Raw genomic sequence first — 41,701 nt, 5'->3', positions numbered from 1 at the left:
TGACCGACCGGACTGAAGAGGTCCTGCGCAAATATTTCGACGGCAATTATTCCGGCCACATCACGCTGTCCAAGGACGGCTTCGGCTTCCGCACCGACTGCGCGCTGCATCTGGATTCGGGCATCACGCTCGAGGCCGATTCGAACGCGCCGGACGCCTATGCCAGCGCCGACCAGGCGCTGATCATGATCGAGAAGCGGCTGAAACGCTACAAGAGCCGGCTGAAGGACCGCTCGGCCCGCAAGGCCCATGTCGCCTCCGCCGCTCTGGCTGCCCTGGACGCCACCAGTTACGTGCTGGAAGCCCCTGGCGAGGCGGACGACGAGGACGAGGTCACCGGCTACAGCCCCGTGATCATCGCCGAGGCCACCACGTCGCTGAAACAGATGTCGGTCAGCGAGGCCGTCATGGAACTCGACCTCAGCGGGGCACCCTGCCTGGTATTCCAGCATGGCTCCTCGGGCCGGGTGAACATCATCTACCGCCGGGCCGACGGCAATGTCGGCTGGATCGACCCGCCGGGTGCCAAACCGGACGGCAAAGCGGGCGATTAGGATCGAAACCGGCCCCGTAACAACCACAGCCCTTAACAATGACCGGGGCAAAGCCGCACGCGGCAGTTGGCACCGGGATTGCGTTGGAGTAGAAGCGCCCCACATCAGGAACGGGGCTAAGTGCGCCTCCTGCTTCATGTTATTGACGCCGGCCCAGCTTGGTCTATCAAGTTGGCCAATTCGGAACCTGACGGCTTCATTCACCTCGGAAGACTTCCATGCCGATTACCGATCTGGTCGCGCCCGAGGCGATTCTCCCGGCATTGAAGGTCAACAGCAAGAAGCAGGCGCTCCAGGAACTCGCGGCCAAGGCCGCCGAGCTGACCGGCCAGAACGAGCGTTCGGTGTTCGAGGTGCTGCTCCAGCGCGAGAAGCTCGGCACCACCGCCGTCGGCTACGGCGTCGCCATTCCGCACGGCAAGCTGCCCAAGCTCGAAAAGATCTTCGGCCTGTTCGCCCGGCTCGACCGCCCGATCGACTTCGAGGCGATGGACGGCCAGCCGGTCGATCTCGTCTTCCTGCTGCTCGCCCCCGAAGGCGCCGGCGCCGATCATCTCAAGGCGCTCGCCCGCATCGCCCGCCTGCTCCGCGACCAGGACATCGCCAAGAAGCTCCGCGCCTCGCGCGATGCCCAGGCGATCTATTCGGTGCTGGCCCTGCCGCCGGCAACCGCGGCGTAACCTTCCGCCCCGTCGAACCCGCACTACGCCGTCTGCGACTTATTTTGCGGTCGGTGCCCACCTCTCCCGTAGGGAGAGGTCGGAGCGCATCGAAGATGCGATCCGGGTGGGGGGTTATGGTCTCACGAGATAATCCGGCTCTCCGGTCGGGGAGAGGTGGGTATCGAATTCTCGGCCGCTGCGGGGCAGGATCTCGAGACATGATTTGCAGTTCGATCGGTCGGGCTTTCGGTCTGCTTTGCTCAGTCACGATTGCCGCAAGCGTTGTGGCCCACGCTGACGATGCGTCGAACGACCGCGTCATCGCCGAGAAGACCGAGATCATCGCGACCGATCCGACCAACGCGACGGCCTATGAGCTGCGCGGCGAAGCCTACTATCTCAAGCGGGACTGGAATCGTGCATTCGAGGATTGCAACGCCGCGATCCGGATCGATCCGAATTTCGGGCGCGCCTACAATTGCCGCGGACGCGCTTATTCCGCCAAAGGCGATCGCGATCGCGCCATGGCCGACTACAACGACGCCATTCGCCTCGATCCCGCCTACGGACCGTCTTACACATCGCGTGCGCTCGAATATTTCAACAAGGGCGATTTCGATCTCGCGATCGCCGGGTTCACCGAGGCCATCGAGCGCAATCCCAAGCAAGCCTATTTTGCTCTCCTCAGGAGGGGCGAAGCGTACGAAGCGAAGGGCGATGCCGATCGCGCGGTCGCAGATTACACCGCAGCCATGCAGCGCAACCCGGCCGCCGCGGCGCCTTACGAGCTGCGGAGCAACATCCATGCCCGTAAAGGCGAGCTCGACGCAGCTCTCGACGACTGCAACAGTTCGGTGCGTCTGGAGCCCGACAAGGCCGGCGGCCATTACTGCCGGGCCGTCGTCTTCCTGAAAAAGGACGAGGCCGAGGCTGCCATTCGGGAGTTTGACGAGGTCACGAGGATCGCTCCGACCTTCCTCAGTGCCTACCTCGCCCGCGCTCTCGCGTGGCACAAGATGGGTGACGATAAACGCGCCGTTGCCGATTGCGACGAAGCGGTCAGGCTGCAGCCGACGAATGCGACGCCGTACAAACGTCGGGCCGCCGCCTATCGCGAATTGGGAGAGCACGATCGCGCGCTCGCAGACTACAACGAGGCGCTTCGAATCGATCCGAACAACCAGGATACTCTGGCCAATCGCGGCCTGCTCTACATGATGATGTCCGACTCCAAGCGTGCGCGCGCGGATTTCAACAGCGTACTCGCGCTGCCGCCGACCGACAAAGAGGCCATGAACACGGCGCGCGAAGGGCTCGGGTTTCTGAAATGATGCGCGAGAGAGGCGCTGCCGCCTCATACGCCGTCGTTGCGAGCGCAGCGTAGCAATCCAGAATCTTTCGGTAGAGGTGGTCTGGATCGCTTCGCTACGCACGCAATGACTGGGAGCAGATCGAAGTGTGGGACGATCTGCCGCGCTCCAAGGTGGGTAAGGTGCTGAAGCCTGATATCCGTGTGCGGCTGACCTGATAGGGCTCGCCTGGGCGGCTCGCGCGAGGCGCAGGTGGTCGAGCACGGGTCTCTCCATACCGTCATTGCGAGGAGCCCGCGACAAAATTGCAAAACAATTTTGCGCTGGTGCGACGAAGCAATCCAGGGATTGCTTCGCTGCGCTCGCAATGACGCAGAGAGAGCAGGCGATCCACCGCTCAAAAAGAAAACGGGCACGCCTTCCTGCGAAGGCCTGCCAAATCTCTCTTCACGCGGAGCGTGCTTCAGTGCACGCTCACCGCTTGCAACTCGCTGCACCGGGCCTTGACGACAGCGGCTTCACGGCTGTCGGTCAACATGATTGGCCGGTCCACCCGCCCCCTTGATGAAGGCGAGCAGGAGCATGCTGAGACGAAGCGGCTGCTCCTGCTGGATCCAATGACCGGCGCCGTCGATCAGCTCGATGCCCGCCATCCTCGTTGTCGCCTTCGTCCTCATCAGTTCGAGCGCGCCCGGCGCCGCGTAGGTGCCCCAATCGCTCATGCCGCCGATGAAAAGCGAGGGGACATCGATCGTTTTGCCCGAAAACATGCGCAACTCGGCGTTCAGATCAGGATCGGAATAGACCCGATATGCCTGCAGGGCGCCTTGAAAGCCGGTGCGGTCATATTCCTCCGTGTACACGCCAAGCTCCGGCTCGGTGAGCCATTTGCAGGCCTGGACCTCGGCGTCGGAGGGTTGGAATGGAGCGACGGTATCGGGCATCGTCTTGCCGAGATCCATGACGTAATAGGTCGGCATTCGTGCAAGTTCGACGGCGCTTCGCGACTTCAGCGGATGCGGCTTGTTTCCCGGCCAGTCGGCGCTCTTGACGTAGAAAAATGCGCGAAGAAACGCATGTAAGCCTTGTGGCGGGTGCCACATGTCATCGTTCGCGGCCCGCGTGCTCAAATATTGTTGGTAATACGCTCTCGGCGGATCGAGCGCCGCCAGCGCGGCCGCCAACTTTTGATTCTCACTGCTCGGTTGCACCTGCGATGCTTCGCTGTTCGCGGTGTTGAACGGAAACGCCGGCGGACCGGGGAACGGTGCGCTCATCAGCACCACCGAGGGAAAGACGTCAGGTCGCGCCAGCGAACAATAGGCCGCGACGGGCGAGCCGAAGTCGTGCCCGACGAGCATTGCCGTGCGTCGATACCCCAACGCCGAAACCAGCCCGATCGCGTCACGCGTCATGTTCAGGAGGCTGAAGGGTCCGAGAGCGGCGTCATAGCTATTCACCCAGCCGGTGGTACGGCCAAATCCCCGCTGGTCGGGCGCCACGACATGGTACCCGGCGTCCGCCAGGATCGGGATGAGGTGCCGCCAGCCGTAAGCCAAGTCCGGAAAGCCATGCAGCAGCAGCGCAAGTGGCCGGCCGGGACTTTCGTAACCGGCCTCGAGAACATGGACATCGAGGCCGTTGATCTCATGGATCATGCGCGAGCGGACACCCTTGGGAAGCGTTCCCGCGCCATATGTTGAGGTGGCCAAACCTGTTTCTCCCATGGGGTTCGCGCGGGCCGGTCGAAGTAAAGTCGCGACCAGGCCGGCCGCGCCCATCGTCAGGACGGCTCGTCGGGACGCCGCTGGCTTGGGACTGACTGGATGGCGCATGACAAAGAGACGCTGGTTACTATGGTGATCGCCATACTATATCGATCACCATAGTAACGTCAAGCGAGAGGTGTTACGCTCACGGCATGCCACGCAAGACTGATGCCCGCGCTCGCGCGATTGCCACCGCCGAACGACTGTTTCGCATCCAGGGCTACACGGCGACTGGATTGACCCAGATCATCGAGGAAAGCGGCGCGCCGAAGGGATCGTTCTACTTTCACTTTCCGCGCGGCAAGGCGCAGCTCGCGGAGGAAGCAATCGATCATTACGTGGCGAGCCGAATCGCGGTCTTGCGAAACATCTCGGCGAATACGGCCGGCGATGCCCTGAAGTTTGTTCGCGAGATTTTCAGTACGTTCGCGGCCGAAATGATCGCCTCCGATTTCCAGTATGGATGTCTCATGCAGAATCTGGCGAACGAGCTTCCTGCACTCGACGCTGATCTGACCAAGCGGGTCGCGCGCGGATTTATTGATTCAACCGAGGTTATCGTGGAGCATTTTCGAGGATGCGGTTTCGCGCCCGCGCGCGCATCCTCGACCGCAGCCGCGTTGGTCGCCGCCCTCGAAGGCGCGCGAACGATCGCCCGCCTGCAACGCACGCCGGCCGTATTCGAGGCGCTGGCGGATGCAAGTGTTCAGAGCTGCGCCGGTCCCAGGAGGTGACCGGGTTCATGGAGGATTCTGGGTGGTTTGCAGCGCTCGCGACAGCAATGCCGAAACATCATCTCTCAAGACGAAAAACGGGCATGCCTTCGTCTGAAGGCATGCCCGTTTGAAACTCACTTCGTCCGGAGAGCGCGCGCTCAGTGCACGCTGACGGCTTGCAGCTCGTTGCTCCAGGCGTTGGCGATCGCGGCTTCGCGGCTGTCGGTCAACATGATCGGCGTGCCGTCGGCGGCGTGGAGTGCGAACAGCTTGAGGCCGGGCGCAATCTTCGGCGCCTCGGGGAACAGGTCCGGTACGTCCTCGGAACGGATCTGCTTCACATAGGCGATATGGCCTTCGCCCAGGGTTGCCAGCGTCTCGGGCGAGACGTTCTTGGCTTCGTATTCGAACGCAACGTGACCTTCACTCATGGTCTCGACTCCTCTAACGAACTAAGCGGTCGAGTCCGCTACTCGTTCCATTATTCGTGCTCATTGATAGCGATTGTCTTAACGATCCTCTCCGGTTCGGGCCGGGCGAGGTCGATCGACAACAACCCGTTCTTCAGATCCGCACCCAGCACCAGCATCCCCTCGGCCAGCACGAACGTGCGCTGGAAGTGGCGCGCGGCGATGCCGCGATGGATGTATTGCCGGGATTTGTCGTCCTGCTGCCGCCCGCGGATCACGAGCTGGTTTTCCTCAATGGTTACATCGAGTTGGTCGCGGGTGAAGCCGGCGACCGCCAGCGTGATGCGCAAGCGCTCGGGCTGGCCGTCCGATCGATCACACCTCTCGATATTGTAGGGAGGGTAGCCGTCGGCGCCTTTGACGACGCGGTCGAGCACGCGCTCGATTTCGTCGAAGCCCAGAAGGAACGGACTGGAGAGCGTGGGAACACGAGACATAGTTTACAAAGTCCTCGCGGAAAGCGACTTTGGTGTTTCGGGGCCCGATGGAGGCACCCCTTGGTCAGCAATATGGGCATATCCCTGTGCGGGTTCAAGGACGTAGCGGAGGGCTGTGGATTCACAGCTTCCGGCGTTGCCCGGTCATGAAGCTCTGCGCGCGAATTACCTCAACGAAAACAGAACCCCGTCTACTGTGCATGGGGTTGTTTTCGCGACCTTTGCCGTTCGGCCGCCCTCCGGAAGAATTCAGGCCTCGATTCGCGTCCGGCCGTCGCCGCTGAACAGATGCAGCTTGGAGTGGATAGCTGCGACACGGATCTTCTGGCCGATGGCAGGAGCCTCGGTTCCGGGAATGCGGACGATGACCTCGCCGGGCGGCAGCTCGCCCGGGGTGGCCGCGACGCGCTGGTCTTCCTGTTCGCGGGAGCCGTAGACGAAAGTCTCGGCGCCGACGCGCTCGATCGCTTCCACGGTCAGGGACAACGCGACGCCGCCTGATGGCGTCTGGTCGGTGATGACGAAATCCTCCGGGCGGATGCCGAGGATGCCGGCCTCGCCCGCGCTGCCGCCGAGCTGCGATTTGATCTCGTCCGTGCGCGTCGACATCAGGTTCATCGGCGGCGCGCCGATGAAGGAGGCGACGAAGGTCGTTGCCGGCTTCTCGTAGATCGCAAGGGGGTTGCCGACCTGCTCGACTTGGCCGCCATTCATCACGACGAGGATGTCGGCGAGCGTCATCGCCTCCAACTGGTCGTGGGTGACGTAGATCGATGTGGTGTTGAGCCGGCGCTGCAATTTGCGGATTTCGACGCGCATCGCGATGCGCAGCTTGGCATCGAGATTGGAGAGCGGCTCGTCGAACAGAAATACCTTCGGCTGGCGCACGATGGCGCGGCCCATGGCGACGCGCTGGCGCTGGCCGCCGGAGAGCTGGCGCGGCTTGCGCTCCAGCATGGCGGAGAGCTCGAGCACGCGCGCGGCTTCCTCGACGCGGGTCTTGATCTCGGCTTCCGCCATGCCGCGGTTGCGCAGGCCGTAAGCCATGTTGTTGAAGACGCTCATATGCGGGTAGAGCGCGTAATTCTGAAACACCATCGCGATGTCGCGATCGGCGGGCTCGATCTCGTTGACGACGCGGCCGCCGATGTCGATCTCGCCGCCGGTCACGGTCTCGAGGCCTGCGACCATGCGCAGCAGCGTGGACTTGCCGCAACCGCTTGGTCCGACCAGCACGCAGAACTGCCCGTCTGCGACATCGACGTTGACGCCTTTGATGGCCTCGAAGCCGCCGGTGTAGGTCTTGCGGACGTTGCGCAGGGTGACGTTGGCCATAGAAACTCGCTTCTTACTTTTCCGTCTCGACCAGGCCGCGCACGAACAGTTTCTGCATGGCGACGACGACGAACACCGGCGGCAGCATGGCCAGCACGGCGGTCGCCATCACGATCGGCCATTCGGTCAGTGCGTCGGTTGTCGTGATCATCTTGCGGATGCCGACCTGGATGGTCTGCATGTCGTCGCGGGTGGTGATGAGCAGCGGCCAGAGATATTGATTCCAGCCGAGGATGAAGAGGATGACGAACAGCGCCGCCATGTTGGTGCGGGACAGCGGCAACAGCGTATCCCAGAAGAAGCGCAAGGGGCCGGCGCCGTCGATGCGCGAGGCTTCGAGCAATTCGTCCGGCACCGTCATGAAGAACTGGCGGAACAGCAGCGTCGCCGTGGCCGATGCGATCAGCGGCAGCGCCAGCCCCGCATAGCTGTCGAGCATGTGCAGATCGGCGACGATCTTGTAGGTCGGATAGATGCGCACCTCGACCGGCAGCATCAAGGTGATGAAGATGAGCCAGAAGATCGGCATCCGCAGCGGAAAGCGGAAATAGACGATCGCATAGGCCGAGATGATGGAGATCGCGATCTTGCCGACCGCAATCAGCAGCGCCATGATCAGCGAGTTGAGCATCATGTTGGCCACGGGCTCGCGGGTCGAGCCGCTCGTGCCGACGAAGATGGTCTGGTAGTAGACTTCAAAGAAGTGGCCGCCGGGCAGCAGCGACATCTGGCCATTGGCGATCAGCGCGTTGTCCTGAGTCGAGGCGACGATGGCGATGTAGACGGGGAAGGCGACGATCGCGATCCCGATCCAGAGGATGATGTGGGCGAGGTAGCGCCGGATGCCCTCTTGCTCGACCATCAGTAGGTCACCTTGCGTTCGACGAAGCGGAACTGAATTCCCGTGAGCACGATGACGAGGATCATCAGGATCACCGATTGCGCCGCCGAGCTGCCGAGATTGCCGCCGAGCAGGCCGTCGGAATAGACCTTGTAGACCAGCGTCACCGTCGACGTTCCCGGACCGCCACGGGTCATGGTGTCGATGATGCCGAAGGTGTCGAAGAAGGCGTAGACGATGTTGACGACCAGGAGGAAGAAGATGGTCGGCGACAGCAGCGGGAAGGTCACGGTCCAGAACCGCCGCATCGGGCGCGCGCCGTCGATCGCGGCGGCCTCGAACACACTTTTCGGAATGGCTTGCAGGCCTGCGAGGAAGAACAGGAAATTATACGAGATCTGCTTCCACGCTGCGGCAACGATGATCAGCGTCGCGGCCTGGTTGCTGTCGAGCAGCGGATTCCAGTCGATGCCGGCGGCGCGCAGGTAACGCGCGAGTACACCGAGAGAGGGATGCAGCATGAAGATCCAGAGCACACCGACGACGGGCGGCGCCACCGCGTACGGCCAGATCAGGAGCGTGCGGTAAAGCATCACGCCACGCAGCGGCTTGTCCGCCATCACCGCGAGCAGCAGCGCGAAGGACAGTGACGACACCGCGATCGCGAAGGAGAAGAAAAAGGTCCGGATGATCGACTCGAAGTAAGCCGGGTCCTGGAACAGCTCGATGTAATTGTCGAACCAGACGAAGCTCGTCGACAGGCCGAAGGCGTCCTGGAGCAGGAAGGACTGAATCACCGCCTGCAGGGCCGGCCAGTAGAAGAAAATCAGGACGACCGCGAGTTGCGGAGCAACCAGCGCGTAAGGCAATAGCTTTGATTTGAAAATGGCCTGCTTTTGCATGGTGCCGGGTGAGCGGCAGGCCGGACTACCGGCCTGCCGCTAATCGCCTCACTTCGTCGCGGTTTTTTCGAACTGACGTAGCATCGTGTTGCCGCGCTCGACGGCGGAGTCCAGCGCCTGCTTCGCCGTCTTCTTGCCGGCCAGCGCCTGCTCGATCTCTTCCGACCAGACATCACGCAGCTGGACCATGTTGCCGAGGCGCAGACCGCGGGAGTTCTCGGTCGGCTCCTTGTTGGTCAGCTCGAGCAGCGGGGTCTCGAGATAGGGCTGATCCTTGTAGAAGCCCTCGGCCTTGGCCTTCTCGTAGGCCGCCTTGGTGATCGGCAGATAGCCCGATTCCTTGTGGATCCAGACCTGGCGGTCGGTGTCCGAGAGGAACGTCAGGAATTTCGCGACGCCCTTGTATTCCTCGGCCGACTTGCCGCCCATGATCCAGAGCGAGGCGCCGCCGATGATCGAGTTCTGCGGCGCGCCCTTGACGTCAGGATAGTACGGCATCGGCGCGGCGGTGAAGGCGAACTTGGCCTGCGCCTTGACGTTGCCGAAGAAGGACGACGAGGTCAGGTAGATCGGGCATTCGCCTGACGTGAAGCGGCCTTCGCCGGTGTTGGTGCGGCCGGCGTAATCGTAGGTCTTGTCCTTCTGCAGCTCGACGAGGTTCTCGAGGTGCTTGACCTGGAGCGGGCCGTTGAACTCGAGCTTGGTGTCGAAGCCGTCGAGGCCGTTGGCCTTGGTCGCAAGCGGCACGTTGTGCCAGGCCGAGAGCTGCTCGAGATTGACCCAGGTGACCCACGAGCCGGAGAAGCCGCAGGTCGCATAGCCAGCAGCCTTCAGCTTCTTGGCGTCCTCGAAAACTTCCGGCCAGGTCTTCGGGACCGCTGCGATATTGGCCTTCTTCAATGCGTCGAGATTGACCCACATGACGGTCGACGAGGAGTTGAAGGGGAAGGACAGCATCTCGCCCTTCGAGGTCGAATAGTAGCCGGTGATCGCAGGCAGATAGGCCTTGGGATCGAACTTCTCGCCGGCTTCCTGCATCAGCTTGTAAACGGGCTTCACGGCGCCGGTCGCGGCCATCATGGTCGCGGTGCCGACCTCGAACACCTGCATGATGTGCGGGGCATTGCCGGCGCGGAACGCCGCGATGCCGGCGTTCATGGTGTCGGGATAGCTGCCCTTGTAGGTCGGGACGACCTTGTAGTCGCTCTGCGATGCGTTGAAGTCGTTGGCGAGCTTGACGATGACGTCGTTGTTCGCGCCGGTCATCGCGTGCCACCACTGGATTTCAGTGACGGCCAGCGCAGGCGAAGCGCCCAGACCCAGCGTGAGTGCAACAGCGGCAGCCGCTCCAAAATGTCGAAGAGCCATCAAGTAAACCTCCCTTGGCCGTCCTTTGGCCGTCAAAAAGAAGCGCTTGCGCTAGCAGCGCCATATGACGTTCACATGACTGTGTAAGCGGCCGAAACGAAAGCGGCAAGCGCTGGAAAAGGGAAGCCAGCAAATAGGCGAACGCGCCCGCGCGCAGCCGCATCCGTTGGCGGTGCACATGCGTGCCCCCGCCGCACTGCGGCATGTTTGATGAGGAGGTAAGGCCCTAGCGCTTGCGCTCGGGGCCGCAGACTACACCTTTCGCGATCATCGCGTCGATGTCCGCCTTTGAGTAGCCGAACTCGCCCAGCACCTCCTGGGAGTGCTGGCTGAACTTCGGCGGCAGGCGGCGCAGGCTCGGCTTGCTGCGATCGAGCCGGATCGGCGAGGCGACGCCCTTGTACCAGTCCTTCTCGATGATATCGCCGCGCGCGATCGTGTGCGCATTGGTCAGCGCCTGGTCGATCTTCTGCACGGGCCCTGCCGGTAGGCCGGCGGCGAGCAGGCGATTGCACAGCGGCTCGGCCTCATGCTGGCTGAACACGGCCGCAAGTTCGGCGCGCAGCGCCTCGCGATTGGCGATGCGGTCCTTGTTGCGGGCGAAGCGCGGGTCAGTGCCGAGCTCGGGCTTGCCGATTTCCTTGCAGAGCTTACGGAAGGTGCCGTCATTGCCGACGCCGATGAAGATGTTGTCGGTCTTGGTCGGGAAGATCGCGTAAGGCACAAGGTTCGGGTGCTCGTTGCCGGTGAGCGAGGGCGGCTTGCCATGCATGAAATAATTCGCGGTGTGCGGATGCATGATGGCAAGTCCGGCCTCGTAAAGCGTCGTCTCCAGGAACTGGCCCTTGCCCGAGCGCTGCCGCTCCGACAGCGCCATCAGGATGCCGATCGCCGCATAAAGTCCCGTGGTGATGTCGACCAGCGGCACGCCGATCCGCATCGGTCCGCTCTCGACCGAGCCGGTTGCCGCGATCATGCCGGTCATGGCCTGGATGATGGCATCATAGCCGGGATTGCCGCCGCGCGGGCCGTCGGCGCCGAAGCCGCAGATCCGGCAATGCACGAGGCGCGGGAATTTCTCGCGCAGCACATCGTTGCCGATGCCCCATTTCTCCAGCGTGCCCGGCTTGAAATTCTCGATCAGGACGTCGGCGGTCTCCAGCATCTTGAGCAGTACGACGCGACCGCCTTCGGAAGCGAGATCGAGGCCGATCGAGCGCTTGTTTCGGTTGATACCGATGAAATAGGCCGCGTCTTCCTCGTGGAAGGGAGGGCCCCATTCGCGCACCTCGTCGCCCGCGGGCGGCTCGACCTTGATCACGTCGGCGCCATGGTCGGCGAGGATCTGGGTGCAGTAGGGACCGCCGAGCACGCGCGTGAGGTCGATGACGCGCAGTCCGCTCATTGCGCCCAATGCTGCTCCAGAACTGGCGGCTTCAGTCATGCCTTCGCTTCCCTTGTCGATATTCGACCACAGGCCTAGCGAGGTTTTTTTATGCCAGCAATGGGCTGCCGCGTAGGGCCGCATGCGCGCCGCCGCACAATCCCGCGATGTGGGAAATCTCGCGGAGGCGGCCGACCCGAGGGGGATCTCGGGCCAGCCGATCCGCCGTCGGATCAGACGACCGTCAGGCGGACGTCGACATTGCCGCGCGTCGCGTTGGAGTACGGGCACACCTGGTGCGCCTTCGCGACCAGCGCCTCGGCGTCCGCGCGGGCAAGACCCGGCAGCGAGACGGCGAGATCGATGTCGAGGCCGAAGCCGCCTTCCGAGCGCGGGCCGATGCCGACGGTCGAGGTCACGGAGGTATCGGCCGGGACCTTCGGGCCGCCCTGCGAGGCCACGAATTTCATCGCGCCGATGAAGCAGGCGGCATAGCCGGCCGCGAACAGCTGCTCGGGATTGTTGCCGGCGCCGCCGCCACCGCCGAGCTCCTTCGGCGTGGTGAGCTTGACGTCGAGCGCGCCATCCAGGGTCGCAGCATGGCCGTCGCGGCCGCCGGTGGCCTTCGCGCTGGTCTTGTAGAGGACGTTCACGGACATTTTCGTCTCCTCGGGGGTCTTTCGGGGTGGGGTGTCGCGTATATGGCAGGCAATTAGATTGTGCGCAATTGAATTTTGCAGGTCTCACATTTAATTGTTCGCAATTGAATGTCCGGCCGGCCGGCCCCAGAATGAGACAAATCCCATGAGATGTCAGATGGCCCGGAAATCAACGATCCTCGATCCGCAGCGGCTCGACAACCAGATCTGTTTCGCCGTCTATTCGGCCGCGCATGCCTTCAACCGCGTCTACAAGCCGCTGCTGGACAGGCTCGGCCTGACCTATCCGCAATACCTGGTCATGCTGGTGCTGTGGGAGCGCGACGACGTGCCGGTGAAGGAGATCGGCGAGAAGCTGTTTTTGGACTCGGGGACGCTGACGCCGCTGTTGAAGCGGCTCGAAGCCGCGCATCTGGTCAAGCGCACGCGCTCCAGCGAGGACGAGCGCCAGGTCCTGATCGCGCTGACCGTGCAAGGTCACGCACTCAAGGAAAAGGCGCGCAGCGTCCCGCAGTCGATCCTGGCGGCCTCGAACTGCACGGTCGCGGAGCTTGTCTCGATGAAGGACGAGATCGTCGCGCTGCGGGATCGGCTGAATGCGGTGATTGGGGAGTAGGGGTTAAGAGGCGCTTTTTCGAAAAGGCTCTGCCCGAGTGCGACTTGAGATATTTCTCGAACGCCAAGGCCTTCATCTTCTCGGGGAAAGCGCAGTACCAGACGAGCTTCCAGGGCTTGAACTTGGTGGTGTGAGCGGACCTGCCGGCGTTGTGTTCAGGCACCCGTCGCTTCAGATCTTCCGTGGCGCCGATGTATTCGTGATCGGGAAATTCAATGCTGCGGAGGATGTAGACGTACCACATTGACGGCTCGCGCCTGGGCAGTCGTTAGGTGAGTCTCGTCACTCATCCGTCTTCGCCCTGGCGGGCTTCGCCGGACACCACGCTTCGCCCTTTAGGCCCCTCGTGGCTGCGCCACGCGTAGCCCGAAGGGGCGAAACGTGGTGGAGCCAGGCGGGATCGAACCGCCGACCTCTTGCATGCCATGCAAGCGCTCTCCCAGCTGAGCTATGGCCCCTTAACCGTGGGGATGATCCTGGGGGATCACTCCGGACCCGCGAGACTTCCGACTCGCGCGGTGCACCCTTTTTCACAGATCAGGACTGATCTCAAGTCTCTTCATCACCTCCGACATCACCAATGATGTCGGTTACGTCCTCGTCGCCCTCTTCCTCGTCGGCAATGAAGGTTGAATCGTCGTCATCGTCGTCGTCGAGGGTCTCGTCGACCTCGATATCGTCCTCGGATTCGGGAACGACGGCCTTGACCTTGCCGGTGTTCTCCTCGGCGTCGGCCTCCTCGAGCGAGACCAACTCTTCCGACTCCGCCGGCTCCGGCGCGGTATCCTGAGCCATGTTGCGGGATTCGGCGCTGCCGCGGGTCGCACGGGCCGGCGCGATGGGCGCGATCGGCACGACTTCGCCGGTATAAGGCGAGATCACCGGATTCTTGTTGAGGTCATAGAACTTCTTGCCCGTGGTCGGGCAAATACGTTTGGTTCCGAGTTCGGACTTGGCCACGGCAGAGGAATCCTGGGAATGTCTGAAAAGCGGTGCTTCACTTGGCTAGTTGGCGGCCCGCTGTCAATAGCGCATTACGAGAGAAAGACATGCTCGTGACGGCGGGGAGACCGTGTGGTACCTGCCCGCAGCCCCTAAAGGGCGCATCCAAGGACACAATCTTGACCCATTCCGACAAGCCGACACCGCTGACGTCGCGTGCGAGCGGTCCCCTGACCGGAAAAGTACGGGTGCCCGGGGACAAGTCGATCTCGCACCGGGCTCTCATTTTGGGCGCACTGGCGGTCGCCGAAACCCGCATTACGGGCCTGCTCGAGGGCGAGGACGTCCTCAACACCGCCAAATCCATGCAGGCCCTCGGCGCCAAGGTCGAGCGCACCGGCGATTTCGCCTGGAAGGTCCAAGGCGTCGGCGTCGGCGGCTTCGCCCAGCCAAGGGCAGCGCTGGATTTCGGCAATTCCGGCACCGGCTGCCGGCTGGTCATGGGCGCCGTCGCCGGCTGCCCGATCTCGGCGGTGTTCGATGGCGACGCCTCGCTGCGCAGCCGCCCGATGCGCCGGATCCTCGATCCCCTCGAGAAAATGGGGGCGAAGGTGATCTCCGGCGGCGAAGGTGGCCGCCTGCCGCTGACCCTCCAGGGCGCGCGTGACCCGCTGCCGATCACCTACAAGACCCCGGTCGCCTCGGCCCAAATCAAATCGGCGGTGCTGCTGGCGGGCCTGGCCGCGCCCGGCACCACCACCGTCATCGAGAGCGAGGCCAGCCGCGACCATACCGAGCTGATGCTGAAGCATTTTGGCGCCGATATCACCTCGATCGCCGAGGGGGCTCACGGCCGCCGCATCTCGCTTGTGGGTCAGCCTGAGCTGCATGGCGCCACCGTCATCGTGCCCGCCGATCCGTCTTCCGCGGCCTTTCCTATCGTCGCAGCGCTGATCGTCGAAGGCTCCGATGTAGTTCTTTCTGACGTGATGACCAATCCGCTGCGCACCGGTCTTTTCACCACGCTGCGTGAAATGGGGGCTTTGATCGAGGAAAGCGAAGTCCGCAGCGACGCCGGCGAGCCGATGGCGCGCTTGCGCGTGCGCGCCTCAAAGCTGCGCGGCGTCGAGGTGCCGCCGGAGCGCGCGCCCTCGATGATCGACGAATATCTGGTGCTGGCGGTTGCGGCGTCCTTCGCCGAAGGCACGACCATCATGCGTGGCCTGCAGGAGCTGCGGGTCAAGGAATCCGACCGGCTGGAGGCCACGGCCGCGATGCTCCGCGTCAACGGTGTGAAGGTCACCGTCTCCGGCGACGATCTGATCGTCGAGGGCCGCGGCCACGTCCCTGGTGGCGGCACGGTCGCCACTCACATGGATCACCGCATCGCGATGTCCGCGCTGGTAATGGGCTGCGCGTCCGATCAGCCGGTGATGGTCGACGACACCGCCTTCATCGCCACCAGTTTCCCCGATTTCATTCCGATGATGCGTTCGCTGGGGGCCGAGTTTTCATGATCATCGCCATCGACGGACCCGCGGCCTCGGGTAAGGGCACCCTCGGCAAGCGCCTCGCGCATCACTACGGTTATCGTCATCTCGATACCGGCGTGATCTATCGTGCGGTTGCCTACGCCCTGATGCAGTCGGGCGCCGATCTCCGGGACGAGGCCGCGGCGGTGGCGGCGGCATTGGAGCTTGATCCCGAAAAGTTCGGCAATCCCGCCCTCAAGACCCAGGCGGCCGGCGAGGGCGCTTCAATCGTCTCGGCGATCCCCAGGGTTCGCGAGGTCCTGCTCAATTTCCAGCGGCAATTCGCCGCCGATCCGCCCGGCGCCGTGCTCGATGGCCGGGACATTGGAACCGTGATCTGCCCGCATGCCGACGTGAAGATCTTCGTCGTCGCCGACCCCAAGGTTCGTGCCCGCCGCCGCACCATGGAGGCCAGGGCGAGGGGCGAGGAGGCGGACGAGGCGGCCGTGCTCGCCGACATCATCCAGCGCGACGAACGCGACAAGAACCGGCCGATCGCGCCTTTAAAACCGGCCCCGGATGCTTACTTGCTAGATAACTCCCAACTGGATATAGAAGGCGGCGTCCGGGCCGCCATCGACATTATCGAGGCCGTCCGAGCGGGCCGGTCGCGGGGTTAAGCCGCAGCCGTCATTGGAGGAAGCGCCCGCTCCCGCTCTTTGAGGTCGATACGTCAGGTCCCTGTTTGGGGCCGACGCGATCCAGGCTCCGGACACAAGATTTCCACGTATCGAACGCGCGGGCCTCTGCCGGCCCGCTTCCGCTGTTTCGGCCTCAAGCCGGAGCAACGAGCGGTCGCTCGAAGGTCTTGCGGGCCTTCCGACACTGCGCGCGCGATACGCCCTTGAACCCAACGGCCGGCAAGACATCCGCAACTGGAGAACAAATGGCTTCGACTTCCGCTGATACCTATAGCCCGTCGCGTGACGATTTCGCCGCGATGCTCGACGAGTCCTTCGCAGGCGGCAACCTGCAGGAGAGCTCGGTCGTCAAGGGCAAGGTGGTTGCAATTGAAAAGGACATGGCCGTCATCGACGTCGGCCTGAAGACCGAGGGCCGCGTCGCCCTGCGCGAATTTTCCGGCCCCGGCCGTGACAGCGATCTCAAGGTTGGCGACGAGGTCGAAGTGTTCCTCGATCGCATCGAAAACGCGCTCGGCGAGGCCGTGCTGTCGCGCGACAAGGCGCGCCGCGAAGAGAGCTGGGGCAAGCTCGAGAAGGCCTTCCAGAACAACGAGAAGGTCAACGGCGTCATCTTCAACCAGGTCAAGGGCGGCTTCACCGTCGACCTCGACGGTGCCGTGGCCTTCCTGCCGCGCTCGCAGGTCGACATCCGTCCGATCCGCGACGTCGCACCGCTGATGAACAACTCGCAGCCGTTCCAGATCCTCAAGATGGACCGCCGCCGCGGCAACATCGTGGTGTCCCGCCGCACGGTTCTCGAAGAGACCCGCGCCGAGCAGCGCCAGGAGCTGGTGCAGAACCTCGAAGAGGGTCAGGTCATCGACGGCGTGGTCAAGAACATCACCGATTACGGTGCGTTCGTCGACCTCGGCGGCATCGACGGCCTGCTGCACGTCACCGACATCGCGTGGCGCCGTGTCAACCACCCGACCGAGGTGCTCTCGATCGGCCAGACCGTGAAGGTCAAGATCATCAAGATCAACCACGAGACGCACCGCATCTCGCTGGGCATGAAGCAGCTGCTGGACGATCCGTGGCAGGGCATCGAAGCCAAGTACCCGCTGGGTGCCCGCTTCACCGGCCGTGTCACCAATATCACCGACTACGGTGCGTTCGTCGAGCTCGAGCCGGGCATCGAAGGCCTGATCCACGTCTCCGAGATGTCGTGGACCAAGAAGAACATGCACCCCGGCAAGATCGTGTCGACCTCGCAGGAAGTCGACGTGCAGGTGCTGGAAGTCGATTCCGTCAAGCGCCGCATCTCGCTCGGTCTCAAGCAGACCATGCGCAACCCGTGGGAGGTCTTCGTCGAAGGTCATCCGACCGGTTCGGTGGTCGAGGGCGAAGTCAAGAACAAGACCGAGTTCGGTCTGTTCCTGGGCCTCGAGGGCGACGTGGACGGCATGGTCCACCTCTCCGATCTCGACTGGAAGCTTCCGGGCGAGCAGGTGATCGACAACTACAAGAAGGGCGACATGGTGAAGGCCGTGGTGCTCGATGTGGACGTCGAGAAGGAGCGCATCTCGCTCGGCATCAAGCAGCTCGAAGGCGACCCCTTCGCCGAGCCGGGCGATGTCAAGAAGGGCGCGGTCGTGACCTGCGAAGTGCTCGAGGTGAAGGAAAGCGGTATCGAGGTGAAGATCACCGGGACCGATTTCTCGACCTTCATCAAGCGCTCGGAGCTCGCGCGTGACCGCAACGATCAGCGCGCCGAACGCTTTGCCGTCGGCGAGAAGGTCGATGCCCGCGTGATCCAGTTCGACAAGAAGGCCCGCAAGGTCCAGGTGTCGATCAAGGCGCTCGAAGTCGCTGAAGAGAAGGAAGCCATCGCGCAGTACGGCTCCTCGGATTCGGGTGCGACGCTGGGCGACATCCTCGGCACCGCGCTCAAGAACCGCGACAGCAAGTAAGCAAAACCAAGGTTTTGCCGACATCGAAGCCCCGGCGCGAGCCGGGGCTTTTTTATTGCGGCGGCATACTCCGCTGTCGTCCCCGGGCGCGCGAAGCGCGAGCCCGGGACCCATACCCACAAGATCGAGTTTGGCGAAGACTCGTGGTTCTCAACTCGCGCGACAACTTCTCCTGGGGTTATGGATCCCCGCCTTCGGGGGATGACAGCGGAGGATGTGGCAGCTCCGGGCTACGCGCTCACAGCCTTGTTTTCTTCAAATTGCGCCGCAATTGATGTATCGAGACAAGCCCATGGTCATATCGTGACGGCACAACGCCAGCGGCCTTTCATTTGGAGATAGCTAGATGTCGCTCGATTCGGACATCATCGTCGATCGCCGCAGGATCCGCCGCAAGCTGACGTTCTGGCGCGTGGCGGCCGCGCTGATCGCGATCGCGGCGATCGCGGGCTTTGCGCTGATTGCGACGCCCGGCGCGCGCGGCAGCTTCGTCTCCGCCGGCTCCATCGCGCGCGTGCAGATCGAGGGCTTGATCCGCAGCGATGCCGACCGCACGCGGGCGCTGGAGCGGCTGGAGAATTCGCAGGCCGCCGCCGTCATCGTTCACATCAATTCGCCCGGCGGCACCACCGCCGGCTCCGAGCAGCTCTATGATTCATTGACGCGGCTGAAGGCCAAGAAGCCGCTGGTCGTCGTGGTCGAAGGCCTTGCGGCATCCGGCGGCTACATCACCGCGATTGCCAGCGACCACATCATCGCCCAGCAGAGCTCGCTGGTCGGCTCGATCGGCGTGTTGTTCCAGTTTCCCAACGTCTCGGAACTGCTGAAGACCATCGGCGTCAAGGTCGAGGAGGTGAAGTCCACGCCGCTGAAGGCCGCGCCCAACGGTTTTGAGCCGACCAGCCCGGAAGCGCGGGCCGCGCTGGATGCGCTGGTGAAGGATTCCTATGCCTGGTTCAAGGATCTGGTGAAGCAGCGCCGTGGCATGGATGACACGCAGCTGGAAAAAGTCGTCGACGGCCGCGTCTTCACCGGCCGCCAGGCGATCGGTCTCAAGCTGATCGATCAGCTCGGTGACGAGAAAACCGCCGTGGCCTGGCTCGAGGAACAGAAGGGCGTCAAGAAGGGTCTTTCGGTACGCGATTACAAGCTCGAGCCACGCTTTGGCGATCTGACGTTCCTCAAGACGGCCGCTGCCGTGACGCTGGAAGCGCTTGGATTCGGCTCGATTGCGCATCAAATCACGCAAACCGGGGTTGTGCAGGCGGTCGATCGCGTCGGGCTGGATGGAATGCTGGCCCTGTGGGAGCCGGCTGCGTCGAATTGACCTGAAACGGCGGGAACAACGCGAGTTCCGCACCTTTTTCCCGTCCCGCGGGTGCCCGTGCAGCCCGCTTTTTCGGCATTTGTCACGCATTTTCACGATGCGCGACGTTCATTTAGCGTCTTGACAGATCAACGCATTTTCACGGAAATGGTCATCCGCACGCTTCCGGGTCCTATCTCTCGATGATCAAATCCGAACTTGTTCAGCGTATCGCCGAGCACAACCCGCATCTGTACCAGCGGGATGTCGAGAACATTGTGAATGCGATTCTCGAAGAGATCGTAGCGGCCCTCGCGCGCGGGGACCGCGTCGAGCTGCGCGGTTTCGGCGCTTTCTCGGTCAAGCATCGTCCGGCACGCGCGGGGCGCAATCCGCGCACCGGCGCCCATGTCCCCGTCGACCAGAAGAGCGTTCCGTTCTTCAAGACCGGCAAGGAAATGCGCGAGCGGCTCAATCGCGACCATCCGGATCCCGGCGCGCCCGATTAAGCCTGTCGTCCGGATTTTACCTGATAGCCGCATGATGCGGCAGCAAGCTTGATTCAAGACGAGCGATCGCGATGCGAAAGTTCCTGACCGCGCTGATCGTGATTCCGCTGGGCTTGATCCTGGTGACCTTTGCCGTGGCCAACCGGCATTTCGTCACCGTCTCCTTCGATCCTCTCATGGCGGCCGATCCGGCCCTGTCGGTCACGTTGCCGCTGTTCCTGCTGCTGATCCTGGCCGCTGCCGTGGGCGTCATCGTCGGCGGCTGCGCCGTCTGGTTCGGCCAGCGGCACTGGCGGCGCGCGGCACGCCGGCATGAGGCGGATGCCCGGGCCGCCCGGGTCGAGCTGGCCGATCTGAGGGCCCAGGCGGCCCCGGCAAAGCCCGATCCCCAGCGCCTCCCGGTGCCCTCAGGGATGGGCCTTTACGGCCCCGTCGGGCGAGACAAGCAGCGCGTGACGTTGTAGAAGCGGCCCGACCGAAAAGCCCGTTTCCCGGCCGCCACTTGCGGCCTCCCTCTGCTTTGAGACCATGTCCCTGCTCGTCAAAATCTGCGGCCTGTCCACGCCCGAGACGCTCGAGGTGGCGCTCGACGCGGGCGCCGACATGGTGGGGTTCGTGTTCTTTCCGCCCTCGCCGCGGCATGTCTCGCTGGAGACGGGACGGGATCTCGGCCGGCAGGTGAAGCGGCGCGCCCTGAAAGTGGCGCTCACGGTGGATGCCGACGATGCGACGCTCGACAACATCATGGACGGGCTGTCGCCTGACATCTTCCAGCTCCACGGCAAGGAAAGCGTGGCGCGGCTGCGCGACATCAAGCAGAGGTTTGGCCGCCCGGTGATGAAGGCGGTGCCGGTCGCGAGTGCCGCCGATCTCGCCGTGCTGCCCGGCTATGCCGCGGTCGCCGACCGCATCCTGTTCGACGCCCGCGCGCCGAAGGACGCGACGCGCCCCGGCGGTCTGGGCGCGCCGTTCGACTGGCATCTGCTGCAAAACCTGGAGCTGAATCTCCCGTATATGGTGTCGGGCGGCCTCGATGCCCAAAACCTTGCGGAAGCCCTGCGCGTCACCCGCGCCGGCGGCGTCGACGTCTCCTCCGGAGTCGAGAGCGCCCCTGGCGTCAAGGACCCCGAGCTGATCAAGGCCTTCATTCGCGCCGCGCGCGCCACTCGAGAGTTGAGCGTTCGATGAACATCGCCAAACCAAATTCCTATCGCAGCGGCCCCGACGAGCGCGGCCACTTCGGCATCTTCGGCGGCCGCTTCGTCGCCGAAACCCTGATGCCGCTGATCCTCGACCTCGAGAAGGCCTACACCGCGGCCAAGGCCGATCCGGCCTTCCAGGCCGAGATGAACGGCTATCTCAAGAACTATGTCGGCCGGCCCTCGCCGCTTTATTTCGCCGAGCGCCTCACCGAGCATCTCGGCGGCGCCAAGATCTACCTGAAGCGCGAAGAGCTCAATCACACCGGTTCGCACAAGGTGAACAACGTGCTCGGCCAGATCATGCTGGCGCGGCGCATGGGCAAGAAGCGCATCATCGCCGAGACCGGCGCCGGCCAACACGGTGTCGCCACCGCGACGCTGTGTGCGCGCTTCGGCCTGGAATGCGTGGTCTATATGGGCGCCGTCGACGTCGAGCGGCAGCAGCCCAACGTGATCCGGATGGAGATGCTGGGCGCCACGGTGATGCCGGTGCAGTCGGGCACGCGCACGCTGAAGGATGCGATGAACGAGGCGCTGCGCGACTGGGTCACCAACGTGCACAACACCTTCTACTGCATCGGCACGGTGGCGGGCCCGCATCCCTATCCGACGCTGGTGCGCGATTTCCAGTCGATCATCGGTATTGAGACCAAGGCGCAGATGCAGGAGGTCGAGGGCCGCCTGCCGGATTCGCTGGTCGCCTGCATCGGCGGCGGCTCGAACGCGATGGGCCTGTTCCATCCCTTCCTCGATGATCCCTCTGTTGAAATCTTTGGCGTCGAAGCCGCCGGCCATGGGCTCACGCAGCTGCACGCGGCCTCGATCGCCGGCGGCCGTCCCGGCGTGCTGCATGGCAACCGCACCTATCTCCTGATGGACGCCGACGGCCAGATCCAGGATGCGCATTCGATCTCGGCCGGTCTCGACTATCCCGGCATTGGCCCCGAGCATTCGTGGCTGCACGAGGTCGGCCGCGTCAATTATCTGTCCGCGACCGATGACGAGGCGCTCGCCGCATTCCAGCTGCTCTCGAAGCTCGAAGGCATCATCCCTGCGCTCGAGCCCGCACATGCCATCGCCAAAGTGATGGAGCTCGCGCCGAAGCGGCCGAAAGACCACCTGATGGTCGTCAATCTCTCCGGCCGCGGCGACAAGGACGTCCCCCAGGTCGGCGACATCCTGAGGGGCAAGAGCAAGTGACTACGCGTATCGACACACGTTTTGCCGAGTTGAAGAAGCAGGGCCGCGCGGCCTTCGTCACCTATGTGATGGCCGGAGATCCTGACATCACGACGTCGCTCGAGATCGTCAAGGCGCTGCCCAAGGCAGGCGCCGAAATCATCGAGCTCGGCATCCCCTTCACCGATCCGATGGCCGATGGTCCCTCGATCCAAGCCGCGGGTCTGCGCGCGCTCAAGGGCGGCATGACGTTGAAGAAGACGCTGGAGCTGGTGCGTGCGTTCCGCAAGGACGACAACGCCACGCCGCTGGTGCTGATGGGCTATTACAATCCGATCTACATTTACGGCGTCGACAAGTTTTTGGCTGACGCTAAGTCGGCCGGCGTTGACGGCCTGATTGTCGTCGATCTGCCGCCGGAGGAAGACGACGAGCTCTGCATTCCCGCGCTGAAGGCAGGCCTGAACTTCATTCGCCTGGCGACTCCGACGACCGACGACAAGCGTCTGCCGGCCGTGCTCACGAACACGTCGGGCTTTGTCTATTACGTCTCCATCGCCGGCATCACCGGTGCGGCAGCGGCGGACGCGAATGTTGTCGGCGAAGCCGTCGCGCGCATCAAGCGGCATACCGGCTTGCCGATCTGCGTTGGCTTCGGCATTCGCACCCCCGAGGCCGCGCGCGCCATCGCCGAGAAGGCCGATGGTTCGGTGGTCGGCACCGCGCTGGTCGACGCGCTCAAGAACAGCCTCGATGCCGAGGGGCGGGCCACCGCCAAAACCGTTAACGCCGTGGCCGAATTGACGGCTGCTCTGGCCCAGGGCGTCAAAGCTGCGAAACAGGCGGCCGAATAGGCCATAATTCGCGCTACGTTTCATGCGCTTTGGCGCAGGCGACACGGCGGCTTGTCGGGCATCGGCCCGGCCGCCATATAGTCCTTCAGGCGATCCCTTGGGGGATCGTACATCGGAGCAAACCATGAACTGGCTTACCAATGTGGTCCGGCCGAAGATCCGCAACATGCTGCGGCGGGAGACGCCGGAGAATCTGTGGATCAAGTGCCCGGATTCCGGACAGCTCGTGTTCTACAAGGACGTCGAGGCCAACCAGTTCGTCATTCCCGGCTCGAACTACCACATGCGCATGGGCGCGGTGGCGCGGCTGAAGTCGATCTTCGACAATGAGACCTGGTTCGACATCGCGCTGCCCGAGGTCACGCCCGATCCGCTCAAGTTCCGTGACGAGAAGAAATACGCCGATCGCATCAAGGACGCGCGGGCACGCACGAACCTCAATGACGCGGTCAAGGTCGGCTACGGCAAGCTCGAAGGTGCCGGCGTCGTCGTCGCCGTGCAGGATTTCGACTTCATGGGCGGCTCGCTCGGCATGGCCGCGGGCGAAGCCATCGTGCGCGGGATGGAGCTTGCGGTCGAGAAGAAGTCGCCGTTCATCGTGTTCGCCGCGTCGGGCGGCGCGCGCATGCAGGAAGGCATCCTGTCGCTGATGCAGATGCCGCGCACCACGGTCGCGGTGCAGATGCTGCGCGAGGCCAAGCTGCCCTACATCGTCGTGCTGACCAATCCCACCACCGGCGGCGTCACCGCGTCCTATGCGATGCTCGGCGACGTGCAGATCGCCGAGCCCGGCGCGCTGATCGGCTTCGCCGGCGCCCGCGTGATCGAGCAGACCATCCGCGAGAAGCTGCCCGAAGGCTTCCAGCGCGCCGAATATCTGAAAGAGCACGGCATGGTCGACATGGTCGTGCATCGCCACGAACTGCGTCCGACGCTGGCGCGGCTCTGCCGCCTGCTGACCAAGGCACCGGCGCTCGAGAGCGCGTCGAAGCCGGCGCAGGCCGTCACCAGTCCGGCACAGATCGTATCGGCCCCCGAAACGGCGCCGGCTGCGCCTCACGCGTGAACGCCTCTCCCGACAGCACAAAGTCGCCGCTCGACGCAGTGATCGGGCGGTTGTCGGTCCTGCATCAGAAGCGCATCGATCTCGGGCTGGAGCGGATGCATCGCCTGCTCGAGCGGCTCGGCCATCCCGAGCGCAAGCTGCCGCCGGTGATCCACGTCGCCGGAACCAACGGCAAGGGCTCCACGGTGGCTTACTTGCGCGCCACGCTGGAGGCCGCCGGCTTGCGCGTCCACGCCTACACCTCGCCCTATCTGGTCCGCATCAACGAATGTTTTCGCCTCGGCCGCGTCGGCGGCGGCGTGCTCGTTTCCGACGACGAATTGCGCGCAGCTTTGGAAGAGGTCGAGCGCGTCAATGCCGGCGAGCCCGCCACGCTGTTCGAGCTCAAGACCGCTGCCTCCTTCCTCTTGTTCGCACAAAACCCTGCCGACGCGGTGCTGCTCGAAGTCGGCCTCGGCGGCCGGCTCGATTCGACCAACGTGGTCGATGCGCCCGCGGCCTGCGTGATCACGCCTATCAGCATGGACCACATGGATTTCCTCGGCGACACGCTGGCATCGATCGCCGCCGAGAAGGCCGCGATCATCAAGCGGGGCGTGCCCGTGGTTTGCGCCGAGCAGAGGGGAGAGGCGATGGCGGTCATCGAGGCGGAGGCCAGGCGCATGCGCGCACCGCTGCTTGCCGCCAATGAAAGCTGGCACGTCAATGTCGAGCGCGGGCGCCTGGTCTATTCCGACGACCGTGGCCTGATGGATCTCGCGGCGCCGCGCCTGTTCGGCCGCCATCAGTTCGACAATGCCGGCCTTGCCATCGCGACGTTGCGCGCAGTCCCGACCTTCAAAGTCAACCAGGCGGCGTTCGAGGCCGGCATCGTCGGTGCCGAATGGCCGGCCCGGATGCAGCGTCTCACCTCCGGCGAGCTGCTCTCCTGGGGACCGCAGGGGAGCGAGATCTGGCTCGACGGCGGCCACAATGCCGAAGGCGGCCGCGTCGCCGCCGCCGCGCTCGGCGATCTCGAAGAGCGGGTCTCGCGGCCGCTGGTCGTCATCGCAGGCATGATGGCCAACAAGGACGCGCAGGCGTTCCTCGCCAATTTCGCCGGCCTCACCCGTCACATCGTCGCGGTGCCGATACCCGACACCGAGAATGCGATGCCGGTCGATCGTCTCGCCGACGCGGTCCGCAGCCTCGGCATGCGCGTCGAGATCGCGCCCGGCATCGAGGCCGCGCTGCGCGCGCTGTCGCGGCTCGCCTACGAGGTGCCGCCGCGGATTCTGATCACGGGCTCGCTCTATCTCGCCGGGCACGTGCTCGGCCTCAACGGCACGCCTCCTGCATGAGCTTTCTTGTCCCGGACGCGGTGCAGCGTGCAACGCTGCTCCGCAGAGCCGGGACTCAGAATGCCGCAACATGGGCCCCGGCTCAGCAGCGCTTCGCGCTGCGTCCGGGGCAGGAGCATCACTTCAACATCTTCATCGGGTTCGCCACCTTCTGCTTCAATTGCTCGAACGTGCACTGTCGCGGCGCCTTGTCCGGACGCCAGCGCAGGATCGAGGTGCCGTGGCGGAAACGTTCGCCGCTGAAATGGTCGTAGCAGACCTCGATGACGAGCTTCGGCTCGAGCGGGCACCACTTCGCCGAACGTTCCGTCGACCAGCGGCTCGGCCCGCCCGGCGCATTGCCGGTGAAGCCGGGTTCGCCGATCAGCGCTTCCAGCCGGTCGGTCAGGGCAGGCTTTTCAGCCGCCTTGATCGCGGAGGTGAAGCCGACATGGTGCAGCAGGCCCTTGTCGTCGTAGAGTCCGAGCAGCAGTGAGCCGACCACCTTCCTCCCCGAGATCTTGTTGGTCGCATAGCGGAAGCCGCCGACCACGCAATCGGCGCTGCGAAACTTCTTGATTTTCTGCATGCCGTCGCGATTTCCCGCCTGATAGGGCAGGTCCATGCGCTTGGCGATCACGCCGTCCGAGCCGCCGCCGGATTGCGCCAGCCATTTCTGGGCCGTGGCGAAGCTTGTCGTCGCAGGCGAGAGGCGAAACAGGCTGCTCTTCAGATTGGTCTTCGCAAAGGCCTCCAGTGCCGGCCGGCGCTCGCTGAGCGGCGCCCCGGCAAGCTCCCGCTGCTTGGCCGTCGCGAGCAGATCGAAGACGAGATAGAGCGCCGGCGTTTCCTGCGAGAGTTTCGTCACACGGCTTGCGGCCGGATGAATCCGCTGCAGCAGTGCGTCGAAGGAAAAGCCCTTGGCCTGCGGCACGACGATCTCGCCGTCGAGCGTGAACCGGTCCGCCCTCAGCTTCAGCGCCGCGGCGACGATTTCAGGAAAATAGCGCGCGAGATCTTCACCGGACTTCGAGCGGAGATCGACGTGGCCGCGCTCGCGCGAGAGCAGGCAGCGAAAGCCGTCCCATTTCGGCTCGTACTGCCACTCCTTGCCCCGCGGGATCGCATCGACGGAACGAGCCTCCATCGCGACCAGCGAAGCCGATTTTCGCGCGCGTTTTGCGGGAGGGGCAGGCAAGGGCGGGACTCATCACACGCAGGACACGTTCCCTCAACGCAAACGGCCGGCATTTCGCCGGCCGTTGTCGAAAATAATTAGTGGCGCGGGTGGATCAGACCGCAGAGGTGATCCACTGCTGCAGCTTCGCCTTCGGCGCGGCGCCGACCTGGCGGGAGGCCATCTCGCCACCCTTGAAGATCATCAGGGTCGGGATCGACATCACGCCGTATTTCGAGGCGGTCTTCGGGCTCTCATCGACGTTGAGCTTCACGATCTTGACCTTGTCGCCCATCGCGCCGGCGATCTCGTCGAGGGCGGGCGCGATCATGCGGCAGGGGCCGCACCATTCGGCCCAGAAATCGACGACCACGGGGCCGTTCGCCTTGAGCACTTCGGCTTCGAAATCGCTGTCGGAAACCTTGCCAACGGCCATTGGAGTACCTCATTCGGTTGAAAGAGAATCGGCGCGACCTGGAATCGCGCCGGGGATCATGGCGTCAACCTATGAACGGCCCCTTGCCGGGTCAAGGACGCTCACACCGAGATGAACGGATGCCAGCGCCGCGTCCAGCGCGGGGGGCGAAATCTCCATGTATTCAAGGGCCTCGGTCCAGAGAAGGACGGCGCGGATGGGCTTTTGGGGATAAAGCCGCGACAGCACCGCCCGGTACAACGCAAGCTGCCGGACATAGGCGGCGGGCGCCTCGGCCGCGGTCCTGGGCGCGGCCTGGTTGGTCTTGAAATCGACGATCAAAACCTCCTCCGGACGAACGACCAGCCGGTCGATCTGGCCCGACACCAGCGCCGGCGGTCGCCCGGGCCGGTCGAGCTTGCCGACAATGGCGACCTCGGCCCGGCTGCCCGCGGCAAACACGGCTGCAAAGCGCGGCTCGGCAATCAGGGCGAGCACCTTGTCGGCGAGCGCAACGCGCTCAGCCTCCGCCCAGTCCGAGGCATTGCGCGCCATGAAGCCGAGCGCGGCCTCGCGGCGGCGTTCTACGGCCATGTCGGGCAGGGATTGCAGGAGACGGTGCACCAGCGTGCCGCGCTGCAACGCCAATGCGCGCGACTGCACCGATTCGCCTGATCGCACGCTGCGGCCTTCCTCCGCCGCCTGGCCGGACGGGCGCACCGGATCGTCCTCGATCATGTCGCGTGGTGCGCGCGTCCGCAGCCAGTCCGGCAGCGTGACCGAATGCTCTATTGAGGTCGCGGGCGGGCCGAGCGCAACGACGTCCTCGGGGCGGGCGAATCGGGTGACCTTGCCGAGCGGCGTCTCGATCGTCTCCTTCGCCAGGCCCGAGCCGGACAGCCCGGTGTCGATCAGATCGTACCAGCTCAGCTTGCGCACGGTCCGCATGTTGCCGGGCATGCAGCCGCCGACGATCAGCCGGTCGGCCGCGCGCGTCATCGCGACATAGAGCAGGCGGCGATATTCGTCCTCGGTCTCTTCCAGCATGGCCCTGCGCGCGTCCGCGACGGGCTTGGGATCATCGGCCTTGCGGCCGGCCCAGACCACGACCTCGCCGCCATTGCCGCGCGGCACGTGGATGAGGCGCACGCGCTGCGAGTCCGCGGGCGACGACGTGGTGTCCACCATGAACACGACGGAAGCTTCGAGGCCCTTGGCGCCGTGCACGGTCATGACCCGCACCTCGTCGCGCGAGATCTCCATGTCGCGCTTCACCTCGGTGTCGGCCGAGCGCAGCCAGGCCATGAAGCCCTGCAGCGAGGCCGGCGCCTTGCGCTCGTAATTGAGCGCCAGCTCCAGGAATTCGTCGAGCGCGTCGTTGGCTTCATGGCCGAGCCGGCGCAGGATGCGCGCCCGGCCGCCGTCGCCGCCGAGCAGCCATGCATAAAAGGCGAACGGCGTCTCCTCGCGCGCGCGGATCTCGCACGCTTCAAGCCGCCGCAGCACGGTCGCGAACTTCTCGCTGTCCGCCGCATGCTCGCCGAGCGCGCGGCGCAGCGATCCCTTGCGGGCATGAGCGAGCTGGAACAGATCGTCCTCATCGAGCCCGAACAGCGGACTCTTCAGCGCCACCGCCAGCGCAAGATCGTCCTGCGGCAGCAGCAGCGCATCCGCAAGGTTCATCAGGTCGATGATCGCGATATGCTCGGTGAGCTTGAGGCGATCGGCGCCGGCGACCGGGATGTTGGCGTGCTTCAGCGCCTGAATCACGGCATCGAACGCGTTGCCGCGCCGGCGCACCAGGATCAGCATGTCGCCATAGCGCAGCGGCCGCCGCTCGCCTTCGTGACCCGTCAGCGTGCCGCTCTCGACCAGCCGCTTGATCTCGGCCTGGATGCGGCGGGCGAGCTTGACCTCGGGGCTGGTGACGGCGACGCCGTCGAACGGCGCGCGCCAGCCCTCGATCTCCTGCCGGTCGTCGGCCTCCGCGAGGTCCCACAGCTCGATCACGCTGGGGCCGGCATCGGCGAGCGCATTGTGCAGGGGATGGCCGATCTCGACCGCATGGATGCTCTTGTAGATCTGGGGATCACGAAAGACGTGGTCGACCGAGTGCAGGATCGTCGCGCCGGAGCGGAACGAGTAGGTGAAGGCAACGGGATCGAACTTCAGACCGGCCGCCGTGAACTTGCGATGCAGCTCGCGCCGGCGCGCGTCGAACTCGTGCGGCGCTGCGCCTTGGAACGAGAAGATCGACTGCTTCTCGTCGCCGACCGCGAAGACGGTGCGGTTCAACCCGTCGCGCGCGCCTTCGCCGGCGGTGAACTCCGAGATGATGTGCGCGACGATGTCCCATTGCCGCGGGCTGGTGTCCTGGGCTTCGTCGATCAGGACGTGATCGACGCCGCGGTCGAGCTTGTAATGCACCCAGCCCGAGGAGATGCGGTCGAGCATCGCCAGTGTCTTGTCGATGAGATCGTCGTAGTCGAGCAGGCCGCGCTCCTGCTTCTCGCGGCGGTAGTTGGCGGCGGCGGCGGTCGCGATATGCAGCAGGGCCGCGGTACGGTCGCGCATGGTCACGGCGCGGCGCCTCTCGATCAATCCGCCGAGGCGAGACGCTTCGTTCTCGAACAGGCGCGCGACCGACGGATTGTGCTCGCCGAACTTCTTGGTCAACACCGCCTTGCGCGGCACCTTCTCGTCCGTGAGGAAGACGCAGAGATAGGCATCGACCTGCGCGGCGCCGGAGAACGCCTTGGCTTCGCGGAGCCGGCTCGCCTGATCGTTGTCGGATTTGCTGCCTTCCTCGAGCGCAAACGCAATGTCGTCCCAGCGCGAGCGCGGCAGGAATGGGCCGTCGAGGATCTCTGTCTCGACATCCTCGATGCCATCGTTCGGATCGACACCCAGCACGGCGGCCATCTGTTCGGCCGCTGCACCGGCATTGCCGGCCTCGTCGGTCCACGCCATGAAATGGTCGCGGCTCAGGCACGCCTCGCGCACGACCTCCTTGAAGGTGACATCGGCCGCGCTCGCCATTGCGGTCAGCAGCGCACGGCCGGTGACGCTGTCAGGTTCCCGGGCGGCCTCCAGCAGCACCTTCAGATTGGCGCGCTCCATCATGTCATTCTGGTCGCGATCGTCCATGACGGAAAAACGCGCGGGCACGTTGGCCTCGAACGGGAATTGCTGAAGCAAGCGTGTGCACAGCGCGTGGATGGTCTGCACCTTCAGCCCGCCCGGCGTCTCCAGCGCGCAGGCAAACAGCTTTCGTGCTTCGCGGCGCAATTTCCGATCGGGATGTGGGATGCCCACCGCGCGGATCGCGGCGTCGAGCGCGGTATCGTCAAGCGTCACCCAATGGCCAAGCGTGGTGAACACGCGCTCGGCCATGTTGGCGGCGGCGGCCTTTGTGAAGGTGATGCAGAGGATCTTCTCCGGCGGAACGCCCGACAGCAGCAGGCGGATCACGCGCTGCACCAGCACATGCGTCTTGCCGGAGCCGGCATTGGCCGACACGAAGGCCGACGCGGTCGGGTCGGACGCACGCGCCTGCCGTGCGCGCACTTCATCCGGAATGGGACGCGGGGCCTTCACCATTCCTCGATCCCCAGGCCGCCGGCCGCGGACCATTCCTTGATCCGGGCAAGGTCGTCATAGGTGCCGTAGCGGTTCGCCCACATCGGCAGGTTCAGCGAGATGTAGGGCTGGTTCTCGTCCTCGAAGGCGCGGATCAGTGCCTCCAGCTTGGCGCGCGCCTCGGTGGCGGCCGCATCTGGTGGCTGCGGTTCGTCGCCCGGCTTGTATTTGAGCTCGAGGATGCGCTCCTCGCCCGGCGGATTGTTGCCGCTCAGCCTGATATAGACGAGCTGGCTCACCGAGGCGCCAGCGTCGATGTCGGGAAAGCCGCCTTCGCGCAGGATGGCCGCTTCCAGCGTCAGCTGCGGCGACAGGCCCATGCGGACCTGCTTGCCTGATGGCGGCTGGCCGGTTTTGTAGTCGAGGATGACATAGCTGCCGCCCTGGCGCCGCTCGATGCGGTCCGCGCGCGCGGAAAGGATAAAGCTGCGCTCATTGTCGAGCCGGATCGAGATCTGGCCGCGCGTCTCGGCGGTGATGGCTTCGATCGCGTCGCGTCGCGCCGTCTCCCACTCGCCGAACCAGCGCGCGATGCGCTGGAAGCGCGGCCACCACAGCGCGCGCGCCTCGGGCCGCTCCATCAGCGGGGCAAAATGCTTCTCGCCGATCGCCCGGAGCACGCGGGCGGGATCGTCGGGCAGGCGCGTCGCATAGCTTTCGGTGAATTCGCCGATCGCATCGTGGATCGCCGAGCCGCGATCGGCGGCCGAGAGCGGCATGTCGACGGGATCGAGCGCATCCAGCCGCAGAATATATTTCGCATAGATCGTGTAGGGGTCGCGCAGCCAGTCCTCGATCGCGGTCACCGACATCTTCAGCGGCCGCGTCGCGCGCGGCGGGCGCGGCTCGGGCTGCTTGACCGGCTCGACCTTATCGGGCTGATCCAGCGCGCCCGCGAACCGCACGTATTTCTCGCCGGCGCGGACAGCCGCCTTCCAGAGCTCGTCGCCCGCGACGGCCTCAAGCCGGTGCAGGAAGCGCGAGGCCACGGCGGGCGCGCCGCCGGCCTTGGCCGAATGGGTGAGAATCACCTCGTCGCCGCCGAGCAGCTGGGCGAAGTCGTGCGCGGAGAGGCCGATACGCCGCTCCGGCAGGTCGAGCCCGAGCTCGTGCCGCATCGGCCGGCTGAGCCAGGGATCGATGCGCGGCGCCGGCGGCCAGACGCCCTCGATCAGCCCGCCGATGATGATGCGGTCGGCCTGCATCAGGCGCGATTCCAGCGGGCCATAGATCTGCAGGCGCGCACCCGGCTTGTCCCGCCGGCGCACGGCGCGGTCGCTGAATGCGGTCTGGAAGACGTCGGCATAGTCGGGCAGCGTCACCATCAGGCCGCTGGTCGTGCCGCCGCGCAAGAGATCGTCGAAGGCGCCGGCAAGCGCAAGGCCCTCGCGCTCCTCGAAGGCGAGCGGAACGCCCTGCTCGTCGCGCGACAGCGCGATCATGATCTCGCGATGGCGATGCGCCAGCTCGGCGAAGTCGAACGGCTTCGATGCCGCGAGACTTTCGATCGGCGCCAACGCCTTCTGCAACGTGTCGATCAGCGCCGCGATGCGGTCGAGATCCTCGGCCTTGAGGCGAGCGCGTGGTTCGGCGGCGTGCAGCGCGGAGGCCTCGTTGCGCCACAGCTTTGCCAGCTCCTCACGAAAGCGGTTGAACTCGCGCAGGAGACCGCTTGTGCCTGCAGGCGGTCGCGTGCCCCGCAGCACCGCAAGCTCGAGGTCCTCGATTGCGGCCTTCCAGGCGCCCGATGCGCGACCGAGCCGGCACAGCGGATGTTTCAGCATCGCCAGCAGCGTCGGCGGCTCCAAGCCCCTGGTCGCCGCCTCGGCCGCGAGGCGCGCGAACACGCCGGCCGAGGTTTCCATCAGCACGTCGCCGCCGGAATCATCGAAGGCAAGGTCCCATCGCGTCAGCGCGGCCATCACCCGCCGCGCCAGCGCGCGGTCCGGCGTCACCAGCGCCGCCGATTTGCCCAGATGCCGCGCCTCGCGCATCGCGATGGCGATGGCGAGCGCTTCCATTTCGGGATTGGGCGCTTCGACCACCGCGAGGTTTTTCATGCCGCCAGCGATCTTCGCTGCGACATCGGGCTGCTTCAGCCGGTCGTGCCAGACTTCCGTCTTGGCGGAGGGGCGCATCGATTCGGACGCGAGCAGATCGCGGCCGTCGTCCGCCGGCGGCTGGAGAATCTCCACATCGCTGCGCTTGATGCCGAAGCGATCCAGCAGCGCATGCATGGCATATTGCGGATGGTTCGAGGTGGGATTCTCGGTGATGCCCAGCAGGTCCCTACTGCCGCCGATGCTGCGCCAGGCATCCTCGTCGAGATCGGTGTCGAGACCAGGCAGCACCACCGCGCCATGCGGCAGCGAAGCGACCGCGTGCAAAAACTTAGCGGTCGCCGGCATCGAGCCGGTCGAGCCGGCCGCGATCACCGGGCCATTCGGATGCGCGGTCAGCCGTTTGGCTTCCGCGGCGATCAGCAGATCGCGCCGTGCCGCCGGCTCGATCCGGTTGATCTCGGCAAGATGTGCGGGCCAGGCGATGCGCGCGATGCGCAGGAAGTCGAGCGAGTGCTGCCAGTAGCGGTCGAGCATATCGGGCACGAGGCCGTCGAGCGCGCTCCATGCGACGCCGCGCGTCACCATGTCGTCGATCAGGCGGGCGAGATCGCCGGCCAGCGCCAGCGTCGAGGCGGGGCCGCCGACCACCAGCGGCGCCAGCACGGGGCCCTTGGCCCAGGCGGCAACGAGCTGGGCCAGTGTCAGGCGCCGTTCCAGCTCGCCGAGCCGCGGCGGAATCTCGAGCGGCGTGGCGCCGGAAAACTGCTCGCCTTCGTCGGCGAAGGCGAGCTCGTCCTCGTCGATGTCGCCGAGCGCGACGATGCGCGGCAGCACCACGGCATCGGCCTTCATCTGGTCGAGAAAGATCTCGCGGACGACGCGCATGGCGCGCCGCGTCGGCAGGTAGAGCGTGGCATCCGCCAGCCGCGCCGGTTCCTTGCGCGCCTCGAATCCGTCCACCAGCCGCCCGTCGAGCAGAGCCGAGACGATCGTGCGCAGGAACGGAACTGAGAGCGGAACGCTGAAAACGCGCATGGTCTGCCTGATTCGAAGGATCAGGCAATATAGGCACGCGGACTCAAATGGTCATGGGCCGGGGTGAAGTCGTCCCCGCTGTTCGCGGGAAACGGTCTCGTAGGGTCGGCAAAGCGAAGCGTGTCCACGCATTTTCTGCGATCGAGAGAGATGGTGGGCACGGCGCTACCGCGCCTTTACCCACCCTACGGCACCATCTTCGTGGCAGGCCTACGCCACGCTCTCCAGAAACGCCTCTTCCGCGGCGTGCACCGCGTCGGGCGTGCCGACATGCATCCAGACGCCGTCGAGGCGCAGGCCGAACAGGCGCTCCTGCTCATTGGCGCGGTCGAACATCCTGGTCAACGAGAACTCGCCCTGCGGCGCGCCTTCGAAGATCCTGGGCGACAGGATGGCGGCGCCGGCATAGACGAACGGGACGATCTCTTTTTCCTTGCGCTTGCGCAGCGCGCCGTCGGGCAGCATGCCGTAATCGCCGCGACCGCTATAGCCGATGCTGGTCGCCGTCGGCGCCATCAGCAGCAGGATGTCCATGCGGTCCGGGTCGAAATTCTCCGCGAGCCGCGCCAGGTTGGAGCGCACGCCGTCGATCCACAGCGTGTCGGAATTGACGTGGAAGAACGGCGCGTCGCCGAGCAGCGGCAGCGCCTTGACCACGCCGCCGCCGGTGCCGAGCACCTGGTCGCGCTCGTCCGAGATGATCACGCGCGGATGCTGGCGGGTTGCGGTGTGCTCGATGATCTGGTCCGGCAGGTAATGGACGTTGACCACGGCCTCGCTGACGCCGGCCTGAGCCAGCTTGTCGAGCACGTGGTCGAGCAGCGGCTGTCCTGCCACCGGCACCATCGGCTTCGGCATCTTATCCGTCAACGGACGCATGCGCAGGCCGAACCCCGCGGCGAGCACCATGGCTTTGGTCGGTTTGACGGACATCCTTCGCTTTCTCGAACCTCGAAGTCTCTATTTGCGGCAGCCTAGCACGGGCCCCGACCCGCCGCACCGCGTCTGAACCGCCTTAGCCACCTGCCGTGACGGTTGTGCGACGTGTGTTGCCGTCACGCCCCAGCGGCTGTGGAACGCGCCTTTTTCTTCTTGTCGCCGGCTTTCAGGAAATTGACGCCGATCTGGTCGCCATTCACCCAGGCCAGTTCGCAACGCCGGTACGCAAGCCCGGTCGACGACAGCACCAGGAAAAATTCCTTCAGGTACAGACCCTCGACAGAGCCGTCGATGGTCAGCTTGGCGCCGGTCTCGGAGACGTCCTCCATGGTGCATTCGCGCCGCCAGGTGCCGTCGATGCCCATCATCTGGGCCGGTACCCCACGCTCGAAAACGACCCTGTTGGTCCCGCGATGGTCCGCCTTGACCGCCATCTGCCCTGCTCCAGCCCCGTATTCATCCGGCTGCCCGCGGGCGAGAATACCGGTGCGATGGCTAACAGCCGGTAAACCGGTTCCTGTTTCAGGATTGGGGCGGCGGAACGTTGGCGAGGTACCAGTCGCGCAAAGGCTCGAGCGCGGGATGCCCGAGGGAGCGCTGCAGATAGGTCCAGATCCGCGGCTGGTGGCGCAGATAATGCGGCTTGCCGTCGCGGCGGTTGAGCCGGGCGAAAGTGCCGAGCAGGCGCGTGTTGCGCTGCGCCGACATGATGGCATAGAGCTCGGCAAAACCGGCGGGATCGAAGCTCGCATCTTCGGTGCGGCGCGCCTTGATGTAGCGCGACAGCAGCGTCAGCTCGAGGCTCTCAGGGACGTCGATGCGCGCATCCTGCAGCAGCGACACCACGTCGTAGGAGCGCGGCCCGAGCACGGTGTCCTGGAAATCGATCACGCCGACCCGTTCGATGCCGGCGCGCTCGGCGAGCCAGATCAGATTGGGCGAGTGGTAGTCGCGGATGATCCAGGTCTTCGGCGCGGCCAGCGGCTTCTTCAGGAGCTCGCGCCACATCGCGAAGAATTCCGCGCGCTTCTCCTCGCTCAGCGGCGCGTTGCGATCGGGCAGATACCATTCCGGCATCAAGCCGATCTCGATCAGCAGCGCCTCGGTGTCGAAAGCGGGAATCCTGTAGGTCTGCCCGTCCAGCGGCAGGGATTCCGGCAGCGCCCTGCCGTGGAGCATGGCCAGCACGTCGGTTGCCGCCTCATAGCGCTCGGGGATCGGCCGCGGCGGATTGCCTTCAACCACGCCTTCGCTGCCGAAATCTTCCGAGATCAGGAAGCCGTGGTCGAGATCGACATGGTGGATCTTCGGCGCGGAAATTCCTTGCGCGCGCAGGCCCTCGTCGATCGCGACGAACGGTTTGATGTTCTCGGCGAGATGCACCGCGGCGCTGTAGGACTTGCCATTGTAGATCGCAGCGCCATCGGGGCGCTGCGGCGAGTTCATGAGGATGACGATGCCGTCGTCGCGGAACAGGCGCGCATAGGAGCGCGTCGAGGCATCACCCGCCATGCGTCTGCGGCCAGCGTCGAGATAGCCTGACGCGTCGAGGAATTCGCGCAGGGACTTCAGCCGCGCAATGGTCGCGGCGCTCTTGCCGTAGCCGGTGATGTCGGCGGCGCGCGCCGTCGATCCCAGCTCCGGGCGATGCGTCAGCGCGATATCGATGCGGTCTTCGGGCATCGCCGATGGCGCGCGCTCGGGCCATTCGATCAGCACCAGCGTGGCGTCGGGCAAGGGCGACAGCCCGATCTCCTCGAGCTCGCTTTCGCCCTCGACGCGATAGAGGTCGGCGTGCATTACCGCGAACGCCGGCAGCTCGTAGCCCTGCACCAGCGTGAAGGTCGGGCTCGGCACTTCCAGCTCGTCATCGCCGGCGAGATAGCGGATCAGGCTGCGCGCGGCCGCGGTCTTCCCGGCGCCGAGATCGCCTGTCAGCGTGATGGTGTCGCCGGGGCCGATCAGCAGCGCGAGGTCGGCCATCAATTGCGCAGTCGCCGTCTCGTCTTGGAGCGCAACGGAGAGTGTGGCTGGTTCGCTCATTCGGCGGCGTCGCGATGCGCCGCCTGGTCTGTCGGGAAGTCGCAAGTGACGACCGTGCCTTTGCCGACGACCGAATCCACCTGCACCTTGCCGCCATGCAGCTCGACGAAGGAGCGCACCAGCGACAGGCCGAGCCCGGCGCCGCGATGACGCGAGCCCTGGGAGCGGCTTTCGAACCAGTTGAACACCTTGTCCTTCATGTCGGCGGGTATTCCAGGTCCGGAATCTGTCACAATGAAGACCACGCTGTGCTCGGTGCGGCGCGCGCTGATGCCGACGGTGGAATCCTGCGGCGAGAAGCCGACTGCGTTGGCGAGCAGATTATAGAGCACCTGCACCACGCGCTTCTCGTCCCCGATGAAGCTGCCGACGTTGGGCGCGATTTCGACCTTGAGGCGGATGCGGTCGGTGGCGAGCCGGTCCTGGATGCCTTCGGCGGCGAGCTCGATGGTCTTGCTGACGTCGACCGGGCCGAGCTCCAGCTTCATGGCCCCGGCGTCGATGGTGGCGAGATCGAGGATGTTGTTGGTCAGCGCCAGCAGCGCGTTGGTCGATTTGGTGACGTAGTCGAGATATTCGGCCTGCTTCGGCGTCAGCGGCCCGGTCGAGGGGTCGCTGAGGAAATGCGCGAAGCCGATGATGGTGGTGAGCGGCGAGCGCAGCTCGTAGGAGACGTGGTGGACGAAATCCACCTTCATCTGGTCGGCGGCTTCCAGCGCCTCGTTGCGCTCGCGCAGCGCGCGCTCGACGTTCTCGGTGTCGGTGATGTCGAGGAAGGTCAGCATGGTGGCGCCGTCGTGCAGCGGACGGATCATGCCGTCGAGCACGCTGCCGTCCTTGCGCTCCAGCTTCAGCGGTACGTCGGCGCGGTTCTCGATCGAGGTGATGGCCTCGCGGATCTGGCGCCAGACCGCGGGGTCGTCGAACAGCTGGTGGCACCAGCCTTCGACGGTCTGGATGTGCGGCTCCTCGCGCATGGAATCGTTCGAGAGCTTCCACATCCTCAGGAACGCCGGATTGAACAGCTGCGCCTTGCCGTTGCTGCCGAACACGGCGACGCCCTCGGCGAGGCTGTCGAGCGTCTCGCGCTGGACCCGGATCATGCCGTCGAAGCGGCGGGCGAGTTCGAGGCTTTCGGTGACGTCGTCGAACAGATAGGTGACGCCGCCCTCGGGATTGGGCGTGGTGACGACGGACAGCGCGCGGCCATCGGGCAGGTACCAGGTGTCCTTGGCGGCCTCGACCGCGCGATAGGCCTCGTGCAGCTTGGCCTTCCAGGCGCGGAAGTCCGGTTGCTCCGGCAATTTGCGCGCGGCGCGGAGCTGGTCGAGCACGCTGGAATCGTCGGGGTGGGTGTCGAGGAAGCTGCGGTCGAGATCCCACAGCCGGCGGTAGGAATCGTTGTAGAAGGCGAGCCGGCGCTGGCCGTCGAACACGGCAACGCCTGACGAGAGCTGGTCGAGCGTGCGGCGATGCGCCTCCGCCATCCGCACCAGCGCCGCGCTCAGCGCATCGGCCTCGCTGGCATCGATCGCGACGCCGACGCTGCCATGGCCGACATTGACGGCGCGCACGTCGTACATGCGCCGCTCGCCGCCGATCACGATCGGCAGGCGCGAGGTAAAGCTCGCAGCCTCTTTCAGGCCGCGCTCCATGGCGGTGCGGTCGGCGCTGTCGAGCAGCTCGAGCTTGCGGTCCTGGGCGTCAGCGATGCTGGTCGCCTCGGTGGCGCGGACATAGGCCGGGTTGGCAAAGGTCAGCGCGCCGTTCTCGCCCTTGGCCCAGATCGGCCACGGGCTAGCTGCGGCGAAGCCGCGCAGCATCTCGGTTTCGTCGGAGAGCGCCCTGTAGCGCAGATTGGTCTCGGCCAGGTCCCGCCGCAGACCGGACAATTCGCGAATCCGGACAATGGCCTGGCCGCCGATGGCGCGGCCGATCGCTTCCAGCGTATGGCCGTTGGCGGTGGTCAGCGTCAGCTGGAAACCGTCGCCGCGTTCGCGCAAGTGATCGACGGCGTGATCCATCTGCAGCGCCGGTTCCGGCGGCAGCCAGGTTCCAAAGGCGAGCACGCGCTGCGGCGACGAATCACGCGGCAGCACCATGGAGATGTCGCCGGAGATCTGCGCGCGATCGTCGCCGGCCGGCCAGGAGATCAGGACCTGCGGTTCGGCGAACAGCAGCGCGCCGAAGCGGTCGGCCTGCAACTGGAGTTCCCTGATTCGCCCGCGCAACGCCGCCTCGCTCTTGGCGGTGCGCACGCGCGTGCGCATCAAGAGGATCGCGGCCATGACCGAGAAGCCGAGCAAGGCCAGCGCGGTGGCCAGCACCGCGAGCTCCTGCCGGTTGAAATCCAGCAATATCGAGAGTGTGTCGACAAGGTCGGAGGCTTTCGCCGGCTCAGCCGGCAGCAGCGCTGCGAGAGCGCCTCCCAACAAGCCGTTGCGCGCCAACGATGTGCACGACAACAGCGTCCGACGCATCGACACGATCACGCCTGACATAGTTGCCCCAAGACCGCACGAATTTACGCGCGGCGACCCCCGCCGCGCGCGAATCAAAAGACAATACCCTCACCGCGACTCCACCGGTAAGAGTCCAGATCGTGAACGCAAAGGCGGTCTTACAAAAATGCCGAGTGTGGAGTTCCGGCGTCACGGGATTCTGCGGGTGAGATGCGCGTCAGCCGATGCGGATGAGACTCGATCGCGCTCCAACGCAGGTAGGTTCCCTCCCCCCTTGTGGGGGAGGGTTAGGGAGAGGGGTAGCCAAGCAAAAGGTGCTGATGATGCAGCGCTAGCGGGACGGCGGAGAGAATCCTCGTGTGGCCCCCCTCCCTGCCCCTCCCCCACAAGGGGGGAGGGAACGGAGAGAGCGCCGCGGTCGATTGAGCTCGATGCGACCTACCGACCCGTCGACCCAAACCCACCGGCGCCGCGATCGGTCGAGGACAGTGTGGCCACGGGAACCAGCGTGGCCTGAAGCACCGGCGCGATCACCATCTGCGCGATGCGCTCGCCGCGCTTGATCACGAACGGGCTGGCGCCGTGGTTGATCAGGATCACCTTGATCTCGCCGCGATAGTCGGCGTCGATGGTGCCGGGCGTGTTCAGCACGGTGACGCCGTGCTTGGCGGCAAGCCCGGAGCGCGGTCGCACCTGGGCCTCATGTCCCGGCGGCAAGGCAATCGCCAGCCCGGTCGGCACCAGCGCGTATTGGCCCGGCGCGAGCGTGATCGGCTCGCCCTCCGGCACCGCCGCCATCAAATCGAGGCCGGCGGCCTGCGCGGTTTGATAGGCCGGCAGGGCCAAGCCTTCCGCATGGGGCAGGCGCTGCAGTTCGACCGTGACTTTGTTGCTCAAGATGCCGGCTCCGGAGATTTCTTGGTCGCGCTTTTCACGATATGCGCGACCAGCTCGATGGCGACCTGTTCCTTGGTCATGACAGGCCAGGAATCAACTGTGATCTCGTTGTTATTCTCGGCATTCTTGCTGATGAGGTGCACGGTGTTGCGGTCGCCGCCCATCACGCCTGTGGCGGGCGAGACGTCGTTGGCGACGATCCAGTCGCAGCCCTTGCGGGCGAGCTTGGTCTTGGCATTCTCGATGAGATGCTCGGTCTCGGCGGCGAAGCCGATCACCAGCGGAGGGCGCTTTTCAGTGAGCTTGGAGATCGTGGCGAGGATATCGGGGTTCTCGACCAGCTGAAGCGGCGGCATGCCGGCTGACGTCTTCTTCAGCTTCTGCTCGCCTTCATTGGCGACGCGCCAGTCGGCGACGGCGGCGGCGAAGATCGCGATGTCGGCGGGCAGCGCGGATTGCACCTGCTCCAGCATTTGCCGCGCCGATTCCACGTGCTTCACCGTGACGCCGGCGGGATCATCGAGATCGACCGGGCCGCTCACCAGGACCACCTCGGCGCCCGCGGCCTGCGCAGCGGCGGCAATGGCAAAGCCCTGCTTGCCGGAGGAGCGATTGGCGATATAGCGCACCGGATCGATCGGCTCGTGGGTGGGTCCCGCCGTGATCAGCACGCGCTTGCCGGCGAGCGGCCGCGGCACCGGCGGCCGCAGCAGTTTGTCGGCAGCGTTGGCGATCTCGATGGCTTCCGACATGCGGCCGATGCCGGCTTCGCCGGCTTCGGCCATCTCGCCGGAATTGGGGCCGATCAGCACCACGCCGTCGCGCTGCAGCTGCGCGACGTTGCGGCGGGTGGCGGCGTTGTTCCACATCAGCGGATTCATCGCCGGGGCCAGCAGGATTTTTCTGTTGGTCGCGAGCAGGATCGCGCTGGCGAGATCGTCGGCATGGCCGTTCGCCATCTTCGCCATCAAATCGGCGGTGGCCGGCGCCACCACGATCAGATCGCAGTCGCGCGCCAGCCGGATATGGCCGGCGTCGAACTCGCTCTGGGGGTCGAACAGGTCGGTATGGACGCGCTCATGCGACAGCGCGCTTGCAGCCATCGGCGTGACGAATTGCTGCGCCGCGTTGGTCAGCACGCAGCGGACCTCGATGCGGCGCTCCTTCAGCCGGCGGATCAGATCGAGCGACTTGTAGGCGGCGATGCCGCCCCCGATGATCAGGGTGACGCTGGCCTCGGGGAGGGCGCCGGTGCGCTGGGGCGCCGGGACGCTGGATGGTGCGGGAGGCGCGGAAAACGGCGTCAGCGGCTCCTCGCGGCCCTCGATCAGCTCCCGCAGGATGACTCGGACCTCTTCCTCCACCGACCGGCGATTCCTCGCCGACCGCAGCCGCAAATAGGTTTTGACGGCGTCGTCGAGCTTGCGGATGGTCAGGCTTGCCATGACGCCCCTCCAGCACGGAATGATAGCGATGCTATCACCCGCGTGATTGCAATGCAATCAC

At 65.0% G+C, this 41,701-nt stretch carries 36 protein-coding genes, 1 tRNA gene and 2 pseudogenes; 16 read left to right on the top strand and 23 right to left on the bottom strand.

Annotation, left to right across the window (positions count from 1 at the left end; translation table 11 throughout):
* The 3 genes from IF809_RS13235 to IF809_RS13225 all read left to right on the top strand — a co-directional run.
* Positions 1 to 554: ribosome hibernation promotion factor (locus IF809_RS13235; protein WP_462837779.1), on the top strand; the 554-nt coding region annotated here is incomplete at its 5' end.
* Between the two features lie 218 nt (positions 555 to 772).
* A complete protein-coding gene (gene ptsN, locus IF809_RS13230) occupies positions 773 to 1,234 on the top strand; it encodes a PTS IIA-like nitrogen regulatory protein PtsN (RefSeq protein WP_008141251.1) in 462 nt (153 codons plus the stop codon).
* Positions 1,235 to 1,500: 266 nt separating this feature from the next.
* Positions 1,501 to 2,547 (top strand): tetratricopeptide repeat protein, encoded by a 1,047-nt coding sequence (locus tag IF809_RS13225; RefSeq protein WP_462837778.1) that lies wholly within the window; start codon positions 1,501 to 1,503, stop codon positions 2,545 to 2,547.
* 442 nt (positions 2,548 to 2,989) lie between these two features.
* Here IF809_RS13225 and IF809_RS13220 read toward each other — a convergent pair.
* Together IF809_RS13220 and IF809_RS13215 are read right to left on the bottom strand one after the other, a co-directional pair.
* Positions 2,990 to 3,070 (bottom strand): annotated as a pseudogene (locus IF809_RS13220) (DUF1150 family protein); the annotation flags it as partial.
* Positions 3,045 to 4,184 carry an alpha/beta fold hydrolase gene (locus tag IF809_RS13215; protein ID WP_462837777.1) on the bottom strand — a complete coding sequence of 380 codons (1,140 nt, stop codon included), beginning with the start codon at positions 4,182 to 4,184 and terminating at the stop codon, positions 3,045 to 3,047. The pseudogene IF809_RS13220 and the gene IF809_RS13215, both read right to left, overlap by 26 nt.
* A gap of 263 nt (positions 4,185 to 4,447) precedes the next feature.
* Between IF809_RS13215 and IF809_RS13210 the strand changes: the two genes are divergently transcribed.
* The gene (locus IF809_RS13210; RefSeq protein ID WP_462837776.1) at positions 4,448 to 5,029 is read left to right on the top strand and encodes a TetR/AcrR family transcriptional regulator; all 582 of its coding nucleotides are present in this window, start codon (positions 4,448 to 4,450) and stop codon (positions 5,027 to 5,029) included.
* Positions 5,030 to 5,169: 140 nt separating this feature from the next.
* On the opposite strand, the gene IF809_RS13205 is transcribed toward IF809_RS13210, so the two are convergent.
* The 8 genes from IF809_RS13205 to IF809_RS13170 form a co-directional block, all read right to left on the bottom strand.
* On the bottom strand, positions 5,170 to 5,442 hold the full coding sequence (locus IF809_RS13205; RefSeq protein WP_035704148.1) for a BQ00720 family protein: 273 nt from the start codon (positions 5,440 to 5,442) through the stop codon (positions 5,170 to 5,172).
* Between the two features lie 50 nt (positions 5,443 to 5,492).
* Positions 5,493 to 5,918, bottom strand: a complete 426-nt coding sequence (locus IF809_RS13200) for an Hsp20 family protein (protein ID WP_028133593.1) — start codon at positions 5,916 to 5,918, stop codon at positions 5,493 to 5,495.
* Between the two features lie 249 nt (positions 5,919 to 6,167).
* Positions 6,168 to 7,253 (bottom strand): sn-glycerol-3-phosphate import ATP-binding protein UgpC, encoded by a 1,086-nt coding sequence (locus IF809_RS13195; protein ID WP_462837775.1) that lies wholly within the window; start codon positions 7,251 to 7,253, stop codon positions 6,168 to 6,170.
* Positions 7,254 to 7,266: 13 nt separating this feature from the next.
* Positions 7,267 to 8,115 carry a sn-glycerol-3-phosphate ABC transporter permease UgpE gene (gene ugpE, locus IF809_RS13190; RefSeq protein WP_128963139.1) on the bottom strand — a complete coding sequence of 283 codons (849 nt, stop codon included), beginning with the start codon at positions 8,113 to 8,115 and terminating at the stop codon, positions 7,267 to 7,269.
* On the bottom strand, positions 8,115 to 8,996 hold the full coding sequence (gene ugpA, locus IF809_RS13185; RefSeq protein ID WP_128963138.1) for a sn-glycerol-3-phosphate ABC transporter permease UgpA: 882 nt from the start codon (positions 8,994 to 8,996) through the stop codon (positions 8,115 to 8,117). The genes ugpE and ugpA overlap by 1 nt, the downstream gene beginning before the upstream one ends.
* Before the next feature lie 48 nt (positions 8,997 to 9,044).
* Positions 9,045 to 10,364 carry a sn-glycerol-3-phosphate ABC transporter substrate-binding protein UgpB gene (gene ugpB / locus IF809_RS13180; protein ID WP_128963137.1) on the bottom strand — a complete coding sequence of 440 codons (1,320 nt, stop codon included), beginning with the start codon at positions 10,362 to 10,364 and terminating at the stop codon, positions 9,045 to 9,047.
* A gap of 226 nt (positions 10,365 to 10,590) precedes the next feature.
* Positions 10,591 to 11,808, bottom strand: coding sequence for a CaiB/BaiF CoA transferase family protein (locus IF809_RS13175; RefSeq protein WP_462837774.1), 1,218 nt, complete (start codon positions 11,806 to 11,808; stop codon positions 10,591 to 10,593).
* Between the two features lie 173 nt (positions 11,809 to 11,981).
* Positions 11,982 to 12,407: an organic hydroperoxide resistance protein gene (locus IF809_RS13170; RefSeq protein ID WP_128963135.1), complete on the bottom strand. Its 426-nt coding sequence runs from the start codon at positions 12,405 to 12,407 to the stop codon at positions 11,982 to 11,984.
* A 157-nt stretch (positions 12,408 to 12,564) separates the two neighbouring features.
* Here IF809_RS13170 and IF809_RS13165 point away from each other — a divergent pair, with 157 nt between their 5' ends.
* The gene (locus IF809_RS13165; RefSeq protein WP_462837773.1) at positions 12,565 to 13,023 is read left to right on the top strand and encodes a MarR family winged helix-turn-helix transcriptional regulator; all 459 of its coding nucleotides are present in this window, start codon (positions 12,565 to 12,567) and stop codon (positions 13,021 to 13,023) included.
* Here IF809_RS13165 and IF809_RS13160 read toward each other — a convergent pair.
* The 3 genes and pseudogenes from IF809_RS13160 to IF809_RS13150 all read right to left on the bottom strand — a co-directional run.
* A pseudogene (locus IF809_RS13160) lies at positions 13,022 to 13,267 on the bottom strand (GIY-YIG nuclease family protein); the annotation flags it as partial. The gene IF809_RS13165 and the pseudogene IF809_RS13160 sit on opposite strands and share 2 nt — an antisense overlap.
* 138 nt (positions 13,268 to 13,405) lie before the next feature.
* Positions 13,406 to 13,481: transfer RNA gene (locus tag IF809_RS13155), tRNA-Ala, on the bottom strand.
* A gap of 91 nt (positions 13,482 to 13,572) precedes the next feature.
* Entirely contained in the window at positions 13,573 to 13,983 is a 411-nt protein-coding gene (locus tag IF809_RS13150) for a TIGR02300 family protein (protein ID WP_128963133.1), read from the bottom strand.
* Positions 13,984 to 14,144: 161 nt separating this feature from the next.
* Here IF809_RS13150 and aroA point away from each other — a divergent pair, with 161 nt between their 5' ends.
* The 11 genes from aroA (at position 14,145) to IF809_RS13095 (ending at position 25,546) form a co-directional block, all read left to right on the top strand.
* Positions 14,145 to 15,482, top strand: coding sequence for a 3-phosphoshikimate 1-carboxyvinyltransferase (gene aroA / locus IF809_RS13145; protein ID WP_462837772.1), 1,338 nt, complete (start codon positions 14,145 to 14,147; stop codon positions 15,480 to 15,482).
* The gene (gene cmk / locus IF809_RS13140; RefSeq protein ID WP_128963131.1) at positions 15,479 to 16,117 is read left to right on the top strand and encodes a (d)CMP kinase; all 639 of its coding nucleotides are present in this window, start codon (positions 15,479 to 15,481) and stop codon (positions 16,115 to 16,117) included. The genes aroA and cmk overlap by 4 nt, the downstream gene beginning before the upstream one ends.
* Before the next feature lie 266 nt (positions 16,118 to 16,383).
* The gene (gene rpsA / locus IF809_RS13135) at positions 16,384 to 18,090 is read left to right on the top strand and encodes a 30S ribosomal protein S1 (RefSeq protein ID WP_164938351.1); all 1,707 of its coding nucleotides are present in this window, start codon (positions 16,384 to 16,386) and stop codon (positions 18,088 to 18,090) included.
* Positions 18,091 to 18,436: 346 nt separating this feature from the next.
* Positions 18,437 to 19,417, top strand: coding sequence for a signal peptide peptidase SppA (gene sppA, locus IF809_RS13130; RefSeq protein ID WP_128963129.1), 981 nt, complete (start codon positions 18,437 to 18,439; stop codon positions 19,415 to 19,417).
* A 182-nt stretch (positions 19,418 to 19,599) separates the two neighbouring features.
* Positions 19,600 to 19,905 (top strand): integration host factor subunit beta, encoded by a 306-nt coding sequence (locus IF809_RS13125; RefSeq protein WP_007598410.1) that lies wholly within the window; start codon positions 19,600 to 19,602, stop codon positions 19,903 to 19,905.
* A gap of 71 nt (positions 19,906 to 19,976) precedes the next feature.
* A complete protein-coding gene (locus IF809_RS13120) occupies positions 19,977 to 20,369 on the top strand; it encodes a lipopolysaccharide assembly protein LapA domain-containing protein (RefSeq protein WP_128963128.1) in 393 nt (130 codons plus the stop codon).
* A 64-nt stretch (positions 20,370 to 20,433) separates the two neighbouring features.
* Positions 20,434 to 21,093: a phosphoribosylanthranilate isomerase gene (locus tag IF809_RS13115; protein ID WP_462837771.1), complete on the top strand. Its 660-nt coding sequence runs from the start codon at positions 20,434 to 20,436 to the stop codon at positions 21,091 to 21,093.
* Positions 21,090 to 22,307, top strand: coding sequence for a tryptophan synthase subunit beta (gene trpB / locus IF809_RS13110; RefSeq protein WP_453981165.1), 1,218 nt, complete (start codon positions 21,090 to 21,092; stop codon positions 22,305 to 22,307). The genes IF809_RS13115 and trpB overlap by 4 nt, the downstream gene beginning before the upstream one ends.
* Positions 22,304 to 23,140 (top strand): tryptophan synthase subunit alpha, encoded by an 837-nt coding sequence (gene trpA, locus IF809_RS13105; RefSeq protein ID WP_128963125.1) that lies wholly within the window; start codon positions 22,304 to 22,306, stop codon positions 23,138 to 23,140. The genes trpB and trpA overlap by 4 nt, the downstream gene beginning before the upstream one ends.
* Before the next feature lie 124 nt (positions 23,141 to 23,264).
* The gene (gene accD / locus IF809_RS13100) at positions 23,265 to 24,206 is read left to right on the top strand and encodes an acetyl-CoA carboxylase, carboxyltransferase subunit beta (RefSeq protein WP_092289413.1); all 942 of its coding nucleotides are present in this window, start codon (positions 23,265 to 23,267) and stop codon (positions 24,204 to 24,206) included.
* Positions 24,203 to 25,546, top strand: a complete 1,344-nt coding sequence (locus IF809_RS13095; protein ID WP_128963124.1) for a bifunctional folylpolyglutamate synthase/dihydrofolate synthase — start codon at positions 24,203 to 24,205, stop codon at positions 25,544 to 25,546. The genes accD and IF809_RS13095 overlap by 4 nt, the downstream gene beginning before the upstream one ends.
* Positions 25,547 to 25,664: 118 nt before the next feature.
* Here the strand turns inward: IF809_RS13095 and IF809_RS13090 are convergent, their stop codons facing one another.
* The 10 genes from IF809_RS13090 to coaBC form a co-directional block, all read right to left on the bottom strand.
* Positions 25,665 to 26,672 carry an ATP-dependent DNA ligase gene (locus IF809_RS13090; RefSeq protein WP_128969086.1) on the bottom strand — a complete coding sequence of 336 codons (1,008 nt, stop codon included), beginning with the start codon at positions 26,670 to 26,672 and terminating at the stop codon, positions 25,665 to 25,667.
* A gap of 145 nt (positions 26,673 to 26,817) precedes the next feature.
* On the bottom strand, positions 26,818 to 27,138 hold the full coding sequence (trxA, locus tag IF809_RS13085; protein WP_092289405.1) for a thioredoxin: 321 nt from the start codon (positions 27,136 to 27,138) through the stop codon (positions 26,818 to 26,820).
* A 69-nt stretch (positions 27,139 to 27,207) separates the two neighbouring features.
* Complete coding sequence (addA, locus tag IF809_RS13080) at positions 27,208 to 30,717, bottom strand: double-strand break repair helicase AddA (RefSeq protein ID WP_462837770.1); 3,510 nt, start codon at positions 30,715 to 30,717, stop codon at positions 27,208 to 27,210.
* On the bottom strand, positions 30,711 to 33,854 hold the full coding sequence (gene addB, locus IF809_RS13075) for a double-strand break repair protein AddB (protein WP_462837769.1): 3,144 nt from the start codon (positions 33,852 to 33,854) through the stop codon (positions 30,711 to 30,713). The genes addA and addB overlap by 7 nt, the downstream gene beginning before the upstream one ends.
* A 210-nt stretch (positions 33,855 to 34,064) precedes the next feature.
* On the bottom strand, positions 34,065 to 34,787 hold the full coding sequence (locus IF809_RS13070; protein WP_462837768.1) for a nucleotidyltransferase family protein: 723 nt from the start codon (positions 34,785 to 34,787) through the stop codon (positions 34,065 to 34,067).
* Between the two features lie 122 nt (positions 34,788 to 34,909).
* Positions 34,910 to 35,227, bottom strand: coding sequence for a PilZ domain-containing protein (locus tag IF809_RS13065; protein WP_462837767.1), 318 nt, complete (start codon positions 35,225 to 35,227; stop codon positions 34,910 to 34,912).
* Positions 35,228 to 35,315: 88 nt separating this feature from the next.
* Positions 35,316 to 36,836 (bottom strand): tRNA (adenosine(37)-N6)-threonylcarbamoyltransferase complex ATPase subunit type 1 TsaE, encoded by a 1,521-nt coding sequence (gene tsaE, locus IF809_RS13060; RefSeq protein ID WP_462837766.1) that lies wholly within the window; start codon positions 36,834 to 36,836, stop codon positions 35,316 to 35,318.
* The gene (locus tag IF809_RS13055; RefSeq protein ID WP_462837765.1) at positions 36,833 to 39,337 is read right to left on the bottom strand and encodes a sensor histidine kinase; all 2,505 of its coding nucleotides are present in this window, start codon (positions 39,335 to 39,337) and stop codon (positions 36,833 to 36,835) included. The genes tsaE and IF809_RS13055 overlap by 4 nt, the downstream gene beginning before the upstream one ends.
* A 399-nt stretch (positions 39,338 to 39,736) precedes the next feature.
* Positions 39,737 to 40,195 carry a dUTP diphosphatase gene (gene dut, locus IF809_RS13050; RefSeq protein WP_462837764.1) on the bottom strand — a complete coding sequence of 153 codons (459 nt, stop codon included), beginning with the start codon at positions 40,193 to 40,195 and terminating at the stop codon, positions 39,737 to 39,739.
* Positions 40,192 to 41,640, bottom strand: coding sequence for a bifunctional phosphopantothenoylcysteine decarboxylase/phosphopantothenate--cysteine ligase CoaBC (gene coaBC, locus IF809_RS13045; RefSeq protein ID WP_462837763.1), 1,449 nt, complete (start codon positions 41,638 to 41,640; stop codon positions 40,192 to 40,194). Before coaBC ends, dut begins: the two co-directional genes overlap by 4 nt.
* Positions 41,641 to 41,701: the final 61 nt, after the last annotated feature.

The sequence above is a fragment of the Bradyrhizobium sp. UFLA06-24 genome (assembly GCF_054967145.1).
This window is presented reverse-complemented; position numbering and strand designations above follow the sequence as displayed.

Excerpts from the sequence above, each read along its gene's own strand:
- IF809_RS13215 (WP_462837777.1), bottom strand. The coding sequence starts at position 4,184 with ATGATCCATGAGATCAACGGCCTCGATGTCCATGTTCTCGAGGCCGGT.
- sppA (WP_128963129.1), top strand. The coding sequence starts at position 18,437 with ATGTCGCTCGATTCGGACATCATCGTCGATCGCCGCAGGATCCGCCGC.
- addA (WP_462837770.1), bottom strand. The coding sequence starts at position 30,717 with ATGGTGAAGGCCCCGCGTCCCATTCCGGATGAAGTGCGCGCACGGCAG.
- IF809_RS13120 (WP_128963128.1), top strand. The coding sequence starts at position 19,977 with ATGCGAAAGTTCCTGACCGCGCTGATCGTGATTCCGCTGGGCTTGATC.
- IF809_RS13210 (WP_462837776.1), top strand. The coding sequence starts at position 4,448 with ATGCCACGCAAGACTGATGCCCGCGCTCGCGCGATTGCCACCGCCGAA.
- rpsA (WP_164938351.1), top strand. The coding sequence starts at position 16,384 with ATGGCTTCGACTTCCGCTGATACCTATAGCCCGTCGCGTGACGATTTC.
- IF809_RS13205 (WP_035704148.1), bottom strand. The coding sequence starts at position 5,442 with ATGAGTGAAGGTCACGTTGCGTTCGAATACGAAGCCAAGAACGTCTCG.
- IF809_RS13165 (WP_462837773.1), top strand. The coding sequence starts at position 12,565 with ATGGCCCGGAAATCAACGATCCTCGATCCGCAGCGGCTCGACAACCAG.
- ugpB (WP_128963137.1), bottom strand. The coding sequence starts at position 10,364 with ATGGCTCTTCGACATTTTGGAGCGGCTGCCGCTGTTGCACTCACGCTG.
- ugpE (WP_128963139.1), bottom strand. The coding sequence starts at position 8,115 with ATGGTCGAGCAAGAGGGCATCCGGCGCTACCTCGCCCACATCATCCTC.
- trxA (WP_092289405.1), bottom strand. The coding sequence starts at position 27,138 with ATGGCCGTTGGCAAGGTTTCCGACAGCGATTTCGAAGCCGAAGTGCTC.
- cmk (WP_128963131.1), top strand. The coding sequence starts at position 15,479 with ATGATCATCGCCATCGACGGACCCGCGGCCTCGGGTAAGGGCACCCTC.
- coaBC (WP_462837763.1), bottom strand. The coding sequence starts at position 41,640 with ATGGCAAGCCTGACCATCCGCAAGCTCGACGACGCCGTCAAAACCTAT.
- IF809_RS13195 (WP_462837775.1), bottom strand. The coding sequence starts at position 7,253 with ATGGCCAACGTCACCCTGCGCAACGTCCGCAAGACCTACACCGGCGGC.
- IF809_RS13115 (WP_462837771.1), top strand. The coding sequence starts at position 20,434 with ATGTCCCTGCTCGTCAAAATCTGCGGCCTGTCCACGCCCGAGACGCTC.
- IF809_RS13090 (WP_128969086.1), bottom strand. The coding sequence starts at position 26,672 with ATGGAGGCTCGTTCCGTCGATGCGATCCCGCGGGGCAAGGAGTGGCAG.
- IF809_RS13055 (WP_462837765.1), bottom strand. The coding sequence starts at position 39,337 with ATGTCAGGCGTGATCGTGTCGATGCGTCGGACGCTGTTGTCGTGCACA.
- trpB (WP_453981165.1), top strand. The coding sequence starts at position 21,090 with ATGAACATCGCCAAACCAAATTCCTATCGCAGCGGCCCCGACGAGCGC.
- IF809_RS13070 (WP_462837768.1), bottom strand. The coding sequence starts at position 34,787 with ATGTCCGTCAAACCGACCAAAGCCATGGTGCTCGCCGCGGGGTTCGGC.
- IF809_RS13125 (WP_007598410.1), top strand. The coding sequence starts at position 19,600 with ATGATCAAATCCGAACTTGTTCAGCGTATCGCCGAGCACAACCCGCAT.
- accD (WP_092289413.1), top strand. The coding sequence starts at position 23,265 with ATGAACTGGCTTACCAATGTGGTCCGGCCGAAGATCCGCAACATGCTG.
- IF809_RS13175 (WP_462837774.1), bottom strand. The coding sequence starts at position 11,808 with ATGACTGAAGCCGCCAGTTCTGGAGCAGCATTGGGCGCAATGAGCGGA.
- tsaE (WP_462837766.1), bottom strand. The coding sequence starts at position 36,836 with ATGAGCGAACCAGCCACACTCTCCGTTGCGCTCCAAGACGAGACGGCG.
- ptsN (WP_008141251.1), top strand. The coding sequence starts at position 773 with ATGCCGATTACCGATCTGGTCGCGCCCGAGGCGATTCTCCCGGCATTG.
- IF809_RS13200 (WP_028133593.1), bottom strand. The coding sequence starts at position 5,918 with ATGTCTCGTGTTCCCACGCTCTCCAGTCCGTTCCTTCTGGGCTTCGAC.
- IF809_RS13065 (WP_462837767.1), bottom strand. The coding sequence starts at position 35,227 with ATGGCGGTCAAGGCGGACCATCGCGGGACCAACAGGGTCGTTTTCGAG.
- ugpA (WP_128963138.1), bottom strand. The coding sequence starts at position 8,996 with ATGCAAAAGCAGGCCATTTTCAAATCAAAGCTATTGCCTTACGCGCTG.
- addB (WP_462837769.1), bottom strand. The coding sequence starts at position 33,854 with ATGCGCGTTTTCAGCGTTCCGCTCTCAGTTCCGTTCCTGCGCACGATC.
- IF809_RS13170 (WP_128963135.1), bottom strand. The coding sequence starts at position 12,407 with ATGTCCGTGAACGTCCTCTACAAGACCAGCGCGAAGGCCACCGGCGGC.